Here is a 57,671-nt window from a genome sequence, read left to right on the forward strand (position 1 = left end):
GAGGTTTCTATCCGTAACACATTCCCATCAATAAATCAGGTAGGGCTTCCTCGCCTCACGAAATTCCATGACCTGGCGTTCCCAGTTGGGATTGAATGATGTGACTTCTCTGGATCCGGCCAGTCTATATATAAAGTCGGTGGTTTCAGCTCCTTCTGTGGAAGTGAGCATCAGCTCCAGCAGGTCTACTCCAAAGCGCACCGGGTCAAATTCCTGGTAGTCTTTAATTCTGAGCTCTACGCCCTTGCACTGTGTATCCTCAAACTTGGGATACCTCGCTTTACCAGGAATGGAGCGCGGGGTAAACGAGATATTCGTTACTAAAACAGAAGGATACTGTTCACGAAAACGATTCAGGTCCTCTTCTGCTATTTTAGTATCCGGGGCCCCTATTTTCAGAAATGGGTCATCCGTACCCCGCCCTTCTGAGATCGATGTCCCTTCAAATAAGACCGTTCCCAGGTACATAAAGGCATGTTCGAAGCTGGGCAAGTTAGGTGACGGGGCATGCCACTCCAGCCCGGTTTCGGGCCATTTCATTGAACGGGACCAGTGTTCATTCGGTATTACTCGGAATTCCGGTTTCTGGTCAAACGCAATCCACCGCTCCCCGACCATCATCTGTGCAAGCTCGCCCAACGTCATCCCGTGGGCCATCGGGATGGGATAGGCCCCTACAAATGACTCAAACTCCGGGTCCAGCATCCAGCCGGCCACATACGCTCCCCCGGCGGGATTAGGCCGATCCAAAACCCAGATGGGCACGCCGGATTCCGCCGCAGCTTCAATTACCAAACCCAGCGTTACATTATAGGTATAAAAACGAGCGCCCACATCCTGCATATCGAACAGCAGAAGATCGACATTTTCAAGCATCTGTGGGGTAGGCTTTTTAGTGTCGCCATACAGTGAATACACCGGCAGCCCCGTTGCCTGGTCAACCCCATCCTCAATCACTTCACCCGCCCCTGCCTCACCACGAAATCCATGCTCCGGGGCAAACAGGGCGGTTACATTTACATCCAGCGCCAGCAGAGTGTCGAGCATGTGCGTCTCACCTATCCTGGCCGTGGGATTCATCACCAGTCCTATGCGCTTGCCCTCAAGCTCATCCAGATGCTTATCGATAAGAACTTCGGCACCGACTTTTACTTTTTGAGCTTTGGCGTTCCGCTCCTCTTTCGCGTCACAACTCATAACGCTGATCAAGAATATCAATAACAAAAGATGTAAGTGCATTTTTTCCCAGCAATTAGTTATCAGAGGCTGCTTATTTCTTAGGACTGTGTCAAGGATTAGCTGATGAAGTATTTCGTATTGCGTATTGCTTTTAAATAATGGCTCAACCACTACGCATTACGAAATACGCAATGAAAATGAATATGCACAAAATCTGGATGCTTTATCAATGCAAAGTATTAACAGTAAAATTGTAAAAACAAAAAACGCCAGACCGTAAAAACAGCCTGGCGTTTAAGAAATACGTAATGCGCTTACGCCTTATTTGCTACTACATCAGCTTCACTAAAGAAGTAGGCGGCTTCAATTTTCCCGTTTTCGACGGAATCGGACCCATGAATAATATTTTCGCCCACACTATCGGCAAAATCAGCTCGAATTGTTCCCTCTTCGGCCTCTTCGGGATTCGTGGCACCAATAAATTCCCGAAAATCTTCAATCGCATTCTCCTTTTTCAGTATCATGGGAACGCAGGGTCCGCTGCTCATAAATTCACAAAGTTCATCATAAAAAGGCTTGTCCTTGTGTACTGCATAAAATCCACCTGCAGTGTCTTGGGTAAGCCGGGTCATTTTCATGGCTACAATACGAAATCCAGCCTCCTGTATCCGCCGGGTAACTTCGCCAATTAGTTTTTTTCGTACACAATCAGGTTTTAAGATCGTAAGTGTTCGTTCTACTGCCATTGTTTATTGGATATTATAATTTTGTAACAGTTAGGGTTTCTTCTGCTCTTATAAATAAAAGACATTGAATATAAGGCTTAATATTTAATACGCGAAAACGTAAGCTATTGTGTTCAGGCTTCTTGGGATTAAGACAATTTATGGATTCACAGATTCTGCACTTTGACTGGCATTGGCAGCTCTCTTCTTCACCAGAACAACTTTGGCCGCTCTTATCAGACACCAACCGGTTCAACAGACAGATAAAACTTCCACCGGTACAACCCTCCGATATTTCCTATGATTCCAGGCTTGGTCATACCCAGCTCTCCTACAATAGTCTGCAAAGTTCGGATGCCTGGGTGGAGGAACCCTATGAATGGGAACGGCCCTACCGGTTTGGCGTCAAGCGACTTTATAAAAATGGGGCTTACCAAGAACTAAAGATACAGGTTGACCTGCACCCCAATGAACAGGGAACAATGATTCATTACCAGGTTTGGGTCACCACGCGGAATTTATTGGCTTACTACTTGACGCCCCTCAAATTCAATTTCCTGTTTCGGCGAAGACTTAGAAAAACGCTGCGATCATACGATCAGCTGATACAAAAAGAGCATCTTCCATATGAGCAGCAGTCGAAAATGCGCTTGGTACGAGGAGGACGTCAACGGATTGAAGAGGCCCGGTTGAAACTCAATGCAGAGACTGAACGACCAACTATTGTTTCCCGGCTTATCGATTTTATTTCTCATGCCCAGGATATAGATGTAGCCCACATCTCTCCTTATGAACTGTCCGACCATTGGAAGATGGACCGCCAGGAAGTACTTTCTGTCTTTTTACATGCCACCAAGTGCGGACTGCTCAATTTCAACTGGGATCTCTACTGCTCCTCGTGCCGCTCCCTGCAGCAGCGGTGCAAAACATTGAGCGAAATACATGAGCCCGTCTTTTGTGAAGAATGCCAGGAGGAGTTTAATGTGAATTTCAATCGGAATATTCATCTTACATTTCGCCCAAACCCGCTGATTCGCAAGATCTCAGAGGACCGGTACTGCATCACCGGTCCCCAGACAAAAGCACACATATCGGTAAAACAGTACCTGAAACCGGGCGAAAAGCGGTACTTGAAAACTCGTCTGGATAAAGGGAAATATCGCCTGCATATATTGGGACAGAAAGGGTCAGCAGATGTCCAGGTTTCGGATTCCGGGGATGAAAACATTATGATTTCATTAAAGAAGGCGGGGCTTAATGGTGAGAAAGCAGAAATCACGCCGCAACCCAACTTGGTATTGCAGAACGAAACAAACAAAAATAAAATCTTTATCCTGGAGAAAGTGGAATGGAGTAGCCAAGCCCTGACGGCAGCCGACGTCACCTCCCTGCAACTGTTTCGCGACCTGTTTGACAAAGAGGTGCTGCGGAAGGGAGAAAAGATCGCCGTGGACAGCCAAACCCTGATGTTTACTGACCTGTTTGATTCTACCGGGATGTATAACAAGGAGGGCGACAAGACTGCAGTAGTTCGGGTAATTGAACATTTCGAAATTCTACAGGATGCCATTGCAGAAGAAAATGGTGCCATCGTCAAAACCATTGGTGACTCAGTTATGGCGGTATTCAGCAGTCCCTACAACGCGTACCGCGCATTCATGAAGGCACACGAGCAGATCTCCAACCACGAAGAATTTAGTCAGCGCCTGAAGCTCAAGGCCGGAATCCATCACGGAAGCTGTATGGCCGTAAACTTGAACAACAACATCGATTATTTTGGATCTACGGTTAATATTGCATCCCGCCTTGTTGATTTTGCAGATGAAGATGAAATTGTACTTTCGGAATCGGTCAGTGATGCCCTGGATATCGTTGAAGGAACAAATGCTGACCTTAATCAAACAGATTTGAACGTAAACCTAAGGGGATTTGAAAATGAAAAATTTGCTATTAAAAGGGTAACCCTGAAAGATTCTTCTCTACGGTTAGTGGTTTAAAAGACGTCATTCCATAAAAATGTATTCATAACAGAAACATTCCCTTCCTTATTAAGTTAAACACGTCCTAAAACAGAGAGTTATTTAATCAAGTTGCATTTTCGCACTTACCTCTACTATTGGCCTGAATGATATTTTTTACACTTAAAGCCGAATGTTCTACCTTCAGGCTGCAACGTCTCAGTATTCACAATACTCAATTCAATATTTACATCATGTCCATTAAACAGACTGATCCACCAATTGCCCACTCATCCAAACGGATGGGACGCAAAAAAAATATTGCACTGATCGCCCATGACCATCGTAAAAGCGATCTTCTGGACTGGGCCGAATTCAATTCGGAAAGCCTCAGCAAGCACAACCTTTTTGGGACCGGTACCACCGGCGCCCTGATCTCCGAAAAGCTCGACCTGAAAGTGCACTGTTTTAAAAGTGGTCCACTGGGCGGCGACCTGCAGATCGGTGCAGCAATTTCAGAAAATGAGATCGACATGATGATCTTTTTCTGGGATCCGCTCCAGGCACAACCGCACGATGTGGATGTTAAAGCACTTCTCAGAATTGCGGTGTTGAATAATATCCCGATCGCCCAAAACCGATCTTCAGCGGATTTCCTAATTTCTTCCCCATTAATGAATGAAACTTACGACCGATACATTGTAGATTATAGCAAGCGTTTTTCAAAAGATATTAATAAATAGACCGAGGAGCCTGTGGCTCAAAATCAACTCGCAGCAGAAAAAAGTCCCTACTTACAGCAACACGCCGATAATCCCGTTCAATGGTACGCCTGGGGAAAGGAGGCATTCGAAGCCGCTAAGCAGCAGGATAAACCAATATTGCTTTCTATTGGCTACGCCACATGCCACTGGTGCCACGTAATGGCACACGAGTCGTTTGAGGATGAAGAGGTGGCGAAGCTGATGAACGACACCTTCATCAATATAAAGGTGGACCGCGAGGAGCGGCCCGATATCGACAATACCTACATGACGGTCTGCCAGATGATGACCGGCAGCGGGGGCTGGCCGCTGACCATTTTCATGACGCCTGAGAAAAAGCCGTTCTATGCTGCGACGTATATCCCAAAACGCGGCCGACAGGGGCGTCCGGGCATGATGGAACTGATTCCCTGGCTTAAGAATTTGTGGGACGAAAACCGTAAAAAGATCCATCGCTCAGCCGATGAAATTGCGAATGTATTCCAAAAATCAAATGCACAGAAGCCGGGAGGTGCCTTGGATGAAAACATCCTGAAAAAAGCATTTCATCAGTTCAAACAGCAGTTCGACCGGCAACACGGTGGATTTGGTGATTCCCCGAAATTCCCGAGTCCCCACAACCTGATGTTCCTGCTGCGCCTCTGGAAGCAGAGTGGCGACGACCAGGCCCTTGTCATGGTGGAGCAGACCCTGGAGGCGATGCGATGCGGAGGCGTGTATGATCACGTAGGGTTTGGCTTTCACCGCTATTCCACCGACGCCCGCTGGCTGCTGCCCCACTTTGAGAAAATGCTTTACGACCAGGCAATGCTAATGATGGCCTACACGGAAGGTTGGCAGGCAACTGGTAATAAACTTTTTAAACAAACCGTGGATGAAATTGCCACCTACCTTTTCCGGGATTTGCAGGACAAAAGCGGTGGATTTTATTCCGCTGAAGATGCCGACAGCGAGGGAGAAGAAGGCAAATTCTATGTTTGGAGTACTGATGAGATCAGGAACCTTCTCCCCGTTGCAGAGGCAGAGCTCTTCATCGAGGTATTCAATTTGGAACAAGAAGGGAATTTCAAAGAGGAAGCTACGGGACAACGAGTTGGGAAGAACATTCCTCACCTGCAGAAATCACTGGGCGAGCTGGCCGAAGAGCGAGAGATGGAACCCGAAACGTTACGGGAAAAACTTGAATCGATACGTCAAACACTTTTTAAAGAACGCGAAAAACGGGTACGTCCTTTCCTGGATGATAAAATCCTTACTGACTGGAACGGGCTGGCAATTGCCGCCCTGGCCAAGGCTGGAAAAGTTCTTGGCAACCAAGAATACATCGACCGGGCAGAACAGGCTTTTCAATTCATCTCGGAGAAGCTTCAAAAAGAAGATGGTTCACTTCTGCACCGCTACCGTGATGGAGATGCAGCTATCGACGGGCACGTCGATGACTATGCATTCCTGGTTTGGGGATTGCTGGAGCTTTATGAGGCCACATTCAAGACCAACTACCTGCAGGAAGCAATCAGGTTGAACGAAATATTGCTGGAGCAGTTCTGGGATGAGGAGAACGGTGGATTCTATTTTACCGCACACGACAGTGAAGAGCTGCTGGGCCGTAAGAAAGAGGCGTATGACGGCGCCCTGCCCTCTGGAAATTCCGTGGCCATGCTGAACCTGGTCCAGCTGGGTCGCATAACGGCAAATACGGACCTTGAGGAGAAAGCAGAACAGATTGGGCGTCTTTTCTCCAATCAGCTTTCAGAAGCGCCTACAGGCTTTGGACAGATGCTGCAGGCGGTCGGTTTTGGACTGGGAGAAAGCTATGAGATTGTTATTGCCGGCAAAAGGAATTCGGATGATACTGAACAGCTTTTGAAGGAGGTCTCCGCTCATTTCATTCCCAATAAAGTGGTTATCCTCAATGATCCGAAAGAAGATGCCATCCATACTTTGGCTCCCTATACCAAGCAACAAAACATGAAAGAGGACAAGGCAACGGCTTATGTCTGCCGGAATTACAGTTGTGAGCAGCCGGTAACGGAAGCTGATGAAATGGCCGAGCTTCTTAAAGAAACATGAACTCGGCAGACTACGGTCACTCAGTCAACAAAAATTATGAAGGCCGGACCGACTAATTAGCCTTCTATTTCTTTATTTTCGAGTATTCTTACCCCGAGTGATGTTTAATAAAGAGAGAGTCTGAAATTATGTGTAACCCCTGTCTGATACGCAGATTTGAATACATTTCATACCAAGCCCCTCATAATATAATTCATAGAGATAATGAATGGATTGTATTTTAAAACAAATAGATTTGCCCGCTTTATAAGCATGTTTCACTTCATTCACCCCGGGTGAATTGATTATAACCTGGGCATTAGTTCGCCATGTTTACGGCAACAATTAAATAGTCTGCGCAATCAGCGCTATCTGCGGGAGCCATAACAGCGCTAAATAATTGACTACTTCCCTTCTAGCGTTATCACCGAAATGTTGGGCGGTGCGTTGTACCTGACGGGCGACAGGGTAAATCCAAGGCCGTTGTTCACGTTGATCAGCATATCCCCGTCGTAGTATTGCCCATGCACATACCGGGTTTCGAAGTCGGGTGCTGAAAACTGGGTAAAAAACAGCGGGACCCGAATCTGTCCTCCGTGCGTATGACCGGCTAGCAGAATCTCGTATTTCTTTTCTTTGCTCTCTTCGATAATTGAGCGAGATACCTGATGTGTGGCCATCACTCGCAGATCGGCGATGGTACTGTCTTTCATCACATTCCTGATTTCATGTACCGGAGCCTCCCTACTATACACGTTCGTCAATCCCGAAAGCCGGAGCTTGGCACTGCCCACCTGGATATTCGCATTTTCAGCTTCCAATATCTTGATGCCGTGCTCCCGTAGTGCCCCAGTAATATTTTCGGCACCAGCCCAGTAATCGTGATCTCCAACAACGAAATAGGTCCCATACGGAGCCTCAATCCTTCCCATCTCCTCGGCGGCCATCTCCACGTAATCGGTTCCATATGAGATCAAATCACCGGTAATAACGACAATATCCGGATTTTGCTCATTTACCTTGTCCACATATTTGGAAACCTGATTTTGGCCGGTATATCGATCGGCCTGGATATCGGTTATGTGTGCGATCTTAAAATTACCCAGGTCGCCGGGTAGTCCCTCTACGGAGTGTGTGATCGTCTCGGTCTCTATACGCAGGGTGTCAGAATACATTTTATATCCTGTATAGAGAAGTAAAATGACAGAAAACCCTATCACTAAATAAGCATAAAGCTGATCTAACTGTGGGGCATTAATCCCGTTGGCATTGGCCAGTATTTTGAGAATATCGGCTCCCACAATCCAGATCAACACCTGGAACGAAAAGGCAAACCCAAACCAGAACAGGTAGATAAGAGGTTTTGAATAGGTCAAAATACCGACATTGCCACCAAGGAGGTACCGCGTTAATCCATGCAGGGGAAACAGGTAGAATCCCAAAAAGCACAAAACCACCACCCATCCCATGTAGGATCCGGGCGCGGGATTCAGGTAATCAACAGCACGAATAAGCCGCCATCCGAGGTATAGATCTACGACTGCTTTTATTGTTGCGGCAAAGAGTGTCATTTTAAGTAACCAGGGCACAAGCACTATCCTTTTGTTGGTATTTGTCAGGCAAACAGTATATTATTTTTTTGAACAGATCAAATTTCTTTTCTTGGGTTAAATCCATTTTCTGATAACATCCGTACTTCTTAGTGGAGCATGAAACGTGAGTATATTTAATCTAATAGTAGCCTTAGGTGCAGTTACCCATAAAGATTCCGATCATGAACGGGTGCTGATCAAGCGTATCAAGGCCGGAGATAACAAGGCCCTGGAAGAGTTGTATGAGCTTTACAAGTCGCTGCTGTTCGGGATGATTATCTCAATCGTAAAGAAACGAGAGGAAGCCGAAGATGTGCTCCAGGAGGTATTTATGAGAATATGGGAGAAAGCGCATACGTTTGATGAGAATCGGGGTAATGTTTATAGCTGGATTGTCACACTGACCCGCAACAAGGCGATTGACCGCATTCGCTCAAAGGGGTACAAAACCCAGGAAAAAGCTTCCACAAGTGTGGATGAGCCGGAATTTTCGCTGGAGGGCGATAAGTTTGACCCGCTGGAGACGACAATTTTTTCGGATCGTGCGGAGTTGGTTAAGAAAGCACTGGAGGAGATCCCCGAAAAGCAACGTGAGGTAATTAAGGTTGCTTACTTTGGAGGTATGACGCAATCAGAAATTTCGGAGCATCTGGATATTCCCCTTGGCACCGTCAAAACCAGGACCCGCCAGGGATTAATAAAACTGAAAAACATTTTAGAAGATCACATTTCCCGAAATGGCTAACGAAAACAAACATACAGAACGGTTTGAGGAGCTTTGCGCGGGCTATGTGCTGAATGCACTGGAGCCAGAAGAACGGACAGAGTTCAAGGAGATGTTGGCCTCTGCTGACGAGGAGGAGAAGGAGTTCTATCACAAACTGCGTTCTGCTGCTAATAACCTGGCATTTAATGTCAACCGAGTGGAACCACCCGCAGCAGTAAAAGAACGCCTGATGCAAGTCGTAAATGAAGATATCGAGGAACAGCAATCGACCGGTGCTACAAGCTCTGACGGCTATGATAAAATGAAGTTCGCCATCGCGGCCTCCTTTGCCCTGCTCGTGGTGACGCTCAGCCTCCTTTTTTACACATTCAACCTTAACAGCCAGCTAAATGCCACGAATGAACAGCTTGCCCAGAGGGAGCAAACCATTACCGAACTGGAGAACGAGATTGAACGAAAAAATGAGATGCTGGCTATCCTCGAGGCCCGGGAAGTTGACATGGTGGTCATGCAGGGGATGGAAGCCAATCCCGATGGCTATGGAAAGGTGATATGGGATTCGGAGCAGCGACAGGCCTTGCTCCAGGTCTCCAACCTGCCCCCGGTACCATCAGACAAGGAATATCAGCTGTGGATTATCAAAAATAATACACCCGTAAGTGCCGGACTTTTTGCGGTTAATGATCCTAATCGCGACTCCTTCTTCAAAATCGAGCAGATGGAGCCGACGGATGAGCAATCAACCAATGCGTTTGCGGTTACCCTGGAACCCAAAGGGGGCATGCCCAAGCCTACCGGCGACATGTACCTGATGGGGAATATGGAGAATTAATGTATTGGTTACCAGTTAACCAGCCACAATTAACAAATGTTTCAAATAAACAAATAACAAATTACTGTTCGCTCATTTTGTTGAAGAGATAATCCTGGAAACTCAACACCTGTACGCCCTGTGGAATCTGCACCATCGCACGGGCAACATTTGACTCTTCTATCTCCTGGATTTCAGTGATTTGTCGCAAGTTTCCATCTCGGTAGCCTTCAATTCGCATCGGGAAATATCCTTTCTTGAAAATCAGGTCAAATGAAAGTTTATCTCCCAAAAGATTAAGGTCTGAATTCCCCCACGGCTCGGCAAGCATCCCCCAGTGGATATTGAGTTCATCGGTCAACCACACTTCTGCATGTTCATTGGGGTTTTCCCGGTCAGTGAAAATAAATTTTTCACAGCTATAGCCGTTTATATCCCTGGTCTCTCCTGTTTGCTCATAATTCACTTCATGATCCATGCTACCGTCGGTGCCTGAACTTCCATTGCCAAACATGTTCATCATCGAATCGATATCCTGCTTGGAAATCTTCAGGGCAGATTGGTCACCTGTTAAAAACACAAAGTCTTCAAAATCAAGCCGAATAAGAATCCCTTCCGTCTTTATTGATCCGACAAAGTTATACTGGTTTTTTCCCTCAACGAGGATTCGATCTTTCGTTAAAAACAGTGAGAACTGGTCGTTCTGTTTTTGTGATCCGTCGGGGGTAACTTCATAACTGTTAAAAACCATTTTCCCTTCAAATTGGGCGGCAGCCGGCAGGCTTATCAGTGTTAACAGCACTGCACCAATGACGTAATATCCAAGTTGTTTAATCATATTCGACCCTTGCGTGATAAATTTGTGAGAACGAATGATAAAAAGTACAAAAGTTTTGTCAGGATTGTACCGAAAAGTAAACGAAGTGTTTCGCTAAAACGTATAGTCTTTAAATAAAATGTGCGACGCACTTTGGAAGTGTGTCGCACATAAGAAGAGATCCAATAACTAATCTACGCGTGCTGCAGAGCCTCGGATTCTACGTTCACCTTCCGAATCCAGCCTCCGGCAACAACATCATTTCCCTCATAACAGACCACTGCCTGCCCCGGAGTAATGGCTTCACGCCCGGCGGGAAAATGGACTTCCATTTCGTTGTCATTGATTTGGGTCAGGTGCCCAATCGCCCCGTCATCATTATAACGGATGGCACCGGTGACCTCCATGCCCTCTTCAGGGATTCGGTCATATTTCACCAGGTTCATCTCCCCGGCCCGGCAAGTGGTGCTTATCAGGTCTTCCTTTCGCCCAATGGTAATGACATTCGCTTCTGCATTGATATCCGTCACATACACGGGGTATCCCATTGCAATATCAAGTCCACGCCGCTGACCGACCGTATAGAACGGGTAGCCTTTGTGCTGGCCTACCACTTCGCCATCCTGGTCTATAATCTTGCCCGGACCGATTTTATCGTCCAGGTTATCTACGCGATCTCGCAGGAAACGATGATAATCGTCATCAGGGATAAAGCAGATTTCATAGGAATCCGGCTTGTCGGCCACTTTGGTGAGCCCAAATTCTTCGGCCAGGTTCCGAATCTCCGTTTTTTCGTAGCTGCCCAGTGGGAAGATCGTCCGCTCTAGGTGCTTTTGTGCCACGCCCCACAGCGCATACGACTGGTCTTTGCGGGGATCTTTGCCTCGTGATATCACATAGCGACCGTTTTCTTCGCGCACATTGGCATAGTGTCCTGTGGCGATATAATCACATCCCAGGTTATCGGCCCGGCGCAGCAGTGCTGCCCATTTGATGTGGGTATTGCAGAGCACACACGGGTTGGGCGTTCGCCCGCCCATATAGTCATCCACAAAGCGGTCGATAACCCAGTCGCCAAACTCGTCACGGATATCCACGATAAAGTGCTTAAATCCATGCTTTACAGCAATCTGTCGGGCGTCGTTCATCGACTCCAGCGTACAGCAGCCGGTTTCCTTATCGGACTTTCCACCTACGCGAGAGTAATCCCACGTTTTCATGGTAATGCCGATCACGTCATATCCTTGTTCTTTGAGCATTACAGCCGTAACGGAGGAATCAACTCCACCGCTCATAGCTACTAATACTCGTCCTTTTGATTTCATGGATCTAAAAAACTTACTGGGTTTTGGGATTCGAAAACCTCAAAATATAAGGTTTTTTTGTGTAAATAATGTGAAGCCTTTTCATGTCGGAATTCGTTAACGGGAAGTGCTGCTTTTTCATTGCGACTCCGAGTAATTTTTCAACTTTTATATGGTCTGTTCGAAGCTCACAGTTCCCAGCGAAAGATAGTGTTTATGTTGGGGCACGGTGCACCGCGCCCCAACACTACCAAAATTATAATATTTGCTATTAGTAGGGGCCGATACTTATATATCAATCAAGCATAGCACTTCTTACATATAAAGATAGGGCTTCCAGTCTTCTTGTACTCCGCCGAGGATAGATTGCAGGAAGGTGATATGCACCGGGCGGAACGGCTTTTTCTTCAACGGCATGCCCGCTTCCTTGGGTGTGCGGTTGCCTTTCTTGACATTACATTCGTCACAGGCCGTCACCAGGTTTTCCCAGGTATCTTTCCCGCCGCGGCTTTTGGGCATCACGTGATCGATGGTAAGATTTTTGCCCACCCCGCAATACTGGCATTTATTGCGATCTCGTTTCATGATGTTGCGTCGGGAAAGCACAATCTTGTTATATGGTAAATTAATGTAGCGACGCAATCGTATTACTGAAGGATAGGAGTACTCCTCGGAAACCGTTCGGATGGTGCGATCCGGGTAATCATGGATCATTTCTGCCTTGTCCATGAAAAGCAGTTTAACCGATCGCTGCACCGAGCAAACACTCAGGGGCTGATAATCTTGATTCAGTACCAATACGTTGGCGTCCATAGGCAATCTATTTAGTTAATCATACAAAATATTTGAGCCCGGATTTGGTATATAAGAAACACCGTTTACCATATTTGAATGGTAAAATCAACATTTTATTTTGCATAAATGCAACAACAAATAACGCAATAACCGGATCCTGAAGCTCTCAGCACCGTTTTATTTACTAAAACAAGAGCGTTATCCGAAGAAAAAGTTCCAAACATCCACTTTTATCTCTTCATTAATGGCGACAGCCAGGGCTATTGAGACGGCCAAGCCAATCAGTGCATACCCCACATCCCTGCTAATCAGCTTCAGGCTTTTGCCAATGGGTTTTCCCTTTCCACCAGCATCGCGCAGGCTCATGGCTATTTCCCGTCCGGCAAGGAGCCCGAGAAATACCCACGTTGTACTCATCGGAATATTGCTCTGAATCTTAAAATAGTACAGTATGACAGCGTAAATAAAGTCTATCACCGTGGCAGATCGCACATCTTACACATCCGCCTTCTCATCAACCACCCGCTGAATACGGTCAAGGAAGGTTTGCTCCTGTCGGATGATGGTGTAAAAACTGCCTGGGATTAGATCTTGTAGAGAAATACTGAAAGAGGAACCTTCAGAACCCGAATCAGCCATAGATAATATCTGGTTAAAAAAATCTAGGATTGAAATTACATTTAGCAGCTTTTTACACCGACCCGATAGTATCAATCAAATATTAACTTAATATTACCTGGAAGTTTATTCTGCATATTCAGAACCCATTTTCTCCAAAAAAGAATGGATTAACTACTTACTGATGTGCGTATTTTTTTATACTTTTTTTACCAACAGTAAACATAAATGAAACCTGTTTAGGAGTCTTAAGCCAGCATTCAAAATAACTTTACTGCAGCATTTTCGGGTACCCAAATCAATTCTTTATTCTGTAACAATCTTTGATATATGGATTCCGAGCAACACATCGATACAGAAAAGCAGCCTAAATACTCACTCGCACCTTTTTTTAAAACATCTCCCTATCTGCTATGCATTGCAGGTTTTGATGGTTATTTCAAAAAAATAAATCCTGCTCTCACCAAACTTCTGGGGTATTCAAAAGAAGAATTATTCTCAAAACCGATCAATAGTTTTATTCATCCCGAAGATCGTGATCTAACCGAGAAACATCGGGATAACATAAGGCAAGGCAAGCCATTGCTGAATTTTGAGAACCGTTACATTTCTAAAAATGGCAAAACTGTCTGGCTTTCCTGGAACTCAATACCGGTAAATGATGATCAACTGGTATATGCAATTGCCAAAAATATTACCCACAAAAAGAAAGATGAAGAAAAGAGGAACCAGCTGCTTGCTGAGTTAACCGAGTCCAATCAACGGTTGAAACGACTCAATTACACAACGGCTCACGACCTTAGAACTCCCGTAAATAACCTGCTTTCTGTTTTTAACCTGATGGATATTTCCAATATTGAAGACCCTGAAATACTGGAGTATTTGGAGCTGTTAAAAACCGCTACGGGAAATTTAAAAAGGACTCTTGACAGTTATGTCGATGACCTTCAGAATGAGAGCACACTTCAGGATAAAGCGACCGAAATTGATCTGTTGAAAGTACTCAATTCCGTAACGCAATCACTTCAATCTCTTATTGAAGACTCAAACACAAAATTCCAGATTACATTGAATGGGTTCAGAAGAATAACATTCAACAGGAGCTACATGGAGAGCATTTTCCTAAATTTGATTACCAATTCCATTAAATATGCCCACCCTGACCGCGCGCCTGTTATTATTATTAAAACTGAAATTACCGATGGCCGGAAACAACTCATTTTTTCTGATAATGGGCAGGGGTTTAACAGCGAAAAGCAACAGGATAAAGTGTTTGGTTTCAACCAGACATTTCATGACCATGAGGACAGTAAAGGAATTGGACTTTACCTGGTGTATAATCACATCAAAAGTATGGGCGGAACGATATCTGTCAAAAGCAAAATAGATGAGGGCACAACATTTACAATAAAATTCAGGGATATTGGTCATTAATAAATTTACTCAAAGTTAGCCCTGTCATGAACCAGTTGTGAGAAGATAATGTTAATAAATTAACTCCAATACAGACGGTTATGCCTAATCAGAAAACATCTGCATATTACAAAGAGCCGGGTCCCAAGCTGGACCGGGAATCTCCCTTCGAATCCATGATGGAGCGGTTTCGTTTTGCCGCAGAACTGCTGGAACTGGATGAAGGGATGTTTCAATATCTTGCGAGTCCCGTGAAACAGGTAATTGTATCGGTACCGGTAATTATGGATTCGGGGGAAATTGAAGTGTTCGAAGGGTACCGCGTAATTCACGATAATGTGCTTGGCCCTTCCAAGGGCGGCATACGTTACGCCCCGGATGTAAATATCGACGAAGTAAAAGCCCTGGCGGCTTGGATGACGTGGAAGTGTGCCGTTGTTAATGTTCCGTTTGGTGGTGCCAAGGGTGGTGTTCGATGCAATCCCAAAGAGCTTTCAAGAATGGAACTGGAGCGACTGACACGTCGCTATACCTCGAATATGCTCGAGGTTTTTGGTCCCGACCGCGACATCCCCGCCCCTGATATGAACACGAACGAGCAGACCATGGCCTGGATTATGGACACCTACAGCATGAACGTCCACCGCACCGAAACGGCTGTTGTGACAGGAAAACCAACGCTTTTAGGCGGCTCGCAAGGTCGAAAAGAAGCGACGGGACGTGGCGTAGTCACTGTCACACTGGCCGCGCTGAATAAGCTGGCAATTCTTCCGAATAAATGCACCGTTGCCGTTCAGGGTTTTGGAAATGTGGGCTCCATCTCGGCAAAACTGATGTATGAGCTGGGTGCAAAAGTCATTGCTGTCAGTGACATTTCGGGAGGCTACTATAACGAAAACGGCATCGACATTCCCGCCGCAATCCAGTACAGTAAAAGAAATAATAATTCCCTGGAGGGATTTCCCGAGGCGGAGTCCATCTCGAATGCAGAACTTTTGCAATTGAAATGTGATGTGCTTATCCCCGCTGCCAAAGAGGATCAGATAAGTAAACAGAATGCCGATAACATACAGGCCCGGATTATTGCTGAAGGAGCTAACGGCCCGGTTACGGCCAATGCTGATACCATCCTTGAGGACAACGGCGTTATGGTGGTACCGGATATCCTTGCAAATGCGGGAGGCGTTACCGTTTCTTACTTTGAATGGGTGCAGGACCGGCAGGGTTATTTCTGGACGGAAGAGCGCGTAAACCGACGCCTCAATCGCATGATGCGCGATGCCTTTGACAACCTGTTTCAACTAAGTGAGCAACACAATATCACCCTGCGGCAGGCGGCTTATGTTTATGCAATCGACAAGGTGGCCAAGACACTGAAAATGCGCGGCATTTACGCTTAATAAATATTTTTCCCGGATATCCATATGGCAAAACAAACGAAATCACTGACTCTTTCCTCTGATTTTGACGAGATACAACGGGTGGAATCGTTCGTTGATGAATTACAGGATTGGATCAGCTTTGATGATGAAATATACGGAAATGTAATGCTGGCTCTGAGTGAAGCTGTAACCAACGCAATCGTGCATGGGAATAAGCAAGACTCCGATAAAAAAGTGCATATCAAGGCGAGTCAAAACAATCAAAAGCTAACCATCAGCATCAAAGATGAGGGAGAAGGATTCGATCCTTCATCGCTGCCCGATCCACTACAGGATGAAAACCTCCTTAAAGAGGGAGGCCGGGGCGTCTACCTTATCGAACAGTTTGCCGATGAAGTAACCTATTCAGAAGACGGTACCAAAATAACAGTGAGATTTTTGGTATAAAAAAACCTGCCGGCTTTTGAAGACCGGCAGGTCTAGCGTTACTCTTAAACGGAAACCCTTACTTACTTAAGTGAATTAATCCACTTCGCTATTCTTAAAGCTTCCTCCTCCGGCACGTTGGTCATGGGCGGCATCGCCGTGGCGAAGTCAGGCCAGTTTGAAAGATCCGGATTATAGATCAGCTCCACCATCTCTTCAGGGGTATAATTTCGCTGTGCGATCTGAGAAAAAGCAGGACCCACCTGCCGTTTGTCCCGGTTGTGGCAGGCATTACAGGTATACTTTGTCAACAAGGGTTTCATGGACTCATAAGTAGGAACGTCCGACTCCTGCTGGCTTGTTTGCCGAGATTCAGACGTTGTTGCTGCCTGATCAGCTTTGTTACCTGAATTGCGGGTGCTCATCTCATTCAGTGCCAGTTCCGGTCCCTCGGGAATTTCATTTAACGTGTAATACGCTGTGTTGTGCAGCAGTGGCTGTCCATCTTCTGCAAGCAGGCCATCCGCGATGAGATAATGAATATAGCTTTTTCGAAGATTTTCCAGTTTTAACCGGACGCTCATTCCGTCATCGGAGACTTTAACCCCTTGCACCCCGGTCTCCTGCTGGTCCACCATGGGGCTTCCATACACCGGATGATATTTATAGGTAAATGTTGAGACGGAATATGACGCCAGGTCTTTCGCTGTCTCCGGATCTACAGGTTTGGTGAATGTAATTTCAAAACCATCTGGTTTAGCCGAAACGTTTTTCATCTCGAAAGGAACCTGTCGATTCCACACCAACCGCTGAAGGCCCTCATTGGCCTCCCCGGCCGAGCCCCAGCCACGGTTTGTTTCCCCGACGAATAGCGAGCCGTCATTGCCCCATGCCATACGCAACACGCCCGATTGAAAGCCGCTGCGAAAATCGAAGACTGCTCCCTGGTATGTCCCTTTCACCTTTTCCAGTGCAACACGCATAATTTTACTTTGTCCCTGGTCACCAACCAACACCTGACCTGCAAATGGACCAAAGTGTCCATCCGGAATGGTAATTATATCAGAGTTTGAGATCCCCAAAATACCATGCGGCAGCCAAACGGCCGGCGTTTTCAGGGTCGGAAGATCCTCCTGAAGCTCAAACATCGTTTTATAATCCTCTTCATCCTGGATATTTTCGGGCTTTACGTAATTGCCTTCATCATCCTTGTAGATGCGGGGATCGATATGGGTATACAGGTCTTCTGTTTTCATACTCAGTGGAGAATTCGGCTTATCGGTCCATCGGAGGCCCGCCGGGTGACCGGTAAAATCGCCTTTTTCCACATGCCAGATGCCACCGGAACCGATCCAGTCGCCCTGGTTTTCGGCATAGAAGAGTTCACCGTCAATCATGCCCAACCCGGCCGGAGAGCGCATCCCGGTAGCCCAGGGCTCCATTTTTCCATCTTCGGTGATGCGCATCGTCCACCCTCTCCAGGGTACGCGACTTTCGCCCCGCCACCACTGTTGATCACCAAATGCCACATTAGCTGACACAAAGAACGAACCGTCGGGCGCTATCTGGGGCCCGTAACTGTACTCGTGGTAGTGGCCCGAGAGCGGCCAGGCGTATACTGTTTCAATCAGATCGGCCTTCCCATCGTAGTCGGTGTCCTCAAGCTTCGTTAGCTCACCGCGCTGGGAACAGTAAAATGCTCCATCCTTGTAGGCCAACCCTAAAACCTCGTGGAGTCCAGTAGCAAATTTTCTGAAATAGGGGTTATTACTGGATGGATTCTCAACGATAAAAATATCGCCTCTTCGTGTGGCAACAGCCAAGTTCCCATTTGGCAGCACGGTTAATCCTCCCACTTCAAGCAGGTATTCCTCCGGACTTATAACGTCCGCTATTTTAAAGAAGTCCTCTTCCGCAGGAATATCCTGGGCGGAAACCGAACTAAAAGTCACAGATAGCAAAAGCAGTACAAATGCACAATGACGCAAATAATTCATATCAAATTTCATCGTTTCCTCAAGTTTTAAAACAAGATAGTGTAGTTTATGGATGGTTGCGCCGGTATAATCAACTCATAGCGGCCATCGGTCTCACGGATGATCGGCTCCTTGGGATTTTCCAGCTGGATGTAATACGATTGGTCATCTACCAGGTATCGGTTATTCTCCACTTTTCTTATCGACTTCCCTGATGCCAGCCTGAAATACAGATCATCAGATATGTCCTTAAGGGTAACAGATCTTCGTACGCCGCCCCCGTTGTGCACAACCCGAATTTTATCCCGAACCGAAGTGCCGAACACTTCATACCTGAATTGGGGATTATCATTGTCATCCAGGGTATATCCCTTGGACTCGTAACCTGTACCAGTCGTATCATCCTTCCATGAGGCCCCATCATTTTCCAACTTGTTCAGAGACAATGCCGGACTCTCCAGCAGATGCTCCACCGAGCCATTGGGCCTTGAAGATCCATCACCGCGGCTGTACCACATCGGCGTGACGTCTAGAAAATCTCCCCGCCAAACCTGTACCAGGCTCCCGTGATTCATATCATAGGTATAGTGAAGTTTATTCAGGCTACTCACCGAGATCCCGTGAGTAACCCGGCTGCCCCCCGGAAGATCCATAAAACTGCGGAGCAGCGGCTTATCTTCCGCATGCACATAAATCGGGTTCCAGTCGCTTTGACCAGGCAAAGGCATATCACTCAGTGAGTGACTGCGAAGCCCTTCCGCCGATACCGAGAGCTGAAAACCAGCCTCCGCCCAGTCTGCCCTGCGGGCGTATAGCAGTTCAAAAGGCACCTCTCCCGCTGAAAGGTTAACGCTACCCTCTGCACTATCAATGGGGATGACTTCATTTCCTGAAATGCGCAACAGTCCCGCGCCGGCAGCCACATTCAACTCGAACGTGTAATTACCAGCCTCATCACTCTGGATCGTACCGGTATAACGCAGCAGGAATTGTTCGGGCAGCCCCCCCAAATATGGCGTCAGGAGTTCTGAACTACCTGACTTAATAACTGAAAGTGTATCAATGTCTGGTTCTTCCGTAAATTCTCCTTCATAGACACTGTACTGTAGATCCTTTACTGTGGGAGCCGTCCGGTCATACCGCGTAATCCTGATGTTTCGAAAGGCAACCGGACCGTGATCGCCCTGGAATCGGAGCGGACCTTCCGGAACTTCGCCTTCCCCATAGGCGCCGGCAGTAGGCCCCAAGAGCTCAACATCTTCATGGATAACTACGCCATTCAGCTCTGCACGCAATATTCGTGCATTTTCCACCTTCTCACCATTTTCATTAAACCGGGGAGCGCGAAAAGACAATTCGAGATGTTGCCACAGTCCCGGTGCGCGGCTGGCATTTTGCCGGGGTGCATATCCTTGCCGTCCTTTCACACCCGCCGGGCGCTCATAAATTCCGCCATTATTGCTGGATGATGGGACTTTAACCGTCCAGCTGTCATGTAGTTGAAGTTCATATCGTCCCTGGAGATAGATTCCTGAATTCGATCCCCTGGGCATCATATAATCCAGTTCGAGATCGATATCTCCATGGTTGAGCTTCGTATACAGGTCTTCTCCCCCGTGCTCAGCCTGGGGATTATTAACCAGTATATCACTGCCATCGGTAACAGTAATAGTATTGTCTTTATCCATTGAAGCTGTAACCTCACCGGCCATTTGCCAATTTTCTGCAGGTTCGTTAAAACTGTTTAGGCCATCAAGCAAAATTTGGTTGGAGTCTTGCGCATTAACACCCGAAGCAAACAGCATCAATACCAGGCAGGCTATCCACCGGGATGGGTCAAAGAAAATCGCTTTTACGTTCATATGGTTTTTATTGATTAAATGAGAATTACACAATTCTACTATAACTATAAAAATGTGATTGGCTGAACATTACCGCCCGGGTAGTTCAACCAATCACAATGTAATCAAGACCTGTCAATCTTGGTTAATTATAACCCGGATTTTGTTCAAGTGCAGGGTTAGTCTGAATTTCATCATCCGGTATGGGGTATAAGAGATGATGCTCCTGGTATGTTTGTCCCCAGTTATTCGATGCCCCTACAACATCAACAAAGTTAACTTCTCCGGGATTATTTTCAGACGGAACAGGATATTGCCGGGTCCGCTGAATATCCGTCCAGATTTTGAAGTTCAGGGGCAGCTCACGAAGCCGCTCTTTCCAGACTTCTTCCACAAACTCTTGTTCCGAAAGTCCCGATAAATTGGCAATAATGGTACTTCTGTCGGTTTGCCAGTAGGCCCGTTCCCTGACGTCTGCAAGATACGAAATCGCTTCGTTTGTTACGCCTTCCGAGCGTGCAATTGCTTCAGCTGCAATGAGAAGCACTTCTGAGTAACGGTAAACCCGCAGGTCCCGATCTCCACTATTTCCGCTTTCAAACGCGACATCCTCTTCGTACCACATATATGGTGCCCACTCATTGAACTCATACACCGTCCCGTCTCTTTCCAACGAGCTATAGAAAAGCTGTTTCTCCTGGACACGCAAGTCATCATTCGGATCATAAATCCAGGTATACTCTTCAATCGGACGGTATACATTGAAGGTCCTGCCGAAAGTGATACCCGCCGGGCGAACGTCACCAGGAATAATTTGACCAGGAAAATCATTGCTGGCAATATTGCCGTCGTACTCGATGCCGTAGATAAACTCATCGTCGACATCAGAAGTACGCATCTTGTTGTAGGCACTCATAGTCATGGGGTCTGACCCATGCTCCACTAACCCATACTGCCCTGAATTGATAACGGTCCTGGCAGCATCTGCGGCATCGGCATAACTACCCTGTGACTGCAATGGATATCCGGCCCTGCTCAAATGGACATCGGCGAGCAAGGCAGCAGCAGCTCCCCGTGTTATCCGAAAATTGTTATCAGGAAATGGGGCATCTGCCAAACCGCCATTGTTTACCGCCCAATCAAGATCGGCTACAATCTGATTATATACTTCCGCGGAACTGGTGCGTGACACCTCAAGCCCGTCGAGCCCCTCTACCGGTTCCGTTATAAGAGGGACATCCCCAAAAGAGGTTACCAGGTTGAAGTAGTTAAGCGCTCGGAAAAACCGGGCTTCAGCCAATAGACGATTTTTTTCGTTTTCGGAAAACCCTTCCATGTCAGGAATAGCCTGGAGGGCAAGGTTCGCGTGGGAAATGGCTTCATAATGGCCTGACCACCAGCCGTCGAAGAACTGGTTCAATATCTCAGGATCCAGGGTCAAATCTTGAGCAACCTGCCCTTGTATGCGCTCCCCTTTCGCTTCGTTGTCGAAGAAACCCGACATGAAGCCGCCGAACATAACATTGGCCCCGCCGAAACCCGAGTCATAAAAGTCTGCGGCTCGGCCTTCACGATAAAGACCGTTTACCAGGCCGGTAACTGTTTCCGGTGAATCCAGCAGTTGATTGGTTGAGATTTCATCTTTGGGTGCTTCAGTCAAAAAATTATCGCAGGAGTTTAGCGTCAAGAACCCCACTATAAATACAAGTATGAATTTCTTCATGGTATTAATATGGTCTTAAAATTGATCATTAAAATTGGATATTGACTCCAAGCGTGAAGGTTCGCGGCTTAGGATACTGGTAAAAGAAGATGTTCTGAGTATTGGGATTTCCCTGCCATGAAGATCCTTCAGGATCGTGGCCCTTGAAATCCGGATGATGAATTACAAACGCGTTCTGGAGGCTTGCAGTTACTCTCAACCGCTGTAAACCATACTCAGAGATTTTACCTTGATCAAAACTGTATCCCAGTGAAAACAGGTTCCCTCGGATATAAGACCCGTCAACAATCCAATGGCTGTCAGCCTGGGTATTCTGTCCAGACAGTGGTTGATGACGTATCCGTTGAATGGGGGTATCTTGATTATCTGGAGTCCACGCCTCATACAATTGGGTAGCAATACCATTAGTAAGCGCTTGGCGATCTTCCGCAGTGTGGAGGAATTGCTGCATGATCTCATTTCCATATACAAATTGTATATCTGCGGTAAAATCAAAGTTTCCAACATTTACCTTGTTGGAGAAACTTCCTGTCCACTCTGGCAAACCATTTCCGATAATCTTACGGTCGGACGATCGCTTCGCCTCACCGGGAATTCGTCCCGCAGCAGCGGCTTCAGCTGCCTCATCTGTGCCCCAGGTGCCTAAACGCTCGAACCCGTAGAAGTTTCCTATCGGTTCGCCTACACGCAATATCGTCTGGCTACCGGAGACCCAGTTTGGTCCGGGAAAGATATCTTCATCCTCAGCGCCCAGGCTTTCAACCGTATTCTTGTTGTAATTGAAATTGAGTGTGGTTGACCAAAAGAAATCGTTGGTCTGGATATTCCTGGTCGTCATCATGAAATCAACACCACGATTAGAAACAGATCCAATATTATCCATTACCACATCAAAACCGCTGGTGGAGGGAATCGGCCGCTGCAGCAACAGATCGTCGGTCAATTTGTCATAGTAGTCAGCCTCAAGTGACACCACTTGGTTAAACAGATCAATTTCAAGACCGATATTATACTGAGTGGTTTTTTCCCACTCCAAATCTGGATTTGCCAGGCGCTGCGGTGCACTCGTATTCTGGCGGGCACCGCCAAGTAGCACCGAACCGGAACTGATCGTAGAAAGGGATTGATAAGTACCAATCTCGGTGTTACCGGTTCGTCCCCAGGATGCTCTTAGTTTCAGTCGGTTAATAGCATCCATATCAGACATAAACTCTTCGTTGGAAACGGTCCAGCCAACCCCGATTGAAGGAAAGAAACCATACTTGTTATTCTCACCAAATCGTGACGATCCATCAATACGGCTTGTCAGGGTAGCACTGTAGGTATTGTCAAAGGTATAACTACCTCTTGCAAAGTAGGAGTTCATGGACCAGTCCCAAGTATCGGAATTTGGGAAACCGCTAACTTCAGTAGCCGCATCAACATTGTTGGTACGGTAGAAATCGTTCGGGAAAATACGCACCCCGAAACCGTTGCTTCGGTATGACCGCTCCTGCCAACTGGCTCCCAAAACGGCGTTAATTCTGTGCTTTCCGGTATCCTGAAGGTAAGTCAGATAGTTCTCATTTTGCCAGTAGGTAGTTTCACTGTTGTTCATTCCGGCACTCCCCACGGAAGATTCCGGGGATTCCAGGTCTGTTGGCTGGTAGTCGCGAGATTCGAAATTCGTGTTATCAACACCGAATTGTGTGCGGAACTCCAGGTTATCGGTGATTTGAAATGCGGCATAGGCATTACCAAAAAGCTGTACCCGATCTCTCAGCCGATCTTCTTCCATCGCACGTTGCACCGGGTTTGGCTGCCCTTCAAGCGAGGTGAATTTAACATCATTAAAATGACTCCAGTCACCATCCGGCATTTTCACTGGAAGAATCGGGGCAAACTCAACCATAGTACGGCGTACGACCTGCCCGCCGCCCCCTTCTTCAACACTGTTCTCCCAGGTTCTGTTGACCCTTAAATTGGTTCCCAGCGTTAGCCAATCGGTCGGACTTGCATCATACACAATTCGGGCACTCGCGCGCTTCATATAGTTATTGAGAATGACTCCTTCATTATTGGTGTAATTCAAAAAGCCACCAAATGAGGATTTTTCACCGCCTGACTGAATTCCCAACTGGTGATCATGAGAAAGGGCGGTGCGAGTTACCTCTTCCTGCCAGTCCGTATCATATAGCGGATTTCCCTGTTCATCGAACAAGGTTCCGATATCATCTGAAAGATCAAATACCGGTTCTTGTCCAGGAGGATAATCTTCGAAAAGAGTAGCATTTTCGAATCCACGACGTTGAACTTCCATAAACTCTTCAGCATTCATCGCATCCATCTTGCTTGCCAACCTGCCTACGCTGAATGAACCGTTATAACTAACGGCAACATCTTCGGACGGCGTATCACCCCGTTTGGTCGTTACGAGTATCACACCATTAGCGCCTCTGGAACCATAAATGGCCGTTGCCGAAGCATCTTTTAAGACCTCAATACTTTCAATGTTATTGGGGTTCATATACTGAATGCCATCTTCCATCGCAACACCGTCAACCACATATAATGGTTCGGTACCTGCGTTAATGGAACCTGTCCCCCTAATAACTACACGATTACTGCCAGTAGGGGCTCCTGAGTTAGTAAAAATATTAACACCGGCAACTTTACCACGCAGTCCCTGCAGAGCGTTAAAAGCGGATTGCTGTTCTCCCAGATCTTCACTTGAAACCATCCCTATAGATCCGGTGACATCTGATTTCTTTTGGATGCCATATCCAGTGACTACAAGCTCTTCACCCTCAATTGCTTGCGGCTGCATGGTTACATCCAGATTGGTACGCCCATTAATCGGCATCTGTCCTGTCTCGTACCCTATAAATGAAAAAATAAGTGTATCCTGAAGCGAAGGAACACTGAGTTCAAAATTTCCCTGGGCATCGGTGGAAGTCCCGCTCGTGGTGCCCTTCACCAAGACGTTTACTCCCGGCATCGGGTCACCCGATGAGGCATCGGTTACAGTACCATTGACGGTCTCCAGGTTAATCTCCTGATTCGGTGCGCTGTCCTTTGGCAAGATACCGAGGGTCCGGTGCGTGAGCACTTTATACCTGAATCCGAAATCCGACAGGAGGTCATCTAGAAGGTTAAACAACCCGTTTTGGAACAATATCACTCGGTTTTCGGCGAATGTTTTGCCCTCCAGCAGTTCGCTTTTGTAGAAAAACTTTACATCATATGTATTTTCAATTGTCGATAATACCTTTTGCAGGCTGGTTCCTTTTTCAACCGTTTCTATGGTTTTAGAATTGATATCCGTAGAACTTACGTATACATCACCAGACTCTTGTGCCCCTGCTACAAGCGTAACAGAAAACAACAGAATCATCAGGCTTACAATCCCTGCGTATTTGTAGTGTTCCATAATTATCCTATCCCTAAGTCTTAGTTGTTTTGTTCAATTATTACAGTTTCTTCTGATTTATAAATGTTCACGTCCATTACTTCGGAAACAGCATTCATCAATCCGTCTAAACTTCTGAAGTCTATTGAACCCGAGAGCCTCATATCCAAAATCCCGGGATCTTTTATTTTCACCTCCTTTCCATAGGTTCGTTCAATCCGGCTAACAAGTACTGAAAAAGGGGTTTCATCGAAATAGAGCTCGTTCGTAGTCCAAGAGGTGTAAACCGCCGGGTTAACTTTGTTCAGGGCTATTTGCTCCCTGGATTTGTGGAATTGTGCCATCTCTCCCGGCTGCATTTTCATTTCAGGCGTTGAGGGAGTTTCGGGACTCGCGACCTTTACTCGTACCTCGCCCTCTTCCAGCACCACTTTCGTGCCCTCGCCATAGGTGTCTACCGTAAAAAGCGTTCCCCAGACGGCGGCCGAACCGTCCTCGGTTTCAACAACAAATTTCGGTTTGTTTTTAGATTCTTTAGGAGTGATTGAGAAATAGGCTTCTCCTTCGAGACCAACTCGTTTCACCGGCTGGTCAAGCCAGTTACTTTTATAGGTAAGCTTCGAACCTGCTGCAAGAATGACACTGGATCCATCCGATAGATTGATCGTTTTCTTTTCTGCATACCCTGTTTCCACGGTCATGATGGCCACAGGTTCACTTTCAGGCGTTGGCTCCTGGTACATGTAGAGTGCCAATCCCACAAAGGCGCCAATCAAAAGAACAGCGGCTGCTTTGAACAGGTATCCCATTAAACCGCCGTTATTCCCAGTGGCACGATCCTCAGGATTGCGGAACCTTATATTATTCTGCCGCTCTATATCATCCCGAACTTTTGACCATTCATTCTTGATATCCGGCAGTTGAGGAGTGGTAAACCGTAGACCCGTTATCTTTTTCTGTGCGTCCAGGGCCTTTCGGCGATGTTCATCGCTCTTCTTAACCCATTCATTCCAAAATACCGCCCGGTCTCCCTCTGAATCGCCCATTGCCCATTCTACAAATGAGGGATCATTAACCAATTCCTGAACAGTGTACTCGCTCTTATCCACGATGCAATCATTTATTATTATGGGTTGCTACATACTATAGAGCAGCTCAGACAGCAGAGTACTCACCTAAATTTTATTTTTTCTGTAAACCGTGTATTAACCCTGTCAGAAACCTGTAAAAGGAAAATTCCCTTGGGAAGGGATGATTCCTAAAACAATTAGCACGACAAACAATCCGATATTTTTTGCCGGTTTTGTGCGTGAACTGTGTAAGGGGGGTTGCCAATCACGGCTGCAAGGATGTTATGGAATGAGGGGCTCCAGAGCTTCAGATTTTACTCTTCTCTTCCCGGCCTTGTAAAGGTGACTGCCCGGAAGGGAACGGAGGGAAGCGTAAAGAAAAAATCTGCGATTTTTTTATTCCGACAGCTGTAGGAACGGTGATTTTTTCGTGGACAGTTCTTTAGTCCGATTACAGGTGGATTTGTTCATACAAAAAGGAATACCTCTATCATAGAGAGCAGCTGTTACTTTTTTAGGATGCCCTAATATAGTATTAGCTCCGTTGGCTCGAAATACTATCACTGGTAAGTGAGATACTGGGCAAACAACCCAAACAAGACAAGGAGAAATGGCAGTATGGCTATTGCAATCTTTGTTATATCCTCGCCCATTATTTCGCGGAGGTTGGAGATGGCGCGATAGATGTGATTTTTTATAGATTGATATTTTATAGATAGGATATCTTCAATCTCATCATAACTCATCCCGTTGAAATATTTGAGGTACAGCACTTCTTTTTGGCGGCCGGGCAGTTGATCCAACGCTTTATAAAGGGCCTCTATTTTTTCCGCCTTTATTTCATCTTTGATGAGTATAACCTCGGGGGAAAACTGGATCTGGGGATTCTCATTCTCGGCATTTTCCCAGTCTTCATAATATTTGCGCCGTTTCTTTAATTTCTTTAGCAAACTTCTCCGCAGGGAGGCCAAAAGATAGGCTTTAACGGAATCAACTTCCGATAGATGCTCTCTTCGATCCCAAAGTTGCACAAACAGCTGGTGAATCCCGTCTTTTGTCAACTCCCGGCGACTTGTCAACTTCAATCCGTATCCAAATAGATCACCGTAATAGCGCTCAAAAATCTGTTCCCACGCATTCAGATCTCCATCTAGAAATTTTTTCCATAGTGTGTTGCCATCCGGGTTGGCTTCCGGCTGGATCGAATACATTCCCTTTTCAGACATGGCGAATTTCCCTGTTCAGTACCTATTTGTTCATAGAACAATCGGTTTAGTTTGTCTTTCCCAATTCCCAATTTGATGAGGGATGCAAATTGATCCCCGTACCCCAAAAGCCATAATCTGTCAACCCCTAAAGTAAGTGATAAAATAGAACTATTGCCAACCGGTAAATACCATTCCTGGGCGGGTTAACATATTCTTCTTACAGGGTTAACCCTGGGATAAACTGGCTTGATTGGGTGTATCAGTCAGCCGCCTGCTCCGTAACAATTCCCATCAGGCGATAAAGCTCCGTCTCGGCCGCTTTGGCCTCAAAACGGGCCTGGATCAACCGGCTCTCCGCATCGATGAGCGTGCGCTGGGCTTCCCGCAGTTCTATAGAATTGATCGTGCCCAGCTTGAAGCGCTCAAGCGCAATATCCACGGTCTGCTCCGCATATACCAGGTTTTCTTCCTCCAGTTTCACTAGCCTGAGGGCATTTAGATAGCTGTTAAACTCAGAGTTGATACCGGCTTTCACCTGCTGCTGTTGCTCTTGGAAAGAGAGGCGTTGGTTTTTGAGCGCAATCTGTGCATTCTGTCGTCTCCGCTCCCTGTTAAACCCATCGAAAAGCGTTATCCGCGCCGTTAGTCCATAATTAAAACCGGTGCTCTGGCTCAGCTCCAGGAACCCGGCACCGGATTCATTCAAATTGTACCCATAGCCGACATTCAGATCTAGTTCGGGGAATCGCTCAGCCTTGATCTCTTTGATCTCAAGCTCTGTCACTCGCTCATTGGTTTTGGCTACGGCCAGCTGCAAATTATCTGAAAGGGCTTTTTCAACAATCTCCTCATATTCTAACTCTTGGTTTACCGGGATATCGGCCTGCACTGCAAACTGCTGATCTACATCGCGACCCATCAGCTCATTGAGCAAAAGTTTTGCGTCGTGTAGTGTTATCTCCTGCCGTATCATTGCAGCACGATCGGCGTTATAGTCGGCCCGGGCCTGCAGCAGGTCGTATTCGGAGCCGGAACCCAGATCCTTCCTCGTCTCCGCTATCTGGATCCGCTGTTCGGATAGCTCAAGCGTACTTTCAAGGACATCTGCTATCTTTTTCTGCCGTACAATGTTAAAATAAGCGGTAATGATCTGTGCAATTCTATTTTCTATCGCCAGGCGTGACTCGATAGCTCCCAACTCTTTCAGTTCACTCAATCGCTGATATGTAGTAAACATTCCCAGTCCGTCAAAAATGGTCCAGTTCAGTGATGCCGAGGCATTCGTTGTCGTCGTCTCAGCACCGTCGACATCCCGGTCGGGTATACTGTTGCCCGAAAACTCTGTCTTACTGTCTTCTATTCTTTTTGTTCGGGATGCGGTAGCCGATAACTCAGGGAAAAAACCTGCATTCCCATACGACTGGTTGTTCTCAGCGATATCGGCAACGTTTCGGGCAATGCGAATCGAAAAGTTATTTTCCAGCCCAATTCTGATTGCTTCGTCTAAACGGAGAACTTCCGGTTCCTTATTTTGAGCAAGAAGAGATGGCACAAACAGCACGCAAATTGCTGCTAAGATGATAATGATACGAATCATGTGAATTATTATTTATGAATTGAGCCTGAATTTACTGTAGAAACCGAAAAAAATACCGTAACGCGTTTAGGAAGACAGCTGTCGGAGATATCTTGGTAACAAGTGACGTTGATCAAATATTTACCTGGTTCAACGACCATGAACCTTGCGAGATCCTGAAACAAGTTCAGGATGACACAGAGGTTTCTTTCAATCTCTAAATACATTACCGTTTGCTTTTTAGTACTACACAACATAAGAAACCTGCTTATCCACAGCGCAGGAATTAATTCCCGCGCAAGTGATGGGGCTATATTGTAATGTATTGGATTCACAGATATCAATCTTAAACAGGCTCGTATTTACTCTCAGCTTTCCTGACCGTTTCTTTGTCAATTAGATCATCCTGGCTTTTCACGGGCGACAGGTATGAATACATCGCAGGAATCACATAAAGCGTGAGGATACTCCCGAGCAGCAGTCCCCCGATCACGGCAATACCCATCGAGGTTCGGCTTTCAGCTCCAGCGCCCAGTGCCAGAGCGATCGGAAGAATTCCCAGGATCGTAGACAGACTGGTCATCAAAATCGGTCGAAATCGTGCCACAGATGCGTCCTTTATAGCCTCCATAATGCTGAGTCCGTGCTCCTGGCGCTGGTTGGCAAACTCCACGATCAGGATCCCGTTCTTGGTCACCAGCCCGATCAGCATAATCATCCCTATTTTACTGAAAATGTTGAGCGTCTGATCAAAATACCAGATAGAAAGCAGTGCTCCAGCGAGCGCAAGGGGCACGGTAAACAGGATAATAAATGGATCCCGGAAGCTCTCGAACTGTGCGGCAAGCACCAGGTATATGAGCGCAAGGGCCAGGATGAAGATAAAATTCAGGTTGGAGGCGCTCTCTTCAAAGTCGCGGGAGGGACCGCTCAGGCTGGTGGAAAAAGAGTCGTCCAGTACCCGCTGCCCAATCTCATTCATAGCATCGATCCCTTCGCCGATCGTCCGTCCGGGAGCCAGTCCGGCGGAGATGGTAGCCGCTGCAAACCGGTTGAAACGGAACAGTTGCGGTGGACTGCTTTCTTCACTAATCGTTACCACGTTATCAAGCTGAATTAACTCATTGCGGGTATTCCGGACGTAAAGCGATTTCAGATCGACCGGTTCATCCCTGTTTTCCCTGGTTACCTGTCCAATCACCCATTGTTGTTTCCCGTCCATGATAAAGTATCCAAACCGCTGACCACTGAAGGAAAGTTGTAGCGTTTGCGCAATATCGGCCACCGAGACACCCAGCGCCCGTGCTCGTTCACGGTCAATCTGGACACGCAGTTCCGGGCGGTTAAACTTCAGGTTTACATCGGGAAAGGTTAACACGGGATGATTGCGGGCTTCCGCCAAAAACTTTGGAATGACCTCCTTGAGCTGATCCAGGTTTTGGGCCTGCAGCACATATTGAACAGGCAATCCCAAACTTCTTGTACCAATACTTTGCGGTTCTGAAACGAACGTCTGCGCCCCACTCAAATTACGTACCACGCCGCTGAGCTGGTTGGCGATCTGGTGCTGCGACCGCTCCCGTTCGTCCGGATCATTCAGAATAAGAAATGCGAACCCTGAGTTCACCGAGCTGGAGGCCCCGAATCCCGGCGATGTCACCGAAATCACGGCTTCACTTTCCGGAACGGTATCCTGAACGGCGGTAATTAGCTTGTCCATATAGTGATCCATGTATTCAAACGAAGCGCCTTCAGGCCCCTCGGCAAACATCCGAATACCGCTGCGATCCTCGAGCGGTGCCACTTCCTCGGGAAGAATGGTGCCAAATCCAACAATTGCCACACCCGTCACTGCAATGATGACAAAAGCCAGCCAGCGCTTGGCCATAAACCGATCGAGGCTGTCTTTATAAACCTCATTCATTTTCTTGAAAAACGGTTCTGTCTTGTAGTAAAACCAGCTGTGCTTCTGCCCTTTTTTAAGGAATTTGGATGACAACATCGGTGTAAGAGTCAGTGCCACAAATGTGGAGATAATGACTGCTCCAGCGATAACCACCCCAAACTCCCGGAAAAGCCGCCCGGTCACACCTCCTATGAACAGGATCGGCATAAATACCGAAACCAGGGCAAGTGATGTGGCCACCACAGCGAAAAAGATCTCTTTAGATCCTAAAATCCCCGCTTCAACAGGATTCCAACCCTGCTCAATTTTGGCATAAATATTTTCAAGTACGACAATGGCATCATCCACCACCAGGCCGATGGCAAGAACGATAGCCAGCAGGGTGAGCACATTAATTGAGAAGTCGACCAGGAACATGATGAAAAAAGCCCCGATGAGTGCAATCGGAATCACAATGATCGGGATTACGGTAGTTCGCCAATCCCTCAAAAACAGGAAAATGATGAGGATTACGAGTGCAAGCGCAATAAAAATAGTCTGTTGCACCTCGTTGACCGACTGCTCAATATATTCAGTGGAGTCAAAGCCCGTCGCAATCTCGATATCGGGTGGAAGATCTTTTTTAATGTTCTCTACCCTGCTGAAGAACTCCTGTGTAATATCCAGCTGGTTGGCTCCCGGCTGGGCGACCGCCACCACGCCCACCATCGGCACCCCATCGCGTTTCAGGATGGTGCGCTCGTTTTGGGGTCCCAACTCAGCACGACCGATATCACGGAACCGGATCGTATTCCCATTCTGCTCGCTGATGATCAGGTTGTTAAACTCTTCCACCTCCGTCATTCGCCCCATGGTGCGGATTGTCAGCTCAGTGGTATTTCCCTCTATTCGGCCGGACGGGAGCTCTACGTTTTCGCGATTCAAAGCGCTGCGAACATCCAAAGGGGTGAGATCGTAAGCAGCAAGTTTTATTGGGTCCATCCACATGCGAATGGCGTATTCCTTGGATCCCCAGATATCCACGCTGCTCACGCCCGGAATGGTTTGCAGGCGCTCCTTGAAAATATTGTCCGCAATGCTGGTCAAATCCAGCAGGTTGCGGCGCTCGCTGTTCACATTCAAAAACACAATCGGAAACGCATCCGCATCCGCTTTAGAAACGACCGGAGGTTCTGCATCGGGCGGCAGGTTTTGCATGGCACGGGAAACGCGGTCGCGCACGTCATTGGCAGCGGTCTCCAGGTCCACATCCAGGTCGAATTCCACGGTGATAGTACTTCGTCCCTCCCGGCTGGTCGAAGAGAGAGTCCGAATGCCGGCAATACCGTTGATCGATTCCTCCAGCGGCTCGGTGATCTGGGTCTCAATCACATCCGCATTGGCCCCGATGTAAGAAGTACTGACCGTGATAATAGGGGGATCCACTGCCGGGTATTCCCGCACCCCGAGATAGGTAAACGAAATAATACCAAACAACACGATAACAATAGACATCACCGATGCCAGTACCGGCCTGCGAATACTCAACGACGATAGACTCATGCCCGTTACCTCGACTATTTATTGAATTTCATTTAATACCACCGGCATACCCGGCTGAACCTGCAGCAGTCCGGTAGTCAATACCGTATCACCAGCACTTACTCCCTGTACAATCTGCACTTTTTCTTCTGTACGGATCCCCGTTTACACGCGCTGTTCCATGACCTGCCCGTTGCTGTACATGAATACTTTCTGTCCCTGGATTTCAGGAACCAGGGCGATTGTCGGGAGCATGAGTGCGTCATCAATTGTATCGAGCACGAGCTTAATATCGGCGAACGCACCGGGGACCAGCAGTCCTTCATCATTGTTGCTCCTGGCCCTGATCTGCAAGGTCCGCGTCTGCGAATTGATGCGCGGCTCAATCGCATAAATCTCTCCTTGAAACTCCCGGTCGGTCCCCTGAACGGTGAATGTAATCCTGTCTCCCACTTCTACCGTATTGACGTACCGTTCGGGAATGGAAAAATCGAGCTTTATCGGGTTTATGCTTTGTAACGAAGCGATACGTGTTGTAGGCGAAATGTAGCTGCCTTCACTCACATATTTGAGTCCCACCCGGCCGTTGAAGGGAGCACGGATCTCCGTCTTTTCAATTTGGGCTTTGATGAGAGCCACCTCAGATTTCAACACATTTACCTCGTTCAGCGTGGCATCGTAATCCTCTTGGCTGATGCCCCCTTTTTCGAGCAGTTTTTCTTGGCGCGACTCCCGCTCTGTGGCCAGATTCAGGCGATACTGTGCACGGGTGAGCTGAGCCTGCAGTTCGCTGTCATTAATCTTTAACAGGAGCTGCCCTTGTTTCACATTCCGCCCCTCCTCCAGGTAGATATCGGTAATTTTGCCGGAAATTTCGCTGCTTAGTTCCACTTCTTCATTTGCCAAAAGGGTGCCGGTTGTAAATATTTTGTCTTCCACACTATCGGTCCCCACCCGCACGGCATCCACCTGCAATGCCGATCTGGCACTGGCAGCAGCTGAGTTCGCCGTATTGCTATCAGTGAACAGTGGTTTCACCTTGGGATAAGCGAGTGCTCCCAAAGCCACAAAAAGCGCCCCGACAAAAAGAATTCGTTTCGTGATTTGATTCATTAATCTATAGTTAACCTTAAGAATAGTATATCATCCAGACTTGCATAATATCACTATCGTACCTCTTTTCAGAGAGGAACTCTATTAATTAATGTAAAGTTCTTTCCTCGCATCCTTCAATAATTGCTACAATTTAAAGATTGCTTTCGACTTTTACATTAAATAGCGGATGTGGAGGTTTAGCTAGTACAGTTACCTGTTAAATCGTAACGTAATTGGGCCGCAAATTTGTACGTAGTCATCCTATTTCACATTTCTCCCTTGGAACCAGGATAGGCTGGATTAAAGGATGTACGGGATTACTTCTTATACAAACATTACATCCTGGTTCATCCAATAATCCTGTAAATCCCGGTTCTAATTTTTATTCACCTATACACGTGCTTCACTCCACTTCTTTTGACACCACCCTATCTATCGTGGTTAATGGCCTATCACTTGCGCGGGAATTAATTCCCGCGCTACCGATAAGACGGTATCGGCTCCCCTGTTGTCGCTGGATTCCTCACAAAGGCCGTTTTTATATTGATCCGAATTGACCACTCAAATCTTATGCCTATAAAATAAATTTTTATGCGCATTCCTTTTGAAGCAATGCGCATTCGTTTGTTAAGCTATAGGCATTCCTTTCTTAAGCAGTGCGCATAAATTCCTGAAGTTGTACCTATTGCTTTTGGCAGTGATGTGCATCAGTTCTGTAAAGAATAGTTAGTATCTTCATTCGCAGATAGCCTGTGTTCGACTTGAGAATTACTCAAAATAATAACTGTCATCGCGAGGAGGCTTTGTTGCCTTTTGGGCTCAACGATGATGTCGACGTGGCGATCTCCCCATCCGTCCAGTTGTCGGATTCCGAGGGTTACTGAATCCTTCTCAATGATAGTTTTTATATCGAACCGAAATTAAATAACCTGAGGTATAAGTGGCATGGTACAAAAGTCTCTCCGTCGGCTGACGGAAGATGATCCATCCGAGTTGTCTCCGACAGCAGTCGGAATGGATCCGAGGGGTGTTATTACGCCAATTGAAGAACACTTCCCACCCTCCTCAAGGAGGGAATTGAACCGTGCCGATTTCAACTTATGTGGGTCTTATATCGAACTGACGTTAGGGTATCCTATTGATTGTTTTGTACGTTCAACTACAGCATCTCCTTCCGGGACTTTCCGGAGACTGATGGCATGCAGGAGCTTTCATTCAGAGGCTGCCTATTAAGAATTACGCGGGATCTCGCGGGGAATCATAACGTTGATTTAACAACTGCCGTTATCAACGTTCAATAGCCCTTCGAGATCCTGAAACAAGTTCAGGATGGCACTCAACATGTTTCTAGCCTGTTCAAGCCTTTATTCCAAATATTTCGACAAACCAACAAAGTGCGCAAAAATCATATCTTAGTGCTCTCTGTGGTTAAATAACATTTACTCGTTCATTTCGAATCGGGCACTACTCATCGAAATAGGACAGATCCCACTCCTCATGCCATTGAATGAATGGCTGTCCATTTTCATCGAACTCTATTGGCAGCCAAACATACGTTCCGGTAATCGGGTTCTCCGGTTCCCAGCGGTCGCCCATGTAGATGTAGGCATCTTCTTTGCCCTGGACGTTTAAAATGAAAGTACTCTGGGAATCAAAGGTGATATCGGCTCTTTCACCCTTTGCTGGGTTCCCTGTCATCTGCCATTCCCCGAAAAGGGAGTCGGCCACCAGCAGGCGCGCGGGGTTGGGATCCCAACCGGTCGTCCCGGACGCAATTATGTAATATTTCCCTACGTGCTTAAAGATAGCCGGGGCTTCATTAAACTTTCCGGGTAAAATCCGATTATACCTTCCTGTGAAAGATTGGAAGTCGTCACTTAGTTTAGAAATATGCAATGTAGCGTTCTCCTCGGCAGAGTGGATATGGTAAGCTGTTCCGTCATCATCCACAAACAGCGTCATATCACGTGACATCTGTCCACCTTTTTGGTCGCGCCGCAGGAACAGGCCGTCCACCAGCGCCTCACGCCAGGGATCGGTCCACCACTCCAGGGTGTCGGCATCGTACTTTTTACGCTTGGTTTCAGTGGTGGCACGCACGGGCCAGTCACCCGCATTGGGGCGGTAGCTGCGCAAGTAGCGGTAGGGGCCGGTCACATTCTCGCTAACGGCCACCCCGGTCCGCGCCGCGCTGTACCCCTGCCCTTTCAGCTCCAGGTGGAACCACATCACGTAGGTATCGGTCTTTTCATTATAGATCACTTTTGGTCGTTCAATAATAGCTCCGGATACAATCTCACTATCGGGAGCATCCGATACGGCAAGCGCAACGCCTTCATTTTTCCAGTTGTACAAGTCTGTTGAGGAGTAAACCCGCACTCCTACTTCTGCACGATTGTTTTCTCCCTTGTGTTCACCAAACCAGTAGTAGGTGCCATCCTGATATAAAATCCCGCCGCCATGAGCATTAATGTGAGTGCCGATGTCATCCAGCCATTGTTCACCGGGATGAAATTGTTCATACGGCTGGGCCCTCAAAAGAGAAAGGTCAGCAAGTAGAAGTGTACAGCTCAATACAAATAGTGTTGCAAATTTATATTTCATAATATCTAACAACGAATAAGTAGTTTTTAATCCACAGGGTAGCAAGCCCAGCTACCCTGTGGAGTTCCACCCTGTCGCAGTGTTGTGACATGATGGATAATGTACGGTTATTTGGCCGGTGTTGCCGCAAGATAAATATTCCGGGCCCTGAATTCTGCGTGATCCGGTCCCGGACTTCCGCTGGAGCCTTCCATCTGCATGTTAATAATCAGCCAAAACGGTTCCCCAATGAAGTCATCGGCGGTGTGAGAGGCTGTTAGCTTGCCATCTATATAAAAATTTAGGTCAACATAAGTGTCATCTCTTTTTTTCATGATCACCTTGTAGTTATGCCAACTATCCGCATTGGAGATTTCTGTTTTTTTAGTCTGCCAGCTGACATCTCTCCAGTCTGGACCGGTTGCGGTATTTTGCCAGTTGATGTTGTTGCCTTTAAACTCCATGATATCTACTTCCGGCGGCCAGTTCCATGCGCCGGTAATCCAGAAGGCCGGCCATGTTCCCTGGTCTGTGGGTACCTGGAAATCACCGCTGATTTCCCACTTGGGCAGTGAATCATTAATCACAATATGATTCCTGTTGTGGATGGCTCCCGATGCGTAGTTAAACTCGTTGTGTGTAATAGGATCGGCCTCAATCAGAAGCTCACCATTGGGTTCCAGGCTCATCTGCTCCTGCACCATCAGGGCCGAACCGTTGTGGCTGTCGCCCCATGGGTAAAACAGGTCCCAGTGCTCGTTGAAAGCAGTGGTATCCCGAAAGCTGGTGGAATCGATAAAAACAATTGACTCAACGGGATCCGGGACTTTTTCGGTGACAAACTCTAGTTCTTCACCATAACTCACTCCGGCATCATTGGTAGCGTAAGCCCGGGCGTAATAGGTGGTGTTATCCTTAAGGTCCTCAATATTCACAGAAAACTCACCCGAACCCTTTACTGAAGAGGCGTCTGAATGAAATGTATCCATCGTCGGGGTTTGCAATGTATCCCAGCATATTCCCCGCTCGATAACGCTTGAACTGCCATCGGCCAGCACTTTTCCACTGCCTTTTGCTGCAGTGGTGGTTACGTTGGTGATCTCCACGGTTTCAACCTGGGGAACCTCCCCCTCGGTGTTGGTAGTATCTTTTGGTGGATCTGGTTCTTCAGTGGACGTCGGTTGGCTGTTACCGGAACAAGCCGTGATACCAGTAAATACAATGATAATTACAATAGACGTTGTGTAGTTCATACCACTTTAAATTGGAATATTTGAACAATTTCAGGATGCAGGGCGAATCCACTTTTTTTAAAAGGGCCGGAGCTTAATAACTGCTTGGCAGCCCATCCGTCTTCATCCCCTGCATGATCAATGAGTGAATGATATAGAGCATCTCCTCCCCGGTATCTTCATGCGCCCCGTTGATGCCATATGGCCAAAAATGCAGGGCATCTCCCTGTATTACGGCATTGGTGTCCTGCGTCATGACCTGCAGCAGGGTATTGGCATGGGGCCCTTGATACACGCCGTTATCTATTAGCTCATCCCACTTCCAGTGCTGTCCCACCCCCACGGTATGCATAATCTCGTGCAGGGCGGTACCGGTTTGCTGGTATGAGGGATCCGAGCCGATCCTGATGGTCCCGTTAATATGACCATCGGTGGTTGCTACATCCGGGTTGTAGTACACATCCAGCTCCTTTTCTATAGATGTGAAATGCTCGTAGTAATGCACGGCCTCCTCAAAGGCATTTTCTATCCGGGTGTAATGCTCCTGCAACTCCTCCGAGGGATTCGAAACTTTGTGAAATGTGTATGTAATATTTCCCTTAGCGATGGTTTGCAACTGGATTTGCCGCCCATATCCTGTGCCTTTCTCGTTTGTAGCATACGCTCTCATGTAATAGGCAGCTTCGGGTTCCAGGCCCTCAATACGAGTTAAGAATTTCCCTGTCCCCTCTCCTTCAATTGTTTTGGAATCCGTGATATCCGGATCCGGTTCTTTACTCCAGCAAATGCCTCGTTCGGTTACCGGGTAGGCGCCAGGCGGGTTCACTTCGCCGGCGACGAAAGCGATTTCGGCTCCGGCCGCATAATCTTTTTGTGATGAGACAGATGGCAAGCTGGCGGGCAAAGTGGTAAAGGAACGTTCTTCTCCATACCCTGTACCAGCTTCATTACTCGCATATGCACGTATATAATAGGTGGTATCATCAATGAGTTCAGAAAGACCAGCCGTAAATTCTCCGGATCCCTTCACCGATGAGGCGCTGGCATGTGAATCTTTGGTAGTTGGAGTGTCTGCAGTACTCCAGCATATCCCCCTGCTCGTAATAGGTGAAGAACCAGCTTCCAACACTTTTCCTCCACTTTCTGCAGTATTGGTAGTGATATCTGTTATCTCCCTCGTTTCAACCTTTGGCAAATCATCTTCAGTCTCGACGGTATCAGCAGACGTGGAGGATTCAGAAGGGTCTGGCTGCGTGGAATTAGAGCATCCATAAAACACGACCAAAGACGCAATGACAATAAGTAATTTTGTAATTACATATCTAATCATGAGATCCAGGATTATTAGCTACAGATAAAAATGGATATTCATTTTAATTCTACTCTACATGAGTCACCAGCACGATTGTTCATGCCTGAGATGATGAGCATAAATGAGTAGCACTATAACACACAAAATCCCTATGACACAGCCTGACGCTATCTTACGCCAGGCTATGCTGTATTTGGCTGCGTCTCAAGTAGTGAGTGATGAATTAGGGGTTACTAGGGAAATAAAGCTCCTGCAATATCTTGCTCAGTTCTATTGCTTGAAAAACTCAAATGATACAATGTTGCAATGCCTTCCGCTCGCCCCTTCACTGATCCAGCCTCCGGGTTGAGTAGTGGCATATCCCACAGATACTTGTTGCTGCTGAGAGATCGTGAATTCAATTTGAAAGTCATCGGGATCTTTGCTCTGTAAAATTCTGGAGTACCCGATTGTAGCCGGGTCATTTTCAATAGCTCCATCATTCACATCGGGCAGCGTACCGCCGTCAGCAACTACCAAATAGGCATAGTCACCTTCCCCGGAATTGGAGGTATCATTCCCATTGCGCAAGTTGGCTTTAAATGTGTAGGTACCGGGCGAAAGAGTGACGGTCTGATAAATTTTCCCGTTCGTAATACCCGGTGCTCCCCAGCCGGATTCTACGTTAAAAATGTTGCCGTTCCACTCATCCCAACCACCGTAACCGCCGTGGTTTTTGGCAGCTTCGTTGGTAGTCCAGTGTGCCAGGATACCCCAACGGCCTGAAGTTGCTTCAGCTTCAAATGGCACCTCATAATTTTTCAGGTAGGATATATCTGGTACAACTGCATCGAACTCGGTATAAAATGTGTCGATACTGGTAGGCTCCGGCAGGAACAAGGTGCGGTACTTAAACTCAGTGCCGATCTTGTAATTTTCGAGTACGATCTCTTCACTGTCTATAGGAAGTTCCATGGTGTGTGTAACCTCATTGGCATCGGTGTACTCAATCTGAGTGGCAAACACGCCGCTGGTCAGGTCCATGCTCCCGTAATTCAGCGTCGTATTGAGATCCCCGGCATAAAGGTCTTTACTGACGATCGGCCGGTTATTCAGTGAATGTTGATAGCGCTCGCCATAGACCCTTGCGTTGCCGTTAACCGGGAGCGAGGAGTTCCCCAGTGAGTCATAGGTAATGACTTTGAAATTGTAGACTTTTTCCTGTAGTCCATCGATGACTTTTTGCATCGTATCGACCCCGGCTGACCGATTGACTGGTACTACTACGGAGTCTCCCCCGTTGTTCCAGAAAATGCGGGCCTCATTGATTTTGGGATCGGCGATGAAAAGTCCTTCCACCATCACCCTGTTATGGCCGGAATAGACAGTAAGAGAATCAATTTTCCCGGTGTAGGATATTTCTCCCTCTTCCTCAACATACTTTTTGTATTCATCCATGTCTGAGCAAGAAGAGAACCCAACCGCCAGTCCGACGATGAGAACAAACCAAATGCTTCTGTTATTCAATGATTTCATAATATTTCGTTGTTTATTTTAGCACTAAAATTCTTAGCTATGGCTGCTATGGAGTTGGATCTCCGTAGACCTGGACCTCGGATATCGCGATATGCGTAAACCCGTTCCAGTTCTCCAGGTTTCTTATACGCAGGTAGCGCACTTCCGGGGCTGCAATATCAAAATCCCAGCTAAAACCGGCATTGGCCGTTTGGTAGTCCTCATTACTTTGTTCCCCATAAGGAAGGCCGGAGGGCTTGGTCTCCTCATAAGTTCCAAGTTTGTGCCAGTTATCCTGCTCCATCCAGTTTTCCGGATCTTCAATGGTTGGATCTGAAGCACCCCAAATTTCAAACCGTTTCGGGCAGCCCAAGTAGTAGTAGATCCTGCCGCCCGTATAATATTCCGGGTAATCCCAAATCACGATTCGACTGAGCTTGGTTTCCATGCCCACATCAATTGTCAACGTATGGGGCTCTGAAGGTTGATAGTCTCTATTCGTTAGATAGACTCCAGGCCAGTGCATAAGATTACCGTCCCACAAGTTGTTAAGTGAATTTGAAGGGTGATGTGGCGCATCGCCTTCCAGCGGGTATCCGCTATAACCCGATTTGGGAATGGGCGCTTCATACAACGGCTTAAGCTCAGTTACCAGCGTATCTGTATAATTCAGCCACCGATCACGTACGGTAATGGCAAAATCCTGCCGCAGCGTATCCAAGCCCTCCCTCAAGTTGGCATTAATTTCATCCGTTGAGGTATATATGCTCTGGGGATGTATTTCCCACTCCCCGAAATCATCTTTCAGCATAACCAGGATGGCAATATCGTTACGCTCCGGATTCTCGGCCTCTACATTGATCCCACCAAACGCGGCCCTGGCGGTAATGCTGTTGTATACATCCCATATTTTTGATCTTTTGGGATTGATGGTAACCGAAACCGGTTCCGACTCTATCTCATTTCGGTTTACGGCATAGAGTGTTACCTCCTGGCTTGTGGAATCGGCATAGCCCTCGATTTTCAATGAATTGTCGTAGTATGACGCTTTCACTTCCATCTCCTTACCGGTATCAAGGGTATACTCCGCCCGGACGTAAAGCAGATCTTCATCATCAGGCAGTGTATACGTCAGTTCGGCACCACCAGGGAGATTTTCCACCTGCACATTTTTGACCTTTCCCGGTGGCTCCGTTCCCTCTTCCAGGGGCTCGTTGATGCTGGTTTCTTTGCAAGAAAGAAACAGGAACATTCCACCAATAATCAGTAAGAAACTCTGTCTTATTTTTAACCACTTCATATCTATACTTATTTGATTTGTAGAATTCATATTCGCACTTATCCCTACCATCCCGGGTTTTGAATCAAGGCCGGGTTACGAATCATAGTCGTCTGATCGATCGGCCACAGGTAGTCTCGCGGCGCCACAAATGTCTGCTGGTACACCGTGGTTTTCTGGTAATAGGACACGGCATTCTGACCTTTGACGTTCCACCCCGTAATCGGGTTATTCAGCTCATCGGCGGCTCTTTTCCAGCGTCGCAGGTCCCAGAATCGCTTGCCTTCAAAGGAAAGTTCAACCATTCGCTCGCGCTGGATTATTTCACGTAATCCCTCCTGTGTATTCGGTTTGTCAGGATTAACTGAGTAGTTTTTCCAGGATTCTACAACCCCATCCAGGCCGGCACGGGCCCGAATGCGATCCAGGTATTCATAGACTTCTGCTGACGGACCATACGCCTCATTCATCGCTTCAGCGTACATCAGGTATAGATCAGCGAGTCGAAGCTGCGGCCAGGCGTACTCTTTGTATGAAACGCCAGAAGAACTTGTAGTTTGGTTCCAGTCCACCAGCTTTTTGATGTAATAGCCGGTCACATTGTTGTGGAATGAGTGGGAAGAACCCGAGTAATCCCCGAACTTCGCCCGTATCACCCAGGTGTTTTCATCCGAGTTACTGGGAGAGTCGTACTTGTAGAAGGTACTGCCGTCAAATCCCAGGTTTGCGTAAAACCGGTACTCGCGGTCAAAGTTCAGCCGCGCCGTCTCGAAGCCCTCTTCTATATTATAGCTTTCTGAAGCATCCGCCGTTCGCAGTTCCGACTCGTTGTCACGCGAATAGGTTAGTGTTTTGTCCTCATCCATCGGCACCCCGTTTTCGGAGTAGAACATCCGGGCAATTTTGATTGGGGCTGAAAAGATTTTACGGGCGTTATTGTGGTTGTGCTCTGGATCCAGCGGTACCATGGCATTCCGTTGCAGATCCCAGGTGGTACTGTTGGAAAGGCCCCAGATTACCTCGGGATTCCAGCGTTCACTTACGGCCTGCCGGATACTCAGCTTCGTTATCGTGGTATCAGAAAGGTCGAATGCGGTCTCCTCAAACTCAAAGAGTTCATGGCCATTTGCTTCCGCTACCTGGATAGCGCTATCAGCTGCAGCAGCTGCGGCCTCCCATTTTTCGACTTCAAAAGTGGGATTGATCAGTGGGGTACCATCGTCCGTGGCAAAACTCGCGGGATAGCCCTCATTTCCATTAAACAGTGGACTTGCAGCGGTCAACAGTACCTTGGCTTTAACCCCGAGTGCAATGGAGCTGGTGATACGACCGAGTTCAGTATTTCTATCGCTAATTCGATTCGGCAGCTTCTGGGCTGCTGAGTCCAGCAGTTCCACAATATAATCCACAACTTCGTCCACCGGCTGGCGCGGGCGCTGTACCTGCTCTTCTGAGGCATCCACCGGCAGATCATCCTTGATAAGGGGAATGGGCCCGTACATCCGCATGAGCTGAAAATGGAAGTACGCTTTCAAAAACTCGGCCTCTCCGATCCAACGCTCACGCTCCAGGTCATCAAGATCGGGGACCTGGTTTTCATCCCGGATGTTCTCCAGGAAAATATTACAGTGGCGTATACCATCAAACAGCTGATAATTGTCGCCAGGGCCACCTCCATCGTAGTTTCCGACCCAACTGTTATAGTATGAGTCTCCCACCCGCTGATTTCCACGGGCTATTTCGAATGAGAAGACATTATCTATACTGGTTTTATAAGGAATCCAGAGTTCATCTCCTCCCAAGAAACCCATATTGTATTGCGTATCCCCGTTTCTCGGGAGGTACGAGTAGAGAGTAAAAAGATATTTTTCCGCTTCGTTGCGTAGTTCAAAAGCGTGATCCATCGTTGATACGTTGTCCGGTACCACATCCAGGAAGTCACAGGACTGTGAGGTGAAGGCCACCCCGACCAGTACCAGTGCAATCACCGCTCTGCGCAGGTTTGTTAAAAGTCTCATAGTGTTATCTGATTTGTGAAATTTCATTCTGTAATCCGTTTTTAATTTCCCTGTCTCTCATTGTTACAGATCGAGCTCAATTCCAAAGCTATAGACGCTCTGTATGGGGTATCCCAGTCCATTGCCGCCCATTTCAGGATCCCATAGCTTGAAATTACTCCATACCGCCAGGTTGGTGCCCGTGGCATAGGCTCGCAGGTTGCGGATGCCGAACCTTTCTGTTAAGTCAGGGGGTAGTGTATACCCGAGTTCAAGGGTTTTGAGCCGCAGGAACGAACCATCCCGCAGCCACCATGTGGAAGCCTGGTTGTTATTTTCAATTTCGGTGTTACTCAGACGAGGGAAAAAGGCATATGGGTCACGATTCTCTTCAGACCAGTGGTCTTCTGCAACGGTTTCCAATAACCCGTGTTGATACCACCTGCCATAATCTTCGTCAAAGCGAATACGGAACGGAGAGATATTTCCAGAGTTAATAAAGAAGGAGGTGCGTTCAGAGCCCTGGAAAAAGAAACTAAAGTCAAAATCTTTATATCCAATTGTTCCACCAAAACCGTAGATAATTTCCGGGGTTATGGGATGCCCGATCGGTACCATATCAGCTTGGTTGATCACGCCATCGCCGTTCATATCGTGGTACTTGATATCACCCCCCATATAGGTACCGAACTGTGTGGGAGAGTTCTCCACTTCGCTCTGATCAATAAACAGGCGCTCGGCAATATAACCGAACCGCTGTGCTATGGAATGCCCCACTTCTGAACGATAGGCCTGGTCTTGCGGGTAATTGATCTCGTCAGCCTTAGTCTTCTCGCTTGTAGCATAGGTGAAGTTTGCTCGCATACTGGACCACCAATCCTGCGAGAATTGTTTCTGAAAATCCATTGAAAAGTCGACGCCCTGGCTAATCGCTTCCCCATAATTGGAGGATGGAATTGCCATCAGCCCCATACTCTCTGTAAGGTAGGTACGTGGTTGTAAAATACTGGTTCGATACTGCCGGTAGACGTCCACTACAAAGTTCAGGGATGATTCGTACAGCGAGAGGTCAAAACCCACGTTGTATTGCTCCGATTTTTCCCAGGAAATATTCCGGTTGGAGTACCGTGAAATGGAAACACCTGGCCGACTGTAATCAAACTCCTCACCAAATGTAGAGCTATATGTGAAGTCATTTAGGTTTACATTGGAAAGATAAAAGAAACGGTCATCCACGTCTCCAATCGCGTCATTACCAATCAACCCGTAACTGGCCCTCAGCTTCAGTTCGCTGATAGTTCCGTTAAATGGGTTGAAGAAGTCTTCGTTTGAGATCCGGTAAGCTAGTCCAAGGGATGGAAAGAATCCAAAGCGGTGATCTTCTGCAAACCGCTCGGACCCGTTGTACCCAAAGTTGAACTCGGCCAGGTACCGCTCGTCATATCCATACGTAAAGCGGCCAGATATCCCCATGTTTCGCCGGGGTAGAGAGGACTGTACACTCCCGGCATTCCCGGTTTGGTAACTGGATATTAGCCCAAGCAACATCCCGGAAACGGCATGTTTATCTAAAAATGTACGCTTATAGTTGAAAGCGGTTTCCATGTACATATTGGAATTCAGCGTCTTTTGCCCTTCGCTGTAATTGAGATACTCGGTGCCTGGAATACCGATAGAATTCGCACCGCCGTCATTTAGCACTCGGAGCTGCATGTCCCCGCTTACCGGGTTGCGGTATCCATCATAGTAAAAGGGATTGTACTGCCGGGAAACATCAAAGCGGGAGTAGCGCTTCAGGTACCCCATGGCGCGGGCTGTTAACCCTTCCGTTATCCCGCTCAGGTCCTGCTTCAGTTCCAGCTGTGGCTGAATATTCGAGGTTTTCCACACCTGGTATCCCTCGACCATCTCGGCATAAGGATTGGATAGCAGTGACGTGCTCCCGCGCCCCGTCACCGCACCGCCAAACATCGGGTGGTCCAGGTAGGGCCTCATGCTGGAGGGATACACCGCCGGAAATTTCACCGGGTTTGACCAAACCGCCGCATTAAAGATAGACTCACCGCCACCTACGGGACCGGAGTAGTTGTCAAACTGACCGTATACCCTGATAATTGCTTCGGTTGTCGAGGTCAGGTTAAGATTGATGTTACTGCGAACAGAATAGTTTTGCAGCTTAATGTTATTGTTGAAGTCATTCTCCCCATCAACTTTCAAGACTCCGTTATCAACGGTATAAGTACCTGCAACATAATACTGCACATCCTTGTTACCCCCGCTGGCACTCAGATTATAACTTTGATTGACGGTATAGTCTTTAATTAACTGGTCAATCCAGTTATTACTTGGATACAAATATGGGTTATTCCCGGCTTCGGTATTCTGTATCTTCGTTCGCGTGTAGGGCAATACAGCATTGGGATCACGGGTCAGGGCTGCTTCATTTGCCAGGTTCATATAGGTGATATTATCGGCAAACTGGAAGTTTTGCGTATTCGTGGAAACTTTGGTCTCCGTTCTCACTTTGAACCGAGTTTCACCAGCCTGACCTGATTTGGTTTTAATGATCACAACCCCGTTTGCACCACGAGCCCCATAAACGGCTGAAGCAGTCGCATCCTTCAGCACAGAAAATGACGCAATGTCGTCCGGTTGCAGGCGCGCCATATCGGTGGTTGAGGACTCAATTCCGTCAATTAAGATCAACGGGTTCTGCTTACCTGACCCGAATGTCCCGAGTCCACGAATAAAAAATTCCGAGTTGTCGGCGCCTGGTTCACCACTGCGTTGGAAAGAGATCATGCCAGCGACCCGACCCTGCATCATGTTGGTCAGGTTGTTGGAGGTTCCCTGCAGCTCAGTGGGATTAATAGTACTAATGGAACTTACAACACTTGTTTTCTCCTGTTCACCGAAACCAACAACAACGACTTCATCAGAAGTGACAGCCTCTGCTACCAGCTCAACATTCACTATATTTCGCCCGCGAATCGGCACTTCCTTCGTCTGGTAACCGATAAATGAAAACATCAGCGTATCCTGTGGAGAGGGAGTATTCAGGCTAAACTCGCCATCTGGATCGGTAGCGGCACCGATCTGAGTTCCTTTCACCACAACGTTTACCCCCGGCATGGTGTCCCCCGTTCCGGCGTCCGTGACAACCCCTTGCACCTGGTGTATAAACTTCTCCTCTAAAGCACTTGGTTCAGGAGCAGGCTTTATGATGAATGTTCTCTCATTCAAATTCATGTACTTCAAGTTGAATGGAGCTAGTAACTTTTGAAGATTCCTCCCGAAACTGTCGGACTGCCTGGAGTTGGGTACCACCTGCATTCCATTCAGGAGGCCACTTTCATACACAAAGGCAACATTATACCTGCTCTCCAGCTGTTTAAGCGCATCCTCGAGTTCAACCTTCGCGCTATTGACATTGAAATAATGGTTGTCTGCCAGCCCATTTTGCGTGAGTTTCTGGTCTGAAACCTGGCCATAACCCCGTAATGTTCCAGCCAAGAGCAGTAACAGACATCCCAAAACCTGTATCTTCGTATCCATTTTATCCTCTTTTTTCCCTTTTAAATTGCTGTTTAAAACTGATCATATGCGTTATTCCCCTTGTATCGATTGTCTGGTTATCATGAATTGTTTTCTGTTTGTTTGTTCAATTTTTAGGTCGAGTATCTTTTGCAGACCTGTCAGCAAGTTTTTCAGATCAGGGTTTTGAATCCTGCCTGTTATTTTCTGATTGAGCAGCTTGGTGTCCTCCACATTTAGAATAATGCCATAGGTAGCTTCAATGGAATTGATTATGTCACGAAGCGAAGTGTCATTAAACTCCATTTCCCCATCGAGCCAAGCCGTAAACATTCCCACGTCTACTTTTTGCATTACGATATCCGGTGATGATTGGGCCAGGATTGCACGTTCACCGGGTACCATAATCTTTTCATCGACAGCCTGTTTTAGCGTGTCTTTCAGCGACACACCCACACTTCCTTCCTCAAGAACTACGCTGGTCTTCTGGAAACGGGTATTAACGTTAAATTTGGTACCCAGCACCTGAACATCTCCTTCCGGCGTGTGCACAATAAATTCTCTTTTTTGTCCACCGGGATCGTGGGTAATATTGAAGTAACCTTCTCCTTCCAGCCAAACCTCGACGCGATCGCTGTTAAACTGCTCTAGCTGGTATCGCAGTGATGATTTGGCGTTCAACCTTATATTCGAGCCGTCACTGAATTTGAGTGAACTTGTCTCCCCATATCCAACTTCAATCGTTGTAAACAACGGTTCAGTCTTTTCTACAGGGGAATTGACCGGATAGTACAGGTATAACACACTAATCACGGACAGAAGCAGTGTGATCGCTGCGGCAACCGCCAAGCGGTATCCTCCCAGGCTGCGTTTGGGCTTTTTGTTTGGAAGTGGCGTTACATCTTTTTCATTCTCTGCCTCAGCCTCGTCAATACGCTGGTTTAGACTGTCCAGCTGCATCTCAAGATCATCAGCAGCATCCATTTCCAGCGGAACCTGGTAAAACATCTCCGCTTTTGTTTTGAGCTCTCGGTGAGCCGGATCTTCCTTTTCCCAGGAATCCCACCGCTGCTGCTCCCGGGTACTTGCCGTACCTTTTATCCAGCGTACAAAGGACTCATCACTTATCAATTCGGCTAATTGTTGATCTGATTTAGACAAGAGTGTTCGGTTTGTGACTGTTTATTGTTAATTCCACCCTTATAAAGGGAGTCACACACTAGATCTCCACTGGATTTTTTTATTTTTTCCTACAAATCCTATCGAAGAGTAAAAAAATGGCTCTTGTGTACCAGAAAAGGAGATTTTTAAACAGGGAAAATTATAGAAGGGAATACATGATTAGCTAAAAAAGGGGAACTTAACCGGTAAGAGAGATACTTAGCTTCTCCTGTAGCGCGGAAATTGCACGATAGATATAGTTATACACGCTCTCTTTTTTAACGCCCATTACTTCACTGATTTCGTCATTGGTAAGCCCGTTATAAAACTTTAGGAACGCTGCTTCCTTTTGGCTCTCATTCAACGATTCGAACGCCTCTCGTAAATTTGCTTTTTTTTCGTGGCGAATCTCTTCAATAATGAGTCGCTGTTCTGGAGTAATTTCTCGATCTTTTTGTTCTTCTGAATACCTGGCGTCCCGTTGCTGTCTGACTTTCTGCATATCAGCCTGCTTGAAAAGCGTTCGGCGAAAAGAGGTATAAAGATAGGAGCTTACATATTCGATATCGGAAAGTCGGCCTCTTTTATCCCAAATTGTAAAAAAGAGTTCCTGGATGCTGTCCTTTACCAGTTCTTCTCTCGGTATGAGGCGCAACCCGTAGTTTAACAACGGCTTATAATATTTTCTGAACAACAAAGAAAGCGCCTCACGATCGTCGTTGAGCAGACGCTTCCATAGATTTATATCCTCTAAGAAATTTTCTTCCTGCATCGTAATCTGCTGTAATCCCTGAGTTATTAATCCAAGTCCCAACTATTTACTAAACTGCGACAAAAAACAAGGAAATAGAAGTAATGAGTTATAGAGATAGTGTAATACCGAACTACTGAAATCCAACTTTTTGTGATTCCCTACTCTATGCACTCAGTACCCAAGAGCATCAAATTCCTTCCCCTTATGTTATCGATAACAGCAAATTAGAGACAATTTAGAAAAAATCAAGATATGTGTTCATACTACACTTTTCGTGTTCTATGACCAATAAAAGCCTATTTCAATGGCATTAAAATACGTAGGGGAAAAACAAACCAGACAGGAATACCGGAATACTGTGCGAACAAAAAAGCCCGGGACTTCAATCCCGGGCTCTATATAAAAACAGATATATTTCTACTTCAACTTATGCAAGCTGGGCTTCAAGCTGCTTTTTAAGCTGTGATTTCGGTACAGCGCCAACAATCTGATCCACCACTTCGCCATCTTTAAAAATAAGCAGCGAAGGAATGCTGCGAATGCCGTACTTCGTAGAAATTTCAGGATTTTCATCAACATTGACCTTGCCGATCTTGGCTTTACCTTCATATTCTCCAGCCATCTCTTCAACTACGGGTCCTATCATTTTACAGGGACCACACCACTCGGCCCAAAAGTCAACCAATACCGGTTTTTCTGAATTCAGTACATCTTCTTGGAACGAATCATCTGTAAATTTTTCTGCTTTACTCATAATGTGTTTGTCATATTCGATTTTAGTTTTCGTTCATTCGGTAATTCAAACGCAAATATGCGGCATAAAATTCTAAATTGCTTATCGTTTCTCGTTATAGAGTAGATTACAAAAACTTATCTTACCAGAATAAGGTTACAGGTTGAAAGTTGATTGTTACAGGTTAAAAAGTTCCACTAACCTTAAGCTTGTAACCTTTAACCTTCAATATTCAACCTTAAACGACCTATGAAGCTCCGTTCGTCTTCTTAAGAGCAACTGCATCTTCCCCAATTAAACTTTTGAGTTCATTCAAAAGCTCTTCAGTGGGGTCAATAACGAACTTTCTGGAATGCATTGCAAATGGCCGCTTGGCCTCCCGGCTCATCACGTTAAACTGAATATTGGTTTCCCCCTGGTTTTCGGTAAAAAGATGAGCCATCTGCTGCAGTTCTTCCTCGGTAACACTCGATGTATCAATATCCAGCTGCAGTTCTATCTTATCCTGGTATTTCTCGCGCATGCTTTCAATACGTTCCAATGAGTTTGCAATAATTTTTGTCGGTCCGTTGCGGGTGTCGATATGTCCATCCACCACCACAAGCGTATCAACCTGGATCATTCCCAGGTGACTGTCATATACATCATTAAACGTGATCACTTCGATGGTACCATACAGGTCCTCCATCTGTACAAAAGCAAACGGACGGCCCCGCTTGTCAGTGACTCGCTTTACCTGCGTAATGATGCCAGCAACCCGAACTTCGGTCCGGTCGTTCAGCTTTTCAAGCTCAGCCGGGGCCAGGGTGTGGGAGCAAAATATCTCAATATCCCCCTTGAACTTGTTAAGCGGATGGCCGCTAAGATAAAAGCCGATGAGCTCGCGCTCTTTATTCAGTCGTTCAATGTTGGACCACGGCTGTATCTCCTCCATCTTGGGTTCCTCGATCACCGAGGCCGATCCGCCGCCATCCCCGAAAAGGTCCGACTGGTTTGAGTCCTCCAGCTCCTGCATCCGGTGGGCATAGGATACGATGGTATCCAGGTTTTCAATTATGAGCCGCCTGTTGGGGTTGAAGCAGTCAAACGCCCCGGCCTGGGCCAAGCTCTCCAGCGTCCGCTTGTTACAAACACGCAGGTCCATCCGCTTGGTAAAATCAAAAATAGATTCAAACTTGCCGTTCGACTTCCGCTCTTTTACCAACTCTTCCACGGCGTTGGAGCCAACACCCTTGATCGCTTCCATGCCATACTGGATATGACCGTCGAGCGCCACAAACTTCCCGGCCCCGTTGTTGACGTTCGGGGGATCGACCCGGATCCCCATTTTATAGCATTCCTCGATAAACTTCGAGACTTTGTCGATGTCACCCATGTTGTGGCTGAGCACCGCCGCCATGTACTCGGCAGGATAGTTCGCCTTGAAATAGGCCGTCTGGTAGGCCACCACCGAGTAGGCCGCCGAGTGCGACTTGTTAAAGCCGTAGTTGGCAAACTCGGCCATCATATCGAAGATCTCCTTGGCCTTTTTCTTCTCGATCCCGTTGTCAATGGCCCGGCTGACAAAGATCTCCTCCTGCTCCTCCATCACCTTCTTTTTCTTCTTACCCATGGCTCGACGCAGCAGGTCAGCGTCGCCGAGCGAGTAGTTGGCCATCTTCTGGGCGGCCTTCATAATCTGCTCCTGGTAGATCATAATACCGTAGGTCGGCTCCAGAATATCCTTGAGGTCGGGATGCGGATATTCGACCTCCGTGCGTCCGTGCTTCCGGTCGATATACTCTGGAATAAACTGCATGGGACCCGGTCGGTAGAGTGCGTTCATGGCGATCAGGTCGTCCAGGGAGGTCGGCTTCAGCTGCTTGAGATACTTGCGCATCCCGTCCGACTCAAACTGAAAAGTCCCGATGGTCTGTCCCTTCTGATAGAGCTCAAATGTTTTTTCATCATCATACGGGATCTCATCCAGATCGTACTTCTTCCCATAATTTTCCTCTACATACTTGATCGATGTTTTGAGGATAGAGAGCGTTTTCAGCCCGAGAAAATCCATTTTCAGCAGGCCACAATCCTCTGCCCACGGGCCGTCGTACTGGGTGATCAATTCCTTCTCTTTGGAAAGTGCCACCGGAACATATTCGCTGATCTCACCGGGAGCAATAATTACCCCCGCCGCGTGGATACCGGTCTGCCGCGCCGAACCCTCCAGCGTGCGGGCATAGCGCATCATCTTGGCGATCTGCGGATCAGAGTGCTCGAAAAGCTGTTTCAGCTCCTGCGCTGACTCCGAATTTTTGCTTGGGTCTAGCACTTTATCAAACGTGTTGAGTCCCGGCTTGTCAGGAAACATCTTGGAGATCTGGTTGACCTCCTGCAGCGGCACGCCGAGCACGCGACCCACATCGCGAATCGCCGTTTTTGCCTTCATGGTGCCGTAGGTCACAATCTGGGCTACATTCTCCCGACCGTATTTTTCCACAACGTAGTCGATCACTTCCTGGCGGCCGGAGTCATCGAAGTCGATATCGATATCAGGAGGACTCACACGCTCGGGATTCAGAAACCGCTCGAACAGCAGGTCATACTTCATCGGATCAATGTTGATAATCCCGAGGCAATAAGCCACCACCGAACCGGCGGCCGAGCCACGTCCGGGTCCCACGAAAACCCCGCGCTCCCGGGCCTCCGAGGTGAAGTCCTGCACAATCAGGAAGTAGCCGGCAAAGTCCATGTCCCTGATAATGCCTAGCTCCTGGTCAATCCGCTCTGAGACACTTTGCGTAATCTCGCCGTACCGCTTCTTAGCTCCTTTGTAGGTCAGCTCCCTGAGATAGGCGTCCATCGAATCAAATTCATCGGGAATGCCGTAGTGCGGCAACAGTAGCTCCGAGCTTAGCTCCAGGTTGTCAACCTTCTCGACAATCTCGTTGGTGTTGTCGATCGCCTCCGGCACGTCATTGAACAACTCCTGCATCTCCTGAGGCGTCTTCATGTAATACTCAGGATTCAGGTTGTTGTGGTCATCAGTAAACCGGAAACGGTTGGGATCGTCGATGTCCGCATTGGTCTGCAGGGCCAGTAAAACATCGTGAGCTTCAGAATCTTCCTTATTAATATAGTGGGAGTCGTTTGTGGCGATCATCTTTACATTGAACTCCCGGGCCCACTTCTTCAACACCTCGTTGCAGCGGCCCTGGTCCTCGAGTCCGTGGCGCTGGAGTTCCACGTAATAGTCATCACCAAACAGATCCAGGTACCACTCAAAAATTCGTTTGGCTTCTTCTTCAGTCTCGTTAATTATTTTCTGGTTGATCTCGCTGGCGATACAGCAGGTGGTAGCGATCAGTCCCTCGGCGTGTTCGGCCAACGTTTCCTTGTCGATCCGGGGTTTGTAATACAATCCGTCGACATACCCGAGAGAACAGAGCTTCATCAAATTTTTGTAGCCGGTCATATTCTTGGCCAGCAGCACCTGGTGGTAGCGGGTGCGATCCTTGCGATCGTCCATTCCCGAGGGCGTAATATAGAATTCACACCCGATAATCGGCTTTACGCCCTGTTTTTGGGCCTCATTCACAAATTCCGGAACCCCAAACATATTCCCGTGATCGGTGATGGCCGCCGCAGGCATACCTGTATTTTTGGCCTTCTTAATCATGTTGCTGATGCTTGCCGCACCATCCAACATACTGAATTGGGTATGCGAGTGAAGGTGTGAGAAATCCATCTGGGATGAAACTTTTTTGTTATCTGTGATTACGAAATATTACCATGCATTACTGAGAGTGCCGGATCTAATTTACGGGCTATCGACCCACAAAAAACCTTTAGTTATAATACAATTCGTATCGCTCAAAATTAAGATGATCCTCAAAAAATTAATGGCGCTTCAAAGAGTATCCACTCCAACTAACAAAACTCTTTACATATGTTAACGTCTGTTCTATATAAAAACCTGCGCTGTAGGATGCAGGAGTAGATGGAGTAGCATCAAAAGCAGCGGAGGAGAGACAGGATTAGAGGATATACAGAATGGTAATGTTTATGTAAGAAGGAATCGAAAATCCTTTAATCCTGTCCACCCTGATTCCAATGAGTGAACTGTGAAATAGATGATCTTACATACAAGATAACCGCCCATCACCAAACCTCCTCGCGATAACAGTCCCTATTTGGAGTAATTCTTACATCGAACAGCTATCTTGATTTTCTTAAATTCTGCTGCAGCTATTGCTTGTAATAAAATTCAGAAAGGTTTGTAAAGTCCTAACCTTCTTGATAATCAACTTTTTCCGATCACTTGAATGAAAAGCCTGCGGTCCCGTTTCCTGTTGTCGTGGTTTAAAAGCACAATCTGCTGCCAGGTACCCAGCACTAATTTCCCGTTGTGTAAAGGAACGGTAATTCCAGGTCCCATCATAGTAGCCCGCATATGAGAAAAGCCGTTGTCATCACCCCATGTTTCCCCGTGGCGTGTTTTTTGATCATGCGGGGCGAACTCCTCCAGCTTGTCTTTCATATCCTGCACCAGGGCCGGTTCGAATTCTATTGTTGAGATCGAGGCAGTGGAACCAATAGGAAAAATGTGCACGATTCCCTCGTTGAAGCCGGATTCTTTGGCAATCGTTGATACCCGACTGGTCACGTTTTTTATCTCTGAGAATCCTTCAGAATTGATTGCAATTTCTTCGCTGTAGATATCCATTTAAGTTTAAAGTGATTAAGTTTTAAGGAGATATATATTTTGAAATAAACGCAAAGAGTATTTTAGCAACAGTACCCATTTGCCTTTTATGTGTAGAGGGAGCGTTCATGTAGAGAAGGAACAAGAGTGGGTCAAACTAATGTGTAAATGAGGGTACTTACCCTTAAACTACCCCTCTTTCTTCACTCGCTTCTTTTCCAAAATACTACTTACAAACTCATCGATCGCCCGAATATAGGCCTCACCGGTATCCAAAAAACCACTCCCATGATCCCCCTGCATCTCAAAAAAGTGCTTGGGTTCACCGGCCATTTCAAAAAGTCGCTGGCCATGTTTGAAAGGAATAAGGTCATCTTCGGTGCTGTGGGCCACTAGTAGCGGCACATCAATTTTTTGGATTCGATCTTTATTGGGGAAGTCATATTTAATCAGGCTTCGGGCGGGAAATATGGAATATAGATCTGCGGCGAGGTCAGGAGCTGACGTGAACGTGGATTCCAGGATCACTCCGGCCGGAGTAACCTGAGTTGCCAACCAGGCCGTAACCGCGCCACCCAGGGAACGCCCCATTAGTATAACATGAGCGGCATCTGTATTTTTCGTTTCGGTCAGATAAAGCCACGCCGCCATCGCATCACGATAGGTTCCCTCCTCCGACGGTGCCCCATCGCTTTGCCCATAACCGCGATAGTCATAAATGAATATATTTAACCCCAAATTATGCAGTATCTCCAGTGTTTCCAGACGACCGGAAATATTGCCAGCATTCCCATGTTGAAAAAGCACCGTCCCGCGGGCATTATCATGTGGTACATACCAGCCGTGCAAATTTACTCCATCTTCGCTGGTAAAGTTAACATCCTCATATTTCAATCCTACTACATCGGGCTTGTAGGGCAGTTCTGAAACCGGGTGAAATATCAGGTTAGCCTGGAATAAATAAAGCAACACAACGATCAGGATATAGCCAGCAACAAGTGCGGCCACAGTCCATAAAAGGCTAGATAGCATTTTCATGCCCTGTTTTCGGTTAATCTTCTGCTAGTCGAAAGTGTTCCAACGGGGTATGCTCCGCACCTTCCGAAGTTAGCTTGCTCTCATACAATATAAAATCGTTTACGGGAATATCCGGTATCCGCAGCTTTTTGTGCTGGTTAAAAAATGCATTCACTTCTCTTTTCGATATACCGTTTACCCGGCCAAGTGTAATGTGAGGTGTATACGAGCGCGTATCCGGTTCAAAGCCCACTGTTCGGCAGGCCTGTTCTACTGCCTCCTGAAGCTCCATAAGGGCACTATTTTCCTTGATACCGGCCCATATTATTTTGGGTTGGAGTCTTGGCGGGAAATACCCCAGGCCCTTGATAGTCATATCAAATGCAGGTTCTTTTACTGTTGAAAGTGCTTCTTTCAGCTGCTTCCTGGTAGATGTTTCGCTCACATCTCCGATAAACCGCAGGGTAAGATGCATGGTGTCGGGGCTCGTCCAGCGAACTTCCAAACTGGAATCCTGCAACGCTTCCAGCTGCAGCCTGGCATGCCCCGGTATGTCGATAGCTATAAATAAACGCACAGAGATAGATGAATGATCCCGTAATTCGTAATGCGTTTCTGGTCTTACTCATCACGCATTAAGGTTCAATTATGAAGCACCATTTTGTGTGCTTCATTTTTTTCAACGTGAAACAGTATTTCGCGCTATAGTTGATCACTGATACACTCAAAATTGTTCACTGCTAATAAGTAACTTTAAACGTACTGTACTGCTCTTTGGGCGGTTCCCATTCAATATCTACATTTGAAACACTGCTTGATCTCGGGCCCTGTTTTACAAGATCGATCATGGTTTGAACCTGGTTTTCTTCGCCTTCAAAGACCGCCTCTACCCGGCCGTCCGCCAGGTTTTTCACCCAGCCTTCTATGCCGTGTTGCAGTGCATTTGTTTTAGTAAAATGACGAAATCCAACGCCTTGAACCCGTCCTTCTATAAAAACATGTGCTCTCTTCATTGAAAACTTTCTTCTTTTATAATTACTTAACTAACAATAAGTTACTGAACAGGGAAATCGTTCAAAAAATGGATTCCCCAACTAATACAGAAAGTTAGTATACTCTTTTTCATACAGAGATTCTTAATCTTAGCATTGTTTTTAAATGACTTTAACCCAGCTATCATACATCGTTGCCGTAGATCGCTATCGGCATTTTGCCACCGCCGCTGAAAAAAGCTATGTGACCCAGCCAACACTGAGCATGCAGATTCACAAACTGGAGGAAGAGCTTGGCGTAACTATTTTTGACCGCTCCAAGTCTCCTGTTGTGCCGACAGAGATAGGAGAGCGGATTATTGAACAGGCCAAAGAAATGCTTAAGCAGTCCAAGCATATTGAAGACCTGGCACTGATCAATGATGAGGAACTAAAAGGTGAATTTCGCATCGGGATTATTCCAACGATCGCGCCGTATTTGTTGCCTCTGTTTTTGAAAAGTTTTACAGACAAGTATCCTAAGGTGAAGCTTGTTTTCGAAGAGATGATGACAAACGAACTGCTGGAACTCCTGGAACAGGACCAGTTGGATGTGGGCATTATTGCGACCCCCACCGAACAGAGTTTTATCCACGAAGTTGAGCTCTATTATGAGCCATTTGTGGGCTATGTATCCGGGAACCATCCTCTCTCAAAAAAGAAGATGTTGCATATTGAGGACCTTGACGCCAGCAACCTCTGGCTGCTGAATGAAGGCCACTGCTTCAGAGACCAGACCATCAAGCTGTGCAAGAAACACCGTCGCGAGGCCTCCAAAGACCTCAACATTGAATTTGAGAGTGGCAACCTGGAAACACTCAAGCAGTTGGTAGAGCAGGATTTTGGCATGACCCTGCTTCCCTACCTGGCAATCAATCAAATTGACCAGCAGTGCGCCAAGGCTTACCTGCGATACTTTGAAGAACCGATTCCCCGCCGAGAAGTGCGCTTGGCCTACAGCCGTGAATTCCTTAAAAACAATATTATTGAGGCATT

Annotated in this window: 41 protein-coding genes (1 of these 41 running past the window's edge); 9 read left to right on the forward strand and 32 right to left on the reverse strand. The window is 47.0% G+C overall.

Going from position 1 to position 57,671, the window contains the following annotated elements; translation table 11 throughout:
• Nucleotides 1–27: 27 nt before the first annotated feature.
• Nucleotides 28–1,197: a DUF1343 domain-containing protein gene (locus NC796_RS16575; protein ID WP_310685983.1), complete on the reverse strand. Its 1,170-nt coding sequence runs from the start codon at nucleotides 1,195–1,197 to the stop codon at nucleotides 28–30.
• A gap of 296 nt (nucleotides 1,198–1,493) precedes the next feature.
• Nucleotides 1,494–1,925, reverse strand: coding sequence for a nucleoside-diphosphate kinase (gene ndk, locus NC796_RS16580; protein ID WP_310685985.1), 432 nt, complete (start codon nucleotides 1,923–1,925; stop codon nucleotides 1,494–1,496).
• Nucleotides 1,926–2,065: 140 nt separating this feature from the next.
• Between ndk and NC796_RS16585 the strand changes: the two genes are divergently transcribed.
• From NC796_RS16585 to NC796_RS16595, 3 genes are all read left to right on the forward strand, one after another.
• Nucleotides 2,066–3,901: an adenylate/guanylate cyclase domain-containing protein gene (locus NC796_RS16585; RefSeq protein ID WP_310685986.1), complete on the forward strand. Its 1,836-nt coding sequence runs from the start codon at nucleotides 2,066–2,068 to the stop codon at nucleotides 3,899–3,901.
• A 215-nt stretch (nucleotides 3,902–4,116) separates the two neighbouring features.
• On the forward strand, nucleotides 4,117–4,605 hold the full coding sequence (locus tag NC796_RS16590; RefSeq protein WP_310685988.1) for a methylglyoxal synthase: 489 nt from the start codon (nucleotides 4,117–4,119) through the stop codon (nucleotides 4,603–4,605).
• Nucleotides 4,606–4,617: 12 nt separating this feature from the next.
• Nucleotides 4,618–6,696 (forward strand): thioredoxin domain-containing protein, encoded by a 2,079-nt coding sequence (locus NC796_RS16595; protein WP_310685990.1) that lies wholly within the window; start codon nucleotides 4,618–4,620, stop codon nucleotides 6,694–6,696.
• A 383-nt stretch (nucleotides 6,697–7,079) separates the two neighbouring features.
• On the opposite strand, the gene NC796_RS16600 is transcribed toward NC796_RS16595, so the two are convergent.
• Nucleotides 7,080–8,264 (reverse strand): metallophosphoesterase, encoded by a 1,185-nt coding sequence (locus tag NC796_RS16600; protein WP_310685991.1) that lies wholly within the window; start codon nucleotides 8,262–8,264, stop codon nucleotides 7,080–7,082.
• A gap of 127 nt (nucleotides 8,265–8,391) precedes the next feature.
• Here NC796_RS16600 and NC796_RS16605 point away from each other — a divergent pair, with 127 nt between their 5' ends.
• Nucleotides 8,392–9,012: a sigma-70 family RNA polymerase sigma factor gene (locus NC796_RS16605; protein ID WP_310685993.1), complete on the forward strand. Its 621-nt coding sequence runs from the start codon at nucleotides 8,392–8,394 to the stop codon at nucleotides 9,010–9,012.
• A complete protein-coding gene (locus NC796_RS16610; protein WP_310685995.1) occupies nucleotides 9,005–9,826 on the forward strand; it encodes an anti-sigma factor in 822 nt (273 codons plus the stop codon). The genes NC796_RS16605 and NC796_RS16610 overlap by 8 nt, the downstream gene beginning before the upstream one ends.
• A 61-nt stretch (nucleotides 9,827–9,887) precedes the next feature.
• Here NC796_RS16610 and NC796_RS16615 read toward each other — a convergent pair whose 3' ends face one another.
• The 5 genes from NC796_RS16615 to NC796_RS16635 all read right to left on the reverse strand — a co-directional run bounded on the left by NC796_RS16615 (nucleotide 9,888) and on the right by NC796_RS16635 (nucleotide 13,360).
• Nucleotides 9,888–10,643, reverse strand: a complete 756-nt coding sequence (locus NC796_RS16615) for a DUF4412 domain-containing protein (protein ID WP_310685997.1) — start codon at nucleotides 10,641–10,643, stop codon at nucleotides 9,888–9,890.
• Nucleotides 10,644–10,816: 173 nt separating this feature from the next.
• On the reverse strand, nucleotides 10,817–11,947 hold the full coding sequence (gene mnmA, locus NC796_RS16620) for a tRNA 2-thiouridine(34) synthase MnmA (protein WP_310685998.1): 1,131 nt from the start codon (nucleotides 11,945–11,947) through the stop codon (nucleotides 10,817–10,819).
• A 294-nt stretch (nucleotides 11,948–12,241) separates the two neighbouring features.
• Nucleotides 12,242–12,739 (reverse strand): HNH endonuclease, encoded by a 498-nt coding sequence (locus tag NC796_RS16625; protein WP_310685999.1) that lies wholly within the window; start codon nucleotides 12,737–12,739, stop codon nucleotides 12,242–12,244.
• 180 nt (nucleotides 12,740–12,919) lie between these two features.
• Nucleotides 12,920–13,138, reverse strand: a complete 219-nt coding sequence (locus NC796_RS16630) for a hypothetical protein (protein ID WP_310686000.1) — start codon at nucleotides 13,136–13,138, stop codon at nucleotides 12,920–12,922.
• Between the two features lie 78 nt (nucleotides 13,139–13,216).
• Complete coding sequence (locus tag NC796_RS16635) at nucleotides 13,217–13,360, reverse strand: hypothetical protein (protein ID WP_310686001.1); 144 nt, start codon at nucleotides 13,358–13,360, stop codon at nucleotides 13,217–13,219.
• Nucleotides 13,361–13,669: 309 nt separating this feature from the next.
• On the opposite strand from NC796_RS16635, the gene NC796_RS16640 reads away from it, so the two are divergent.
• From NC796_RS16640 to NC796_RS16650, 3 genes are all read left to right on the forward strand, one after another.
• Nucleotides 13,670–14,773 (forward strand): PAS domain-containing sensor histidine kinase, encoded by a 1,104-nt coding sequence (locus tag NC796_RS16640; RefSeq protein WP_310686002.1) that lies wholly within the window; start codon nucleotides 13,670–13,672, stop codon nucleotides 14,771–14,773.
• An 80-nt stretch (nucleotides 14,774–14,853) separates the two neighbouring features.
• The gene (locus NC796_RS16645) at nucleotides 14,854–16,152 is read left to right on the forward strand and encodes a Glu/Leu/Phe/Val dehydrogenase (protein WP_310686003.1); all 1,299 of its coding nucleotides are present in this window, start codon (nucleotides 14,854–14,856) and stop codon (nucleotides 16,150–16,152) included.
• Between the two features lie 24 nt (nucleotides 16,153–16,176).
• Nucleotides 16,177–16,581: an ATP-binding protein gene (locus NC796_RS16650; RefSeq protein WP_310686004.1), complete on the forward strand. Its 405-nt coding sequence runs from the start codon at nucleotides 16,177–16,179 to the stop codon at nucleotides 16,579–16,581.
• Nucleotides 16,582–16,643: 62 nt separating this feature from the next.
• Here the strand turns inward: NC796_RS16650 and NC796_RS16655 are convergent, their stop codons facing one another.
• The 24 genes from NC796_RS16655 to NC796_RS16770 form a co-directional block, all read right to left on the reverse strand.
• The gene (locus tag NC796_RS16655) at nucleotides 16,644–18,569 is read right to left on the reverse strand and encodes a hypothetical protein (RefSeq protein WP_310686005.1); all 1,926 of its coding nucleotides are present in this window, start codon (nucleotides 18,567–18,569) and stop codon (nucleotides 16,644–16,646) included.
• A 14-nt stretch (nucleotides 18,570–18,583) separates the two neighbouring features.
• Nucleotides 18,584–20,398: a family 16 glycoside hydrolase gene (locus NC796_RS16660; RefSeq protein WP_310686006.1), complete on the reverse strand. Its 1,815-nt coding sequence runs from the start codon at nucleotides 20,396–20,398 to the stop codon at nucleotides 18,584–18,586.
• Nucleotides 20,399–20,522: 124 nt separating this feature from the next.
• Entirely contained in the window at nucleotides 20,523–22,100 is a 1,578-nt protein-coding gene (locus NC796_RS16665; RefSeq protein ID WP_310686007.1) for a RagB/SusD family nutrient uptake outer membrane protein, read from the reverse strand.
• Nucleotides 22,101–22,128: 28 nt separating this feature from the next.
• Nucleotides 22,129–25,509: a SusC/RagA family TonB-linked outer membrane protein gene (locus NC796_RS16670; RefSeq protein ID WP_310686008.1), complete on the reverse strand. Its 3,381-nt coding sequence runs from the start codon at nucleotides 25,507–25,509 to the stop codon at nucleotides 22,129–22,131.
• A 20-nt stretch (nucleotides 25,510–25,529) separates the two neighbouring features.
• Nucleotides 25,530–26,597: a FecR domain-containing protein gene (locus NC796_RS16675; RefSeq protein WP_310686009.1), complete on the reverse strand. Its 1,068-nt coding sequence runs from the start codon at nucleotides 26,595–26,597 to the stop codon at nucleotides 25,530–25,532.
• A gap of 521 nt (nucleotides 26,598–27,118) precedes the next feature.
• Nucleotides 27,119–27,784, reverse strand: a complete 666-nt coding sequence (locus NC796_RS16680; RefSeq protein ID WP_310686010.1) for a sigma-70 family RNA polymerase sigma factor — start codon at nucleotides 27,782–27,784, stop codon at nucleotides 27,119–27,121.
• Between the two features lie 241 nt (nucleotides 27,785–28,025).
• Complete coding sequence (locus NC796_RS16685) at nucleotides 28,026–29,363, reverse strand: TolC family protein (RefSeq protein WP_310686012.1); 1,338 nt, start codon at nucleotides 29,361–29,363, stop codon at nucleotides 28,026–28,028.
• A gap of 325 nt (nucleotides 29,364–29,688) precedes the next feature.
• Nucleotides 29,689–32,790 (reverse strand): efflux RND transporter permease subunit, encoded by a 3,102-nt coding sequence (locus NC796_RS16690; RefSeq protein ID WP_310686014.1) that lies wholly within the window; start codon nucleotides 32,788–32,790, stop codon nucleotides 29,689–29,691.
• Nucleotides 32,791–32,934: 144 nt separating this feature from the next.
• Entirely contained in the window at nucleotides 32,935–33,882 is a 948-nt protein-coding gene (locus NC796_RS16695; RefSeq protein ID WP_310686016.1) for an efflux RND transporter periplasmic adaptor subunit, read from the reverse strand.
• 1,446 nt (nucleotides 33,883–35,328) lie between these two features.
• A complete protein-coding gene (locus NC796_RS16700) occupies nucleotides 35,329–36,468 on the reverse strand; it encodes a glycoside hydrolase family 43 protein (RefSeq protein ID WP_310686017.1) in 1,140 nt (379 codons plus the stop codon).
• Between the two features lie 107 nt (nucleotides 36,469–36,575).
• Nucleotides 36,576–37,700, reverse strand: coding sequence for a hypothetical protein (locus NC796_RS16705; protein ID WP_310686019.1), 1,125 nt, complete (start codon nucleotides 37,698–37,700; stop codon nucleotides 36,576–36,578).
• 73 nt (nucleotides 37,701–37,773) lie between these two features.
• Nucleotides 37,774–39,009, reverse strand: coding sequence for a hypothetical protein (locus NC796_RS16710; RefSeq protein ID WP_310686021.1), 1,236 nt, complete (start codon nucleotides 39,007–39,009; stop codon nucleotides 37,774–37,776).
• Nucleotides 39,010–39,261: 252 nt separating this feature from the next.
• Complete coding sequence (locus NC796_RS16715; protein ID WP_310686022.1) at nucleotides 39,262–40,506, reverse strand: DUF4998 domain-containing protein; 1,245 nt, start codon at nucleotides 40,504–40,506, stop codon at nucleotides 39,262–39,264.
• 46 nt (nucleotides 40,507–40,552) lie between these two features.
• The gene (locus NC796_RS16720; RefSeq protein WP_310686023.1) at nucleotides 40,553–41,785 is read right to left on the reverse strand and encodes a DUF4959 domain-containing protein; all 1,233 of its coding nucleotides are present in this window, start codon (nucleotides 41,783–41,785) and stop codon (nucleotides 40,553–40,555) included.
• A 44-nt stretch (nucleotides 41,786–41,829) separates the two neighbouring features.
• Nucleotides 41,830–43,782, reverse strand: coding sequence for a RagB/SusD family nutrient uptake outer membrane protein (locus NC796_RS16725; protein WP_310686024.1), 1,953 nt, complete (start codon nucleotides 43,780–43,782; stop codon nucleotides 41,830–41,832).
• A gap of 63 nt (nucleotides 43,783–43,845) precedes the next feature.
• The gene (locus NC796_RS16730) at nucleotides 43,846–47,316 is read right to left on the reverse strand and encodes a TonB-dependent receptor (RefSeq protein ID WP_310686025.1); all 3,471 of its coding nucleotides are present in this window, start codon (nucleotides 47,314–47,316) and stop codon (nucleotides 43,846–43,848) included.
• Nucleotides 47,317–47,367: 51 nt separating this feature from the next.
• Nucleotides 47,368–48,456: a FecR domain-containing protein gene (locus NC796_RS16735; RefSeq protein WP_310686026.1), complete on the reverse strand. Its 1,089-nt coding sequence runs from the start codon at nucleotides 48,454–48,456 to the stop codon at nucleotides 47,368–47,370.
• A 199-nt stretch (nucleotides 48,457–48,655) separates the two neighbouring features.
• The gene (locus tag NC796_RS16740; protein ID WP_310686027.1) at nucleotides 48,656–49,228 is read right to left on the reverse strand and encodes a sigma-70 family RNA polymerase sigma factor; all 573 of its coding nucleotides are present in this window, start codon (nucleotides 49,226–49,228) and stop codon (nucleotides 48,656–48,658) included.
• A gap of 409 nt (nucleotides 49,229–49,637) precedes the next feature.
• Nucleotides 49,638–49,964: a thioredoxin TrxA gene (gene trxA / locus NC796_RS16745; protein WP_310686028.1), complete on the reverse strand. Its 327-nt coding sequence runs from the start codon at nucleotides 49,962–49,964 to the stop codon at nucleotides 49,638–49,640.
• Nucleotides 49,965–50,190: 226 nt separating this feature from the next.
• A complete protein-coding gene (gene dnaE, locus NC796_RS16750) occupies nucleotides 50,191–53,670 on the reverse strand; it encodes a DNA polymerase III subunit alpha (RefSeq protein ID WP_310686029.1) in 3,480 nt (1,159 codons plus the stop codon).
• A gap of 555 nt (nucleotides 53,671–54,225) precedes the next feature.
• Nucleotides 54,226–54,648: a secondary thiamine-phosphate synthase enzyme YjbQ gene (locus tag NC796_RS16755; protein WP_310686031.1), complete on the reverse strand. Its 423-nt coding sequence runs from the start codon at nucleotides 54,646–54,648 to the stop codon at nucleotides 54,226–54,228.
• Nucleotides 54,649–54,816: 168 nt separating this feature from the next.
• Nucleotides 54,817–55,665 (reverse strand): alpha/beta hydrolase, encoded by an 849-nt coding sequence (locus NC796_RS16760; RefSeq protein ID WP_310686032.1) that lies wholly within the window; start codon nucleotides 55,663–55,665, stop codon nucleotides 54,817–54,819.
• Between the two features lie 13 nt (nucleotides 55,666–55,678).
• A complete protein-coding gene (thpR, locus tag NC796_RS16765; RefSeq protein ID WP_310686034.1) occupies nucleotides 55,679–56,221 on the reverse strand; it encodes an RNA 2',3'-cyclic phosphodiesterase in 543 nt (180 codons plus the stop codon).
• Between the two features lie 163 nt (nucleotides 56,222–56,384).
• Nucleotides 56,385–56,657 carry an acylphosphatase gene (locus NC796_RS16770; protein WP_310686035.1) on the reverse strand — a complete coding sequence of 91 codons (273 nt, stop codon included), beginning with the start codon at nucleotides 56,655–56,657 and terminating at the stop codon, nucleotides 56,385–56,387.
• Nucleotides 56,658–56,802: 145 nt separating this feature from the next.
• Between NC796_RS16770 and NC796_RS16775 the strand changes: the two genes are divergently transcribed.
• Nucleotides 56,803–57,671, forward strand: the 5' portion of a protein-coding gene (locus NC796_RS16775) for a hydrogen peroxide-inducible genes activator (RefSeq protein WP_310686037.1). The gene runs 70 nt beyond the window's last position; only the first 869 of its 939 coding nucleotides appear in the window; it begins with the start codon at nucleotides 56,803–56,805; its stop codon lies off the right edge, out of view.

Source organism: Aliifodinibius sp. S!AR15-10, from assembly GCF_031569985.1.
In the GTDB taxonomy this organism is placed as follows: domain Bacteria; phylum Bacteroidota; class Rhodothermia; order Balneolales; family Balneolaceae; genus JAMQKA01.

Bases quoted from the DNA above. Each gene is read 5' to 3' on its own strand.
- NC796_RS16575 (WP_310685983.1), bottom strand. From the start codon at position 1,197: ATGAGTTGTGACGCGAAAGAGGAGCGGAACGCCAAAGCTCAAAAAGTA.
- ndk (WP_310685985.1), bottom strand. From the start codon at position 1,925: ATGGCAGTAGAACGAACACTTACGATCTTAAAACCTGATTGTGTACGA.
- NC796_RS16585 (WP_310685986.1), top strand. From the start codon at position 2,066: ATGGATTCACAGATTCTGCACTTTGACTGGCATTGGCAGCTCTCTTCT.
- NC796_RS16590 (WP_310685988.1), top strand. From the start codon at position 4,117: ATGTCCATTAAACAGACTGATCCACCAATTGCCCACTCATCCAAACGG.
- NC796_RS16610 (WP_310685995.1), top strand. From the start codon at position 9,005: ATGGCTAACGAAAACAAACATACAGAACGGTTTGAGGAGCTTTGCGCG.
- NC796_RS16615 (WP_310685997.1), bottom strand. From the start codon at position 10,643: ATGATTAAACAACTTGGATATTACGTCATTGGTGCAGTGCTGTTAACA.
- mnmA (WP_310685998.1), bottom strand. From the start codon at position 11,947: ATGAAATCAAAAGGACGAGTATTAGTAGCTATGAGCGGTGGAGTTGAT.
- NC796_RS16625 (WP_310685999.1), bottom strand. From the start codon at position 12,739: ATGGACGCCAACGTATTGGTACTGAATCAAGATTATCAGCCCCTGAGT.
- NC796_RS16630 (WP_310686000.1), bottom strand. From the start codon at position 13,138: ATGAGTACAACGTGGGTATTTCTCGGGCTCCTTGCCGGACGGGAAATA.
- NC796_RS16635 (WP_310686001.1), bottom strand. From the start codon at position 13,360: ATGGCTGATTCGGGTTCTGAAGGTTCCTCTTTCAGTATTTCTCTACAA.
- NC796_RS16640 (WP_310686002.1), top strand. From the start codon at position 13,670: ATGGATTCCGAGCAACACATCGATACAGAAAAGCAGCCTAAATACTCA.
- NC796_RS16645 (WP_310686003.1), top strand. From the start codon at position 14,854: ATGCCTAATCAGAAAACATCTGCATATTACAAAGAGCCGGGTCCCAAG.
- NC796_RS16650 (WP_310686004.1), top strand. From the start codon at position 16,177: ATGGCAAAACAAACGAAATCACTGACTCTTTCCTCTGATTTTGACGAG.
- NC796_RS16655 (WP_310686005.1), bottom strand. From the start codon at position 18,569: ATGAAATTTGATATGAATTATTTGCGTCATTGTGCATTTGTACTGCTT.
- NC796_RS16660 (WP_310686006.1), bottom strand. From the start codon at position 20,398: ATGAACGTAAAAGCGATTTTCTTTGACCCATCCCGGTGGATAGCCTGC.
- NC796_RS16665 (WP_310686007.1), bottom strand. From the start codon at position 22,100: ATGAAGAAATTCATACTTGTATTTATAGTGGGGTTCTTGACGCTAAAC.
- NC796_RS16670 (WP_310686008.1), bottom strand. From the start codon at position 25,509: ATGGAACACTACAAATACGCAGGGATTGTAAGCCTGATGATTCTGTTG.
- NC796_RS16680 (WP_310686010.1), bottom strand. From the start codon at position 27,784: ATGTCTGAAAAGGGAATGTATTCGATCCAGCCGGAAGCCAACCCGGAT.
- NC796_RS16685 (WP_310686012.1), bottom strand. From the start codon at position 29,363: ATGATTCGTATCATTATCATCTTAGCAGCAATTTGCGTGCTGTTTGTG.
- NC796_RS16690 (WP_310686014.1), bottom strand. From the start codon at position 32,790: ATGAGTCTATCGTCGTTGAGTATTCGCAGGCCGGTACTGGCATCGGTG.
- NC796_RS16695 (WP_310686016.1), bottom strand. From the start codon at position 33,882: ATGAATCAAATCACGAAACGAATTCTTTTTGTCGGGGCGCTTTTTGTG.
- NC796_RS16700 (WP_310686017.1), bottom strand. From the start codon at position 36,468: ATGAAATATAAATTTGCAACACTATTTGTATTGAGCTGTACACTTCTA.
- NC796_RS16705 (WP_310686019.1), bottom strand. From the start codon at position 37,700: ATGAACTACACAACGTCTATTGTAATTATCATTGTATTTACTGGTATC.
- NC796_RS16710 (WP_310686021.1), bottom strand. From the start codon at position 39,009: ATGATTAGATATGTAATTACAAAATTACTTATTGTCATTGCGTCTTTG.
- NC796_RS16715 (WP_310686022.1), bottom strand. From the start codon at position 40,506: ATGAAATCATTGAATAACAGAAGCATTTGGTTTGTTCTCATCGTCGGA.
- NC796_RS16720 (WP_310686023.1), bottom strand. From the start codon at position 41,785: ATGAAGTGGTTAAAAATAAGACAGAGTTTCTTACTGATTATTGGTGGA.
- NC796_RS16725 (WP_310686024.1), bottom strand. From the start codon at position 43,782: ATGAGACTTTTAACAAACCTGCGCAGAGCGGTGATTGCACTGGTACTG.
- NC796_RS16730 (WP_310686025.1), bottom strand. From the start codon at position 47,316: ATGGATACGAAGATACAGGTTTTGGGATGTCTGTTACTGCTCTTGGCT.
- NC796_RS16740 (WP_310686027.1), bottom strand. From the start codon at position 49,228: ATGCAGGAAGAAAATTTCTTAGAGGATATAAATCTATGGAAGCGTCTG.
- trxA (WP_310686028.1), bottom strand. From the start codon at position 49,964: ATGAGTAAAGCAGAAAAATTTACAGATGATTCGTTCCAAGAAGATGTA.
- dnaE (WP_310686029.1), bottom strand. From the start codon at position 53,670: ATGGATTTCTCACACCTTCACTCGCATACCCAATTCAGTATGTTGGAT.
- NC796_RS16755 (WP_310686031.1), bottom strand. From the start codon at position 54,648: ATGGATATCTACAGCGAAGAAATTGCAATCAATTCTGAAGGATTCTCA.
- NC796_RS16760 (WP_310686032.1), bottom strand. From the start codon at position 55,665: ATGAAAATGCTATCTAGCCTTTTATGGACTGTGGCCGCACTTGTTGCT.
- NC796_RS16770 (WP_310686035.1), bottom strand. From the start codon at position 56,657: ATGAAGAGAGCACATGTTTTTATAGAAGGACGGGTTCAAGGCGTTGGA.